Raw genomic sequence first — 42619 nt, 5'->3', positions numbered from 1 at the left:
TTTTTCTTTCTGTAAACTGATGACAGTATACAGAACAATCCAGAGACACGCAAGGTAATCATTATTACGCTATTTTAAGAGGTCAATAACATTATACTTCCAATTGTTTTAATCTTTATTGCAGGCGTATTAATAATGGCAACTTCATTTGTTATTATTAGTATGAGAGAGAAGAAGGCAAAGGATGCATACAACAGAAGATATGAAGCATCTATAAAGGACGAGCTTACAGGCTTATATAATAGACGAGGGTTTGAAGCTGACTGTGAAATAATCAAGAAAAATAATAACTTAATAGAATACGTTCTTATTATGATGGATTTGAACGGTTTAAAAGCAGCTAATGATAATATTAGTCATGAAGCAGGGGATGAGTTAATTATTGGCGCTTCGAAGTGTATGGTTAATGCATTCTCAGGTCTTGGAAGGACGTATCGTGTAGGTGGCGATGAGTTTGTTGCATTACTGAGAGGAACGAGAGAAGAAGCACAGGATGCAGTTAAGACATTTGATTATTTAACTGAAAACTTCCAGGGAAATCTTATTTCTGAACTTAGTGTGTCTAAGGGAGTAGTTGTTTGTTCAGAACATATAGAACTTAATTTTGAAGAAATTAAGGCAATGGCTGATAAGCTGATGTATGCAGATAAGGATGAATATTATAGACGAACAGGAAAAGATAGAAGACGAGTTTGATTTATAAATCACCCTTTGAGAGAGAAGGATTTACCATTGAAGCCTGTTGAGGCCTAAAAAACATTATTCATCCTCTGAGCATTTCGTTATATGAGGGCATATAGGCACTTTTTCACCTACTTATTATAAGGATAACTGGTAAAACTGATCAAACAGCTCCACCTGGAAGCTTCCGGGGCCGGAGCTGTTTTTTTCAGCTCTTTCGCCGGCGATACCAAATTCTGTAGCTGCAGTGAAAGCTGCAGTGAAAGGATCTGTGACTGCCAGATAAGTGGCACAGATCATGCCAAGCATACAGCCGGTTCCGGTGATCTGCGACATGGCAGGAGTGCCTCTTTTGATAAATGAGCATTTGTTTGCAGAAACGATCATATCTTCCTTACCAGTGATCAGGAGTGTAGTGTTCCATTGAGCAGCTTTTTCCTGGAAAAGTTCCTGCAGATGAATCCGATTGATATCTGTGACGGTATCCTCGTCCCCTGCATCAATGCCGATGGCATGGGCGGTTTGGCCGGACATGGCAAGAAGCTCAGACATATTGCCCTTGAGAAGTTCCGGCATATGAATGTTCATAAGTCTGTTTGCAAATTCGTAACGCAGATTGCTGCAGGCAGTACCTACCAGATCAAGCATAACAGGGATGTGGAGACTAGCTGCAGTTTTCAGAGATTCAGGCATGGATTTCATACGCGCATCAGTGATATTTCCAAGATTCAGTGCCAGTGCATGAGAACTTCTGGTAATCTCAGCTACTTCAGCGGGATGTTCTGCCATGATCGGGCGGCCTCCGGCCGCCAGAATAATATTAGCACAGTCATGGATAGAAATTGGATTAGTGATGCAGTGAATCAGCGGCTGTGCTGCTCGGGTCAGTTGTCTGGGATTTGTCTGATTTACGGTCATATACTTTTGCTCCAAGGCTTTGTTGAAATTTGGCAAGCATTCCTGTGTGACTTAAGGCTTTCAGGAAGAAATAGGCAATGGTGCCACCCATGCAGGTTGCTGCCAGAAACATTGGTGTATAGAAAAATGCGTTCAGTCCGCTTCTGCCCATAAGAAATGCCATTACAGGATAGGAAACCAGAGAGCCGATGATACCGGTTCCGAAGATCTCACCGATCACTGCGCAGATAATCTTTCCATGAGAAGCGCGGTAGAAAACGCCTGATAAAAATGCACCGAATACGGCACCTGTCAGTGCAAGTGGCGGGATACCCATAAACATCATGCGGATGATTCCGATGAGAGTGGCACAAAGAAGTGAATACCACGGTCCCAGAAGTACGGAGCAGACGATGTTTATCAGGTGTGCAGTAGGGCACATACCCTCGATTCTCAGAATGGGTGAGATGACAACGCCGATGGCAACCATCATGGCGAGCATGACCATTCTGAATGTTTTGGATCTGTCTGTGTTCATAATAATGAACCTCCTTGAAATGAAGATTTGGTCTGCCGAAGCAGACATTATCAGTTGTGCAGGAAACAGATAAAATCCTGCAAAAAAAATCTGCCGGAATAACACACTGGCAGATTTTAATATACAAATACAGTACCTACGCTGGCATTATCCATATCAGGTGCGGTCGAAGATCTATCTTCCTCTCAGCCTGTCCCACAGGCTCCCGTTGTTATCATCTATATGCAGATTTTTCTTGTGTTAGAGTAACACAAGCATCTGGAAAAGTCAATGGGATGTAAAATCAGGTCAGCAACCCTTTTTAGAGTGTTGCTGGAATAAAAAATCTATTTGTACTAAAACGATTGTCCGTGATATGATTAACAGGTAGATGACAGACGGCATATGATAAAAAGAAGCTGTCTGCATGGACAGAAAGGCAGGTTAAATCTGATGAAACAGGAAAATTACATAAAGGGTATGATAATGATCATCCTGTCGGCGTTTTTCTTTGCTTGTATGAATGTGAGCGTACGTCTGGCAGGTGATCTGCCGTCTGTGGAGAAGAGTTTCTTCCGGAATCTGGTGGCGGCGGTGTTTGCGGCGGTGATTCTCTGTAAAAATCGTACAGTGCCGAAGGTGGATAAGAAATACTGGGGACCACTGATCCTGCGTTGTGTGTGCGGGACACTGGGGATTCTGTGTAACTTTTACGCCATTGACCATCTGTTGGTGGCAGATGCATCGATCCTGAATAAGTTATCTCCGTTTTTTGCGATTATTTTTTCATTCCTTTTGTTAAAGGAAAAGATCAGACCGGCGCAGGCTGCGTGTGTTGCGCTGGCGTTTATCGGATGTTTATTTGTAGTGAAACCGGGATTTCAGAATGCGGCACTTGTTCCGGCACTGATAGGAGTCTGCGGTGGACTGGGAGCAGGAATTGCCTATACGATGGTGCGTGTACTGGGAACTCACGGAGTGAAGGGACCGGTTATCGTGTTTTATTTTTCATTTTTCTCCTGTTTGTCGGTTGTGCCGTGGATGTTGTTCCATTTCACACCCATGAGTATGAAACAGCTTGTGACATTGCTGATGGCAGGATTATTCGCAGCGGGCGGACAGTTTACGATTACGGCTGCATACACCTATGCACCTGCAGGGAAGATTTCCATCTTTGATTATTCGCAGATTATTTTTGCCACGATGCTGGGATTTGTCCTGTTTGGAGAGATTCCGGATAAGTACAGCTTTACAGGATATGTGCTGATTATTCTGGCATCATTGGGTACCTTTCTTTATAATATGAGGGTAGTTAAGGCTGGTAAATGAAGAAAAAGTAAAAAAGGATTTTTCTGATTTTATCCAGTAAGTCTGATGAAATCCGACCAGTATATAGAATTATTGGATTGTAAACTATAAAATAAAAAAAGTTGTCAATAAAAACGCTTTGTGTTAAAGTATCCAATATGTTAAAAAATTAAGGAGAAGGGTGCACAAAGATGTCTTTTATAAAAAATATTCCACTACGCCCTCACCATGGAATGTGCCTTGCATATTTCAAGGGTGAGGGATACAGTGATGGGTTTTCCGCACATATGCAGGAAATGCTGGATATTTTCCAGAAGGGAGCGAAGATACAGCTTCATGCAGATACAGACGAGATCTGTTCTGCCTGTCCCAATAATGAAAAAGGATGCTGTTCTTCCTTTTCGCTTGTAGAAGCATATGACAATGCAGTGCTGGAACTGTGCGGTCTGGAAAATGGACAGATTATGGAATTTGATGATTTTACAGATGTTGTTCAAAAGAAAATCCTGGCATCAGGAAAGAGGAAAGAAATCTGTGGGAATTGTCAGTGGAATTCCATCTGTGAAAGTCAGAAGAGCAGATGGGAGAAATGCTAAGAAAAATAGAGTAACAGAATGAATAGCGTTCCGGTACAGAACAGAAGCTATGAATAAAAAAGTCAAATGCGCAAATAGTGCAGTAGAAAGGACATAACGATAAAAATGGAAAATACAGAATCACGTTTATATTTCGCCAGTGACTACATGGAAGGTGCGCATCCTGCGATCATGAAGAAGCTGATGGAGACAAACCTGGAGAAAACAGTGGGCTATGGTCAGGATCCATATACAGAAGATGCGAAAGAAAAGATCAGAAAAGCCTGCAATGCACCGGAGGCAGACGTATTCCTGCTGGTTGGCGGAACACAGACCAATGCCACAGTAATCGATGCACTTTTGAAATCCTATCAGGGAGTTGTGGCTGCGGATACAGGGCATATTGCAACCCATGAATCGGGCGCTATTGAATTTGGTGGACATAAGGTTCTGACAGTACCGCAGAAAGATGGAAAAATCTCTGCACAGCAGATTGAGAAGCTGGTGAAGGATTTCTATGATGATGCCAATTATGAGCATATGGTAATGCCCGGGATGGTATATATTTCCCAGCCAACAGAATATGGTACCCTGTATTCCAGAGAGGAATTAGCAGCTCTCAGCAAAGTCTGCCGGGAAAATCATCTTCCCCTTTATGTGGATGGCGCCCGCCTTGCCTATGCACTGGCAAGCCCGGAGAATGATGTGACTCTCACTGATCTGGCTGAACTTAGCGATGTATTTTACATTGGAGGAACCAAATGCGGAGCATTGTTTGGAGAAGCAGTGGTTATACCGCAGAAAGGACGGATTCCTCATTTCTTTACGATCATCAAGCAGCATGGAGCATTGCTTGCCAAGGGACGGATCGCAGGAATCCAGTTTGGTGAACTGTTTACGGACGGGCTGTACCTGCGGATCGGCAAACCTGCAATGGAAGCTGCAGAGCAGATCAAGGATGCACTGAAGAAGTATGGATATCAGCTTTCTCTGGATACTCCCACCAATCAGATCTTCTGCATTGTGTCCAATGAGGTAATGAAAAAAATAGCCCAGGATGTGGAGTTCGGATTCTGGGAGAAGTATGATGAGACACACTCTGTGATCCGCTTTGCCACAAGCTGGGCTACTACTATGGAAGATACACAGAAACTGATTCAGATTCTGGAAAAAAATAAATAAGAAAAAAATCAATAGTCAGTTGATTTAGGCAGTATCAGGGCAATGGTACTGCCTTTTTCGCTGCTCTGGGTTACTTTTACCTGGCCGTTGTGCTGTCTGGCAATCTCGCTTACAAGAGCAAGCCCCAGACCTGCACCGCCCATGGCGCGGCTGCGGGATTTGTCCACACGGTAGAAGGGATCAAAGATTTTTTCCTGATTTTCAGGGGAGATACCGATACCTGTGTCAGTTACCTCCAGGACTGCAGATTCTGCAGAATGAATGCTTACAGTAACGGAACCGGAAGGCCGGTTATATTTGATCGCATTTTCAACCAGATTATAGACTGCCCGGTACAGAAGGATATAGCTGCCTGTAACAGTACAGTCACCTTCTGTCTGAATAAGCCGGATCTGATGTTTGTCTGCAATCGGATCCAGATCGCAGAAAACCTCTTCTGTGAGTGCTGCAAGAGAAATAGTGTCAGAACGCTCTACAGTCTGAAGGCCTGTCATGTCCAGCAGGATTTCCGCAAGATGGGAAAGCCGTCCGGTCTGTTCAGGGGACTTACTTGATTCGGTTAAAATTTTGACTCTGATATATTATCAATTTTATCATAGCACACGAAGTATAAAATTCGTGTAAAAAAAGAAAATGTTTCATATTATAGCAATCCTCTAAAATATCCGATTACAAAGTTCTTTTAACAAGTTTCAGATTTGTCTGTGATTGGCCATGAAATAAAATTTTGAAAAGTTATTTTCTTAACACAGATTTTATTTCTCAGATGCTATAATGTGTGCATATCAATAAAACAGTGTCTGTCATGCGGGGATGAAATCCAGATCTGCAGACAGACATAAGGAATTAACCAATTAAACTGTGAAGCAGTTATTTGGTTAGGAGCAGGTAGAGAAGTGTATGTTTTTATCGGCTTGGCTTAAAAGTAATATAAAAATCATAGCAGTAAAAAATGAAGGGAGCTTACTTATAATGAAAAACAGAAGAATGAGATTAATGGCGATTTTTGCAGCAGGTGTATTAAGTGTGACATCTATGGGAGGTATTGTAACTGCACATGCAGAGGAAACTCTTTCAGTGCCTGCAGAGGAAGCCGGTGCAGGTGCGGTTCAGATGGATGGAAAGGATGCTCAGGCAGCAGAAGATGGCAGTGTGGCAGCTTCCGAAGGTCTGATCGCAGGATCCTTCAAACCGTCAGAGATTGCTCAGCCTGCACAGGATACTTATGAGTATCCATTTCTTGGAATGAAATTAGGGATTTCCAAAGACCTGAAAGAGCAGATGGAGAAGAAGAACATTTCCATGTTCACAGATGAGAGATGGAATGACAATGCAGATGCAGTCACATATGCTACAGCCAGCTGGTGCACCCTGACAGATGAGCAGAAGGATGCAGAGGTGGACAAGAGGGGCACCGGATATGACGACTGGCTGAAAAGTCTCAGCAGAGTAGGTGTGATCGGAATGTATGATGAGGAATCCCAGAAAGATCTGGATACCATTACCGGCTGTACAGAGCATAAAGAACTGGGTACCAGCAGTGACGGTAAATATAAATATTATCTCAGCACAAACAAGGATGCAGATGCAGACCTGTTAAAGGATATGGAGGGGATTGAGGTAACACTTACAGAAATGACTCCTTTCCAGAAGCTCTCTGCATTTGACCAGCCACAGGATACTTCTGACAGTACAGAGGCGACTGAAGGAACAAATGTAGGTAAATTTGAAACAACAGGAGTTGATGGAAAAACTTACACACAGGATATCTTCAGCAAATATGATCTGACTATGGTAAATATTTTCACAACCTGGTGTTCTCCATGTGTCAATGAGATTCCTGATCTGGAGAAACTTTATCAGGAGATGAAGGATAAAGGAGTAGGAGTAGTAGGCGTGACACTGGATACAGTAGGCAGTGATGGAAAGCAGGATGAGGAAGCAGTGAAAAAGGCTCAGGTACTTCAGGAGAAAACAAAGGCATCCTATCCATTCCTGATCCCGGATTCCGGAATGATGAACGGACGTCTCAATGGAATCTCCGCTTTCCCGGAAACCTTCTTTGTTGACAAAAACGGAAATATTGTAGGCGAAACTTACTCCGGAAGCCACAGTCTGGACGAGTGGAAAGAAATCGTGGAAAAAGAGCTGGAGAATGTCACAGAGGGAAAATAAATGAATAAATTAAAAACCAGAAAAATATGGAACAGTAAACGGCCGGCTGTGATTCTTATGCTTGTGGGAGCCTGTTTTATGGGATATGGGATTTCCCGCGGAGAGCTGGCAGTGGTGTTTACAAAAGCCATTAACATCTGTATGGAATGTGTGGGAATTGGATAAATGAGTAATCAAAAGAACAACGATAACAAAAGTAATAAGAAACAAAACACAAAAAATATGAAGATCAATGAGTGGCCCCGTCACGGAATCCAGGCACTGTGGGCATTCATTACAAACAGTCATGTTACCGGTTTTGTCACAGGCAAAATTTACACAGGCAAATTGAAAAATGCCTGTGTTCCGGGCCTGAACTGTTATTCCTGCCCCGGTGCTGTTGGCGCCTGTCCTATCGGTTCTCTTCAGGCTGTGATAGGGAGCTGGAATTTCAAAATGGCTTATTATGTGGTGGGATTTCTTATCTTCATCGGGGCTATGGTGGGAAGGCTGATCTGCGGTTTTCTCTGCCCCTTCGGACTGATCCAGGATCTGCTGAATAAGATTCCATTTCCTAAGAAAATTCGCACATTCAAAGGCGACAAGCTGCTTCGTAAGCTGAAATATGTGATTTTCGCAGTATTTGTAATTCTGCTTCCGTTGTTTCTGGTGGATATTATGGGACAGGGGGCACCCTATTTCTGCAAACTGATCTGCCCGGCAGGAACACTGGAGGGTGGACTGCCGCTGGTACTTCTGAATAAATCTATGCGCAGTGCACTGGGCTGGCTGTACATATGGAAGAATGTGATCCTTGTCATAACGATCATTCTCTCCATTTTGATCTACCGTCCGTTCTGCAAATATATCTGTCCCCTGGGAGCACTTTATTCCGTATTTAATCCCGTTTCCCTGTATAAATACAGAGTGGATAAGGACAAGTGTATAAAATGCGGAAAATGTGCAAAAGCATGCCAGATGATCGTAGACCCTGTGGAAAACTCCAACAGCCCGGAATGTATCCGCTGCGGCAGATGCAAGAAAGCCTGTTCGACAGGTGCAATCCAGTGTGGAATCAGAAGAACACCTGACAGACTATAAAAAGTAGTCTGCCAGGTGTTTTTTTGCCTGTTTATAAATAAATATATTCAAATTTGAGTAGGCATACAGGAAAAAGTAGGGTAAAATAATGCATATGCTGAAAGAATGGGAGAAAAGATATGAGCATTGAATTAAATATTCTGGACTGGTTCCAGACTCTACACACGCCGTTTCTGGACAAATTGATGGTGTTTATTACGAGCTTGGGGAATGCAGGGATTATATGGATCGTGATGACGATAGTATTTCTTCTGATTCCTAAAATGAGAAAAACAGGTGCAATTATGGCGGCTGCTTTGATAATAGATTTATTACTTTGCAATGTAATATTAAAAAATCTGGTGGCAAGGACAAGACCTTATGATGTAAATACAGGAGTGCAGCTTCTGGTATCCAGACTTCATGATTATTCTTTTCCGTCAGGACATACAGCAGCGGCATTTGCTTCAGTAACTGCTTTATATCTGGCAGGAGAAAAGAAGCTGTGGAAACCGGTTCTGGTTCTTGCCTGTCTGATAGGAATATCAAGATTGTATTTGTATGTGCATTATCCCACAGATGTTCTTGGCGGAGCCCTGGCAGGCGCTATATCAGGATATCTGGGATATCGGTTCATTCAGGCCATTTTTTACAGAACAAAACAAGAAGGGGGAGGGCCATGTCCGAAGTAAAGAATAAGAAAAAGAAATCCAGTATTATTCAGGTCAGTATTGGTATTCTGGCAGTTATTCTGGCTATCCTTATTATTATAATGATGGGAATTGTTTCTGATATTCAGGGAACGGCTCGTATTGTAAATTATACCGGTTTAGTCCGTGGAGAGACACAGAGGATCATCAAGCTGGAGGTTGCCGGGGAACAGGACGATGCAATGATCCAGGAAGTAAAGTCTTTCATTGATGGTCTGCGCAATGGAAATACGAAACTGAATCTGGTATATCTGAATGATAGGGATTTTCAGAATAAAATGCAGGAACTGGACGAGGGCTTTTCTGATCTGTATAAGGAAATCTGTTTGGGGAGATCTGAAGGATATGAAAAAACAGATATTATATCCAGAAGTGAGGATTTCTTTGTGATCTGTGATGAAGCAACAGGTCTGGCCGAAAAATATTCGCAGAAAAAAGCCACATCCTTATCATTGCTTGAGAAATATATCACATCAGATATTGTTGTGCTGATGCTGTTGATTGGATATGAGTTCATCAAAGCAATACAATATGCTGCAATGAACCGCCTGCTGCAGCGTAAAGTATATCTGGATGATGCGACAGGACTTCCGAACAAAAATAAATGTGAAGAATTGCTGAGTGAGACAGAACCGGATGCAGATACCGGTGTCTGCAGTTTTGATCTTAATAATCTCCGGCGTATTAATGACAGCAGAGGTCATGAAGCCGGTGATGCCTATATCCGTAGATTTGCCATCTGCCTGCGGGATTCCATGCCGGCTGAGCAGTTTGTGGGAAGAGCAGGTGGAGATGAATTTCTTGTAGTTACCCACGGACTGGACAGGGAACAGATGACACAGTGCCTTGAAAAGGTGCGCAGGGATATGCTAGAGGAATCCAGAGTGTATCCGGATACTCCCTTAAGTTATGCGGTGGGATTTGCACTGGCCGGCGATTTTCCCGGAAGTACAATGAGAGAGCTGTTTAATTGCGCAGACAAAAACATGTATATCAATAAGAATCATGTAAAAAGGGAAGAGGCTGCAGCAGAAAAGCATCAGGGATATCAGCTGTTAAAACTGCTTAATCAGCACGGCAGTAATTTCTCAGACTGTCTGTATTGTGATGCCAGGATGGATACCTATCGGGCGATTCGTTCCAGTGAAAATTTTTTCCTGGCCTCTGATGGTGCATACTCCGGTGCAGTGGAACAGATTATAGAGGAACAGATTGAAAAGTCCTGTCAGGCAGATATCCGCGAAGGACTGCAGATTTCGGAACTTCAAAAGAAAATGCATACGAAGAAAGATGTGCTGGAATATGAGTATAATATCGGAAAACAGGGGGCGTATAACCGCCTGACATTGATTCCGGTGGACTGGGATGAGGACAAAAAGCTGCATCATTTTCTTCTGGCATTTGAAACTATCCGAAAAACTTCTGAAGGTCAGACAGGTGCAAAAGAGCAGCTACAGCTCTATTATGAACAGCTGAAACAGTCTATCCTGGAAAATGACAGCTATGTGGATGCGCTTCTGGAATTGTCAGATGTGATCTATACAGTAAATCTGACAAAGGATGTTCTGGAAAGAAGAATCGTACTGAATGGAAAAGAACAGAAGAGCTGGGAACTTTTTATGGACTACCCGCTTCCATGTTCTTATCGGGATTATTGCTGGGAATATGAGAAAAAAATCACCCAGGAAACAATTGCCGGTTACTGCATGACAGATAACTGTGAAAAACTTCGTAAGAGGTTTGAGAACGGAGAAACAAATATGTCTGTGGAATATTGTACCCGCGAAGACGATGGAAGTATCCGCTGGGTACAGAAAACAGTTCTGATGACCAAAATGGTGGTGTTTGATACAGAAATTCTTGCTGAGGTGCCTATGATCTATGCGATCATTCTGCTGCAGGATACCACACAGAGACATGAACGGGATGAGCAGGAACAGGCGCGCCTTCAGGCAGCATTCAATGAGATGCGTGCCGAGAGCAGGGCAAAAACCAATTTCCTCAGTCGTATGAGCCATGATATCAGGACACCTTTGAATGGTATTATTGGTCTGTTAAAGATTGACGAGACCCATTTTGAGGATAAAGCACTGATACGGGAAAATCATAAAAAGATGAAGATAGCAGCGGATCATCTGCTCTCCCTTATCAATGATGTTCTGCAGATGAGTAAAATAGAGGAAGGTCATATTGTTCTGACACATGAATATATCTGCCTCAAAGACTTGATCTATGAGATTGAGAGCATTATCACGCACAGGGCAGCAGATGAGGACATTCAGTGGATTTATGAGAAAAATAAGGAGGATATTCCTTATCCGTATGTCTATGGAAGCTCACTGCATCTTCGTCAGATTTTTCTGAATATCTATGGAAACTGTATTAAGTATAACCGACCGGGAGGAAAGATTACTACGGTAATGGAGGCAGCAGATGTACATGATGGAATCTGTACATACAGATGGACGATTTCTGATACAGGTATAGGGATGAGTGCAGAGTTCCTGAGCCGCATTTTTGATCCGTTTTCACAGGAAAAAACAGATGCCCGGAGTGTTTATCAGGGAACCGGTCTGGGAATGGCGATCACTAAGGGATTGATTGAGCAGATGAATGGAAGTATTGAAGTGACAAGTCAGGTGGGCGTTGGAACTGTGTTTGTCATTACCATTCCATTTGAGATTGCCCGGGAACAGAAAAAGGATAAGGAAATTGCAGAGAAATATGATATTCGTGGACTGCATCTGCTGGCAGCCGAGGATAATGAGCTTAATGCAGAAATCGTAGAAATGCTGCTGACAGATGACGGTGCGAAGGTTACAGTTGTAGAAAACGGCAGACAGGCAGTGGAGCACTTCGAAAGTAATCCTCCGGGAACCTTTGATGCCATATTAATGGATTTTATGATGCCTGTTATGGATGGGATTGCAGCAACAAAAGCCATACGTGCCATGGACCGGCCGGATGCAAAAACAATTCCGATCATTGCAATGACTGCAAACGCATTTGAGGAAGATGCCAAAAGATGTCTCGCAGCCGGCATGACCGCACATCTGGCAAAACCATTTCAGATAGAAGATGTAGAGAAAACTATTGTGGAGTGCTGCGGAAAGTAATGTCATTTGTAAGGTCTGTTGTTATGAGTAAGTTATCATAAATAGAGTTAAAAGTCTGGATGACAAAATATGAGCAGAGAAAGGCGTAAGTCACAGAAATGTGGGTTGCGTCTTTTTTTTGCCGGTTCACAATTCACAAATTCTTCACAAAAAAATTAGCACTCACCTCTTGACAGTGCTAATAATAAGTGTTATATTACAGCTAGAACAAAGGAAGGGGAACAAAAAGAGAACAAAGAAATAAGTTCCATGAGATTCCGAATAACCTAAGTTCCAAAGAAACAAGGTAAAGATGCATAACTGAGAGTCCATCATATACAGATGGACGGTATAGAAAAGGAGAGATGACTTATGTTGATGCCTAGTATTTTTGGAGAAAATTTATTTGATGACTTTTTTGGAGATTTTCCATTTTATTATGATGACAGAGCAATGAAAGATACAGAGAAGAAACTTTACGGACGCAGAGCCAGCCATATAATGAAAACTGATATCAAGGAAACAGATAAAGGCTATGAACTGGTCGTAGATCTTCCGGGATTTACCAAAGATGAAGTAAAGGCTGACCTGGAGAATGGTTATCTGACTATCAGCGCAGAGAAAGGCCTGGACAAAGATGAGCAGGAGAAAGAGACAGGACGTTATATCCGTAAGGAACGTTACGCAGGTGCCTGCAGCCGTAGCTTCTATGTAGGTAAAGAAGTTGAGAAAGAAGACATTAAAGCAGAATTCAAACATGGTATCCTCACATTATTTGTACCAAAGAAAGAAGCAAAACCAGCAGTAGAACAGAAGAAAACAATTGCCATTGAAGGCTGATGAATAAATATTCTGACTGACCCGTTAAGGGTCAGCCAGAGATTAAAAACAGATATAAAAATAAAAGCTTACACTAAAAGATTGAAAATAAAAGGTTGAAAAAACCTGTAAAGATAGATTTGGAAAGTAAATCTGGTGAACAGATTTGACATATATAAAATATATTAGAAAAGGAGATATGACTTATGTTAATGCCTAGTATTTTTGGAGAAAATTTATTTGATGACTTTTTTGGAGATTTCCCATTCTATTATGATGACAGAGCAATGAAGGATGCAGAGAAGAAACTTTATGGACATAAAGCAAATCATGTAATGAAAACTGATATCAAGGAAATGAATAACGGATACGAACTGATTGTAGATCTTCCAGGATTTAAGAAAGATGAAGTTCATGCAGCACTTGAAAATGGTTATCTGACCATCAGTGCAGAGAAAGGTCTGGATAAAGATGAGAAGGAAAAAGAGACAGGACGTTATATCCGCAGAGAACGTTATGCAGGTGCCTGCAGTCGTAGCTTCTATGTAGGTAAAGAAGTACATCAGGACGACATCAAAGCAGAATTCAAACATGGTATCCTGACATTATTTGTTCCGAAGAAAGAAGCAAAGCCAGCAGTGGAACAGAAGCACAGCATCTCCATTGAAGGATAATAGATGTTAAGTTACAGCAACGGGAGGTCAAATCTTTTGGCTTCCCGTTGTTTGCATAATGAGGATTGCAGAAATATGAAGTCAGGAATGATTGCGTTAGAATGTGTTTATGAAGGAAGGTGATGATATTGAAAAGAGACTACTATGAAGTTCTGGGCGTGAACAAAAATGCGGATGCAGCAACGATTAAGAAAGCATACAGAAAACTGGCCAAGAAATATCATCCGGACAGCAATGAGGGAAACGCTTCGGCAGCAGAGCATTTTAAGGAAGTAAACGAAGCCTATGATGTTCTGAGTGATGAGAAGAAGCGTAAACTGTATGATCAGTTTGGTCACGCTGCTTTTGAAGAAGGTGCCGGTAATTATGGAAATGCACAGGGCAGCCCGTTTGGCAGCGGTTTTGGCGGAGCACAGGGCAATCCATTTGGCGGTGGTTTCCATGGCTCATACAGTGATGGCAATGGTTATCATGAATATCATTTTGAGAATGGCGAAGATATGGATGATATCCTGAAGAATCTCTTTGGTGGTGGATTTAAGAAGAGTAAATCATCCAGTGGTTTCGGAAGCAACGGTTTCGCTGGAAGTGGATTTCATGGAAGTGGTTTTGGTGGATTCGGAAGCAATGGAACTGGCGGCTTCGGCAGTGGCTTTGGTACAGGTGGAAGTGATTTCCGCAGTCAGGGCTTTGGCGGTTCTTACAGCAGCAAAGGTGAGGATCTTCATGCAGAGGTTACTGTCAGCTTTGATGAAGCTGCTTTTGGCGGTAAGAAGGTTATCCGCCTGCAGAGCAGCAACGGTGGCGTCCAGAACTATGAAGTCAATATTCCGGCAGGTATTGAATCCGGTAAATCTATCAGACTTAAGGGAAAAGGCTATCCGGGAGTCGGCGGAGGTGAAGCCGGTGACCTGCTTCTGAAAGTAAATGTTCAGGATAAACCGGGATATAAACGGGAAGGCAGAGATGTTTATACAACTGTAAATATCCCATTTACAACAGCAGTATTTGGTGGTGAGGCGAAGGTTCACACCATTTACGGTGATGTTCTCTGTAACATCAAACCGGGTACTCAGTCCGGAACGAAGATACGTCTGAGAGGCAAAGGTATTGTTGCAATGAATAATCCGTCTGTACACGGTGATGAATATGCAACTGTACAGATTGAAGTTCCGACAAACCTGACACCGGAAGCAAGACGGAAACTGAAAGAATTCGAACAGGAATGTAATGGAAACCGCAGAAGCCGTGGATTTGGCAGCGGGAGTGCGGCGTGAAGAGTAATCAGAAATATTTTTGAACATATAGTGAATCAATTTTACAGAGAAACGAAAAGGATACATGCACAGTAACATTACCGTGTATGTATCCTTTTAGCATAATAGGGAAAAATATTCTATGAGCTTTTTCTGATATAGAATATTGTTTATCTGGGTTCTTTTCCATCACGGAAGAGCATCATCATTTCCTTGGTCAGGCTGATATTATTGCCCTGATCCGGGATTTTGTCACGTTCTACCCACTGTGCCATGGAGAGTTCTTCATGGTCAACGGTCAGGGTATCATCACCGTCTACATCACAGAAGAATCCAAACAGCAGAGAGCCGCTGAAGGACCATGGCTGGCTCTTGTAGTAGCGGAGATTTTTGACTTTCAGACCTACTTCTTCCATCACTTCTCTGTGAACAGTCTCCTCAATTGTTTCTCCGATTTCTGCAAAGCCTGCAATGAGAGCGTAGCGTTTGAATCGACGTCCTTCATATTTGGACAGGATGATTTTATTTCCGTTTGTGATCCCTACAATAACTGCAGGACACAGAACAGGATATTCCTGATTGCCGCAGGAAGGGCATTCCATCATACGTTCTTTCTGACTGTGAACCATTGGCTTTCCACAGCAGCCACAGTATCTGCGCTTGCTGTACCACTGGAAAAGCTGATGTCCTGTAATTCCTGCAAATGCAAGATGCTGTGGCTGAGCGGTCCGAAGAATCCGTACATCCTGAAATTCATAGTCCGGAAGCAGAGAGGTATCCAGCTCCGGGATCAGGTAGAAACGCTGATCATCTATGGAAAACAGATAAATAAAATTGCTGTAAAGATCAGCGATCTTTTCCTCCAACTCCCGGAAACGTGGGAAAGTAATATCTGCATCCCGTTCCTGGCGGGGAAGAAGTATACTGCCTTTTTCGTATGCAAGGATAAAGCAATCTTTATCCGGGGCAGAAGGTTTGTATTCGTTGTGATAAGTATGTGGTGCGATGTCCTGAATCATAGCAATCGTTCCTTTTCTTTTAATAAAATTGTGCAGGCAATAAAAAGTCAATGCCTGTTTACAGTATATTACGAGAACTTTGTAAAAACAAGAGATTACGATTTGATCAAATCAAGCAATATTTATAATGAAATCTGTAAAAAAATCAGAAAAAACAGTTGATTTTTAAAAGCAATGGTAATATAATCATTTCAACAAATTAATTGGTATAACCAATATGGGAAGAGGTAATGCTACAAGGAGGGGCTTTGCAGTTATGGGATATGTAAAATGGAGTTATGACACATTAAATACTTTTTGCCACGATGTATTTCGGAAGTTTGGCTTCAATGAGGAACAGACCAATATTATTAAAGATGTTTTGCTTACCGCAGACCTGTACGGGATTGAGAGCCACGGAATGCAGAGAATGGTAAGATATGATAAAGGAATTGAGAAAGGAACCATCCATCCTGATGCAAAACCGGAGGTTGTATTTGAGACACCTGTATCAGCTGTGATCGACGGACATGATGGTATGGGACAGCTGATCAGTCATTTTGCAATGGAGAAAGCAATTGAGAAAGCGAAAAAAACAGGGGTTGGTTTTGTTTCAGTAAGAAATTCCAATCATTTTGGTATTGCAGGATATTATGCGGAAATGGCTTCTAAACAGGGGCTGCTTGGAATGGCATGCACGAACTCAGAAGCGATCATGGTACCTACCTTTGGACGTAAGGCAATGTTGGGATCCAACCCGATTGCAGTAGCAATGCCTGCAGAACCCTATCCTTTCCTTTTTGACTGTTCCACAACAGTTGTAACCAGGGGAAAACTGGAAATGTATAATAAATCAGGTAAACAGCTTCCTGAGGGCTGGGCTCTGGGAGCAGACGGACATGAAAGTACGGATGCACCGGCTGTACTTGCAAACATTGTCGGCAAGAAAGGCGGCGGAATTATGCCACTTGGCGGCAACAAAGAGGTAAACGGAAGCCATAAAGGTTATGGATATGGAATGCTCTGTGAGATTTTCAGTTCTATTCTTTCTATGGGTGTTACTTCTGATAAATGCTGTACATTTAAAGACAAGACAGGTATCTGCCATGGATTTGCAGCGATCGACCCTGCAATCTTCGGCAATGCAGATGATATCAAGGCGCATTTCTCAGAATATCTGGAAACTCTTCGCCAGAGTCCCAAGGCTGAGGGCGCAGAGCAGATTTATACTCACGGTGAGAAAGAAGTGCTGGCAGAGAAAGAGCGCAGAGAGAATGGTATTCCGGTCAATGACAATACTATGGTAGAGCTTGCCAATCTCTGTAATTATTTGAAAATTGATTTTGGAGCTTATTTTAAAGATTATGAGCTGCCAAAAGACAGTAAGTTTTTCAGCGGAAATTACTGATGAAAATGAAATAGAAACCATCATGCTGATAACTATTAATTATAGAATATAAAATTTATAAAATAACTTTTTTTGAGACGCCCGCTTATCAGTGTGTGGAAATAAAAGAAACTGCATGTTCAGATGATGTTTGCGAAATTGGCAGACATCACAGAATATGCAGTTTCTTTTTTGGTCGAATCAAACTGTATCAAGCTGTCAGATCAATACAAATAATCCTTGTTTACATAACCGTAATTATTCAATTTGGGGGCATATACATACCAATAGGTTGGATCGCTGGTATCTATAATTTCTACAGTATCTCCGGTATAAAGTTCCCCGGTTTCGTTGGCTGTGGTATAAGCCTTGGAGGAACGGAGAGCCAGATATCCTTTGGAAACGCGTACAGTTCTGGATGAATAGGAAGCCGTGCCGCTGAGATAGTCTTTGTTTACGAATCCGTTGAGATCATATTTGGGCGAATATACATACCAGTATTGTGCATCGCTGGTATCCAGAATCTGAACAGTATCCCCGGTATAAAGCTGCCCGATTTCATTGGAGGAATCATAAGCCTTCATATTGCGGAGAGCCAGATATCCTGTAGCAACATTGACAACCCTTGTTTCCCCTGCGTAAAGAGAGACAGTACCTACGGCTCCAACAACTCCGCCGGTCAGATAATCTTTGTTTACATAACCATATTGGTTAAGTCTGGGTGAATATACATACCAGTAAGCGGGATCGCTGCTATTGAAGACGCTTACGGTATCCCCGGTATAAAGCTGCCCGATTTCATTGGAGGAATTATAAGCCTTGTCAGTGCGAAGGGCCAGATAACCAGTGCTTACGCTGACAGTCCACTGGGAATCATAGTAATATCCGGAGGAGGAATTGATAGCATTCAGATAGTCATTGTTTACATAACCGAAAGCATCATATTTGGGAGAATAAACATACCAGTATCCGGTAGCGATTGCGTAGTCGGAAACTTCTACCAGATCTCCGGTGTAAAGCTGTCCGAAAATGTTACTGTCATCTGCGTTGGCTGCGTTTCGCAGAGCCAGGTATCCGGTTGGCACATTTACCTGATAAGTATTGACAGAAGCCTGGACATCATGGGCAGTGGCGGAAAAAGACAGTGCAAGTGCTGCGGTGGCAATAACCGGTAAGTAAAATTTTTTCTTCTTCATAGTAAAAACCTCCTTTGAATTTTTCTGGTGTCAGGTCGAAAGATTGAGTTTTTGACCTGATATTTTATTGGTTGTAATAAGTATAGATTTCCTTGCTGAGAGAAGCAATTGTGTTCTGGGCGGCAGAAGCATTGACCAGATTCTGGGACAGGAACACGATCACCAGGTCATTTTCGGAATCATAGAGAATACCTGCATCATTTTCCACATCTGAAAGTTCTCCTGTTTTGTTGGCCACCTTTACTCCCTGGGGCAGCTGTGCGGGGATTTTGTTGCGTCTTGTCTGAGCCTTCAAAAGAGCATACATGTCTGATGCATGGGAAAAATCGGAATCCTCTTCGTCATAAATCTCCTTCAGAAAATCAGCACAATCCTCTGCAGAGGTATAGTTATCACCTGTGGAGGTATCTGCAAGGAGAAGGCGTCCCATGCTTGTGTCTGTATATCCGTGAGTCTGGCAAAAGCTGTTGACAGCCTGCATGCCTGCAGAGGAATTGCCGTTGCCCAGATCATTTACCAGCGTATTGGCGCAGTCATTATCGCTGACAGTGATCATAGAATACAGAGCAGAATCCACAGCCTCTTTACCATATTGACTGATAATGGTGTCGTATTGTTCGTAAACAGCGCCCATAATATAGAGCTTGATCAGACTGGCGGCCTGCATAGAACCTGCATTCAGGCCGCCTTCTGATTCTCCCGGAAGGTCACATATATATACAGACCAGCTTCCGTTGTCTGTGGGAAACTGTACTTGAAGCTTGTTTAAAAGGGCTTGAAGTCTGGCATCTGTCACCGGTTCGGACTCATCGGAGGAGGAGCCGCCAAACACACTGTCAGAGGAGCCTGTAGAGGGAGAAAGCATTCCCTGGCCCTCTGAGGCATAACATAGAGAAGCACTCATCAGACTGACAGAAACCAGAAAAGGGAGCAAGAGTTTTTTGTACATTTAAATCACCGCCTACGTTATATTTATATGTAAATTATAACGAGTTTACAGAAAAACCGCAATAGAAGGGACTGTGGAAAATGTTTTTTGTGGAGTGGTACGTAACATAAAGATGGAGAATTCGATTCGTACAAATTGTAGGAATACAGGTGTGAAAAATCCACATATCTGATTATATATTTTAAACTATACAAATGATACAATGGAATTATCGAAAGCAAGATAAAGAACGACAAAATAAACAAAGAAACGCGGAAATGTGGGGGCATTTTCGGTATGATATGAGGAGGTAGATCATATGTTAACACCAAAACAAAATATGTTGGAAGTTATAAGAGGCGGTAATCCTGACAGATTTGTCAATCAGTATGAGGCAATACAGCTTCTGTTTCATCCATTTATGTTTGCGAGCCCGCTTCTTCAGCCGGGACAGGAAAATGTGGTGAATGCATGGGGTGTAACCAACACTTTTCCAAAGGGAGTACCGGGAGCATTTCCTGTACATACCCCTGATAAAATTGTAGTAAAGGATATTGAAGACTGGAAGGATTATGTACATGCACCATCACTGAAATTTACTCAGGATCAGTGGGATATGGTGAAAGCCCAGTATGATGCAGTTGACGGTGAGCAGGCTTTTAAGGCAGCTTTCGTTGCACCTGGATTATTTGAACAGACTCATCATCTGTGTGAGATCAGCAATGCACTGGTTTATTATATTACCAATCCGGATGAGATGCATGATCTGATCAAGTATCTGACAGAGTGGGAGCTGGAACTGGCTGAGGGAATTTGTTCTAACCTTCATCCGGATATGCTGTTCCATCATGATGACTGGGGTGGACTGGACAGCACATTTATGAGCCCGGCAATGTTTGATGAATTTTTACTTGAGCCATATAAGGAAATTTATGGTTATTATCACAGCCATGGAGTAGAACTGGTAGTCCATCATTCTGACAGTTATGCTGCAACTCTGGTTCCTTCTATGATCGAGATGGGAATTGATGTGTGGCAGGGATGTATGGAAACCAATAACCTTCCGGAACTGATCAAGAAATACGGTGGAAAGATCAGTTTTATGGGTGGTATTGAGAACCGTGCAGTTGATTTTGAAGGCTGGACAGATGAGAACTGTGATGCAGTGGTACGCCGTGTATGCGAAGAGTGTGGAAATAAATACTTTATTCCGTGTATTGCCCAGGGTGGTCCTGGTTCTGTTTATCCGGGTGTTTACAAATCACTCTGCGATTCTATTGACAGATTGAATGAGGAAAAATTTGGCATCAAGGCATCTGAATCCACAAGACTTCCATGGCAGATTATGTTCTGACTTCAGGTATTTGCCAATGGTAAAACGGAATACAAATATCTGTCTGACACTTGGATGAAATTTCAGGTGTCACAGAGGATGATGCTACGGGGGTGTTTGAGAAATGATTATTATTGGTGAGAAAATTAACGGTTCTATCCCGATTGTTGCAGAAGCAATTGCGAAAAGAGACTCTGAATTTATCAAGGCAAGAGCAAAGCTTCAGGCAGAAAGCGGAGCTACCTTTATTGACTGTTGTGCTTCTGTTCCGGAAGCGGAAGAAGTGGAAACATTGAAATGGATGATCGACTGTATACAGGAGGTTACAGATCTCCCGATTTCTATTGATAGCCCGAGTCCGGATGTTCTGGCACAGGCTTATAAATTCTGCAAAAAACCCGGAATCTTTAACTCTGTATCAGGAGAGGGACATAAAATCGATACGATCTTCCCGATTATGGCGGAACCTGGAAATGAGGGCTGGCAGGTAATCGCGCTGCTTAGTGATAATACAGGAATTCCCAAGTGCGCAGCGGATCGTCTGAAGGTTTTTGATAAGATTATGGCAAAAGCAAAGGAATACGGAATTGCTCCTGACAGGATTCATATTGATCCTCTGGTTGAGATGCTCTGTACTTCTGAGGATGGTATTGATACAAATATTGAAACGATCACAAGTGTTCGGAAACAGTATCCAACCATTCATATTACAGCTGCGATCAGTAATATTTCCTTTAATTTGCCGGTTCGTAAGCTGATCAATTATGGCTTTCTGGTACTTGCAATGAATGCAGGTCTGGACAGCGGTATTATGGATCCTACAAATAAGGATATGCTGGGACTTGTTTATGCAACAGAAGCATTACTTGGTCTGGATGATTATTGTATGGAATATATAGGAGCTTACAGAGAAGGCTTAATTGGTACAGCAAAGAAGAAATAAGCTGAATCTGCAGAAACTGTGTAAATGAATGAAATGGTTAGAATCTGAACTTAAGAAATAACAGGAGGTTTTGATTATGTCTAAAATAAATGAAGTTGCGGAATTAGTTGAAAAAGGAAAAGCAAAATTAGTAGGTGCGGCTGTACAGGAAGCCATTGATGAAGGTGATGATCCGGTTGCGATCCTGAATGATGGTATGATCAGCGCAATGTCCATAGTTGGTGAGAAATTTAAAAACGGTGAGATTTTTGTTCCGGAAATGCTGGTTGCAGCACGTGCAATGAAAAAAGGCGTTGATGTTCTGAAACCACATCTGGCATCCGGCTCTACAGGAGCACTTGGAAAGGTGATCATTGCCACTGTTTCCGGTGACCTTCATGATATCGGCAAGAACCTGGTTGCCATGATGATCGAAAGTGCCGGATTTGAAGTGATCGACCTGGGCGTTGATGTTCCGGCTGCCAAGATCATTGAGTGTTATAAAGAGAATCCGGATGTTAAGATCATTGCTCTTTCAGCTCTGCTGACAACTACTATGCCGGCACTGAAGGAGACCGTTGAGGCATTAAATACAGCTGATTTCAGAGGAAATATTAAGGTTATGGTTGGCGGTGCACCAATCACAGAGGCCTTTGCTGAGGAGATTGGGGCAGATGGTTATTCAGATGATGCGGCTAGTGCGGCTTCACTGGCTAAAAAGTTGGTGGCCTGATCTGATTGCTTTGTGCAGGTATAGATATAACATGAAAACATAATGGGGGAGGGACTGCTCTGTGGAGTGGTCCTTTCCTGTATTTTGGAATTTTTTAGAACGTGTTATAATGGAAAAGGGACGCTCAGAAAAATATTTTATTTCATGTGCGGTTTCGGGGACTAAGAATATCTAAGACCCCTGCAAATGCACATGAAATAAAATATTTTTCTGAGCTGGCCGTTGACTGTTGTGATGTTTGGATTGGATATGTGGGAGGTTTTTTTATGGCTTGGGTTAAGTTTGTGCGTGAGGGTGTTGAGATAGAGGTGGAGTATGGGACATCGGTACTGGAAGCGGAGATTCAGGCGGGTCTGAGGCCGGATGCGCCTTGTGGCGGTTTGGGGAAATGTGGGAAGTGTCTGGTTAAGATGAATGGTGAAGTGGTTAAGGCGTGTCAGATGCGGATTGGTGAGGGTGAGACTTGTGTAGTGGAGACATTGGACAGGGCTGGCAATGAGAAGATTTTGACGGATGGATTTAACAGAGAGGTTGTGTTTGAACCGGGACTACGGATGGCTCGGGTTGAGCTGGGGAAGGCGAAAACCGGGGAGAAGCGGTCGGACTGGCAGAGGCTGCTGGATACGCTGGCGGAGACAGATGGTGAGGTTGAGCCGGGGCAGATGGAGGTGGATCTGAAGCTTGCAGGTGAATTGTATGGGATGCGCAGGGATTCTGGTGAGTGGTATGTGATTTACAATAGACGGCGAATTCTGGAAATGAGGAAGGAAGCTGGTCAGAGGTGTCTGGCAGCGTTTGATATTGGGACGACTACCATCGCAGGGTATTTGCTGGATGGTGCGGATGGTAGGACTCTGGCAGTTGAGAGCAGGATGAATCCCCAGGCACAGTATGGTGCGGATGTAATCATGAGGGCCAATTATGGGCTGGAGCATGGAACAGAAGCGTTGAGTATGTGTGTTCGGGAAGCGGTTAATGAGATGCTGGGAAGCCTGGCAGAGGATGCAGGGATAAGGAGAGAGGATGTTTTTCAGGTGTGTGTTGTGGGAAATACCTGTATGCATCATCTGTTCCTGGGGATTTCTCCGGCTTCGTTGGTGCATGCACCCTATACTCCGGCTGTGAGTGAGAGGCTGGTGCTGAATGCGGGGGATTACGGTCTGGCTGTGCAGGAGCGTGCAGAGTTGATCTTGCTTCCGGATATTGCAGGATATGTGGGCGCAGATACCTGTGGTTGTCTGCTGGCAATCAGACAGGATCTGAAGGAAGAGGTTTCTCTGATGATCGATATCGGAACGAATGGGGAGATGGTTCTGGGAAACAGGCAGCGGATGGTGACCTGTTCTACTGCGGCCGGACCTGCTTTTGAGGGTGCGAAGATTGAGTGCGGTATGCGTGGCGTGGCTGGGGCTGTGGATCATGTGAAGTATGAGGTTGGAAAGTGGAGCTATACAACTGTTGGAAATAAGCCAGCGGTTGGTTTATGTGGTTCGGGATTGATCGATCTGGTGGCAGGGCTTCTGGATGCTGGAATGCTGGATGAGAATGGTATGCTGAGCGGCGGGCAGGAGAAGCAAGGTGTGTTTATTCTGGTACCCCCGGAGCAGGCCGGAAACGAGAGAGGGGTTTATCTGACTCAGAAAGATATCGGAGAGGTTCAGCTTGCGAAAGCTGCCATTGCAGCGGGAATCCGGATGCTTATGGAGAGACTTGGGATTACAGAAGATGACATCAGTTCGGTATATATTGCAGGTGCTTTTGGCAACTATATGGATCCGGTCAGTGCAGGGAAAATTGGCTTGCTTCCGGCCACGCTTGTGAAGAAAGTGAAGCCAGTGGGAAATGCTGCTGGTGAGGGTGCGAAAATCGCACTTGTAAATGAGAAGGAAATGCTGGAGATGGATGAGCTGGTGAGAAAGATTGAATTTGTGGAGCTGGCTGCATCGGCTGATTTTCAGGATTATTTTATTGATGAGCTGGGCTTTGAGACAGGTGAATGATTTTATCCGTCTGACACGAATTGATATAGATTATACAAGAAATTAGTAAGGGAGATTGTAATATGGACATCAGAAAATTAGAGCAAATGGGAATGGAGCAGGGCTTTTCCCATGTGGTGCTGCTGGATTGTGACACCATTGAATTGAAGCCGGAGGTGCGGCAGATGTGTGCCTCAGGCAGTTGCCATAAATATGATAAATGCTGGAGCTGTCCTCCGGGCTGCGGTTCGCTGGAGGAATGTGAGGCCAGGGTCCGGCAGTATAAAAATGGTATTATTGTTCAGACGGTTGGAGAATTGGAGGATGCCCTGGATGGCGAAGGAATGATGGAAACAGAGGCCAGACATAAAAACTATTTTTCAGAGTTTGAGAAGAAATTGAGGGAAATATATCCGGATATGTTGGCGATCGGTGCGGGATGCTGTACCAAATGTAAGGTCTGTACCTATCCGGATGCTCCCTGCAGATTTCCAAAGCAGGCTTTTTCATCTATGGAAGCCTATGGAATGCTGGTGACCCAGGTATGCCAGGCAAATGGGCTGAAATATTACTACGGAGATTGTACTATTTCCTACACCAGCTGCTATCTTCTGGAATAGAGGAACAGCTACATTTTCATTGTAAAAAGCAGGTGGCTGTGATAAAATTAGAGAAAATCCTTCGCCGCGGGGCGGAGGTGTTTTTGCAAGAAGAATTAGAGGCAGGCTTGATCATATGACAATACTTGAGCAGATACAAAATGCCATCGAGGAGGGGAATCCGGGTGAAACAGAGAAGCTGGTTCGCCAGGCGGTGAATCAGCATATTTCTGCAGCCCGGATTGTGGAGGAAGCTATGACTCCGGCAATGAGAATAGTGGGAGAAAATTACAGATCCAAGGGTGCAGACATTATCCGGATACTTGCTGCAGCCCGGAGCGTGCGTAAGGGCTTTGAACTTCTGGAAGAGCAGGATGGGCAGCTTAACAGGAGAAATATGGGAACTGTAATACTGGGAACTGTGGAGGGAGACCTTCACGATGTGGGCAAGAATCTGGTGGCTGTTATGTTTCGCAGCGCAGGCTTTAAGGTGATCGATCTGGGAGTAGATATTTCCGAAAAACAGTTTCTGCGTGCTGTGAAGGAGAATCCGGATGTGTCCATCGTCTGTATTTCCTCTCTGCTGAGTACCTCCATCCCGGAAATGGAACAGGTGGTGAAATCTCTGAAACGCAGTAAAGATCAGCGTAAATTTAAAATTATGGTCGGAGGCGGTGCAGTAACCAGGCAGCTGGCAAAGGATATGGGAGCGGATGCCTATACGGAAAACTGCATTGAGGCAGTGGAGGTTGCCAAAACGTTTGTTGTGTAAGGAGGATGGAGGCTTGCGGCTCTCATCAGTTTACTTGTACGAAAAAATAAAGGAAAAATATAAAATTCTAAAAAAGGGAAATTTATCCGGCACAGACGGATATTTGCGCCCTTTTTTGTATTTGGAGAAAAAAATTGTTCAAAAGAAACATGTATATCTGATCCAGGGAGAGCATATTGCTGACCTGGTGCAAAGGGCATCAGATACAGAGGAAACATTCTGGATCATAAGCAGAAAAGCCGACACTGAAAGGCTGCAGATATCTGATGAACTTCCGGATACCTTGGTATACATGGAAATAGTCCTGGAAGGAATGGAAGAAATTTATGGATTTATGAATGATCTTCAGGAAATCTTTGATGCTGCAGATGAGTGGGAGCGGAAAATCCACAATCTGATGGTAGAACATGCAGGGATGGAGTCACTTTTGAAGGTAACTTCGGAATTTCTGCAAAACTCTCTTGCTGTAAAGGGATTGGATTTTGCGTCATCATCGGAAGCCGGAGGAGAAGATCTGTCGTCAAAAATGTATACAGAGCACTGGGATCATACCAGTGGGTGCCGTTCTATCAGTAGAAATCTTCTGGTAGATGAAAAAGTAACACACAAGCTGATCCTGACAGAAACCCAGACGGAGATCACCCAGGGAGTTTTCTGTGTGCTGGATATTCTCACAGATAAGCTGGAGTTTCTGCTGGCTCAGGAAGAGGAGACAAATCCGGATGAGGATATGGAACAGATTTTTATCCGGCTTCTCTCGGACCGTACAGCAGACTATATGCGGGTCAGCAGACAGCTTGGTGAACTGGGATGGGGCGGAAATCATGAATACATGTGCCTGGTTTTGCAGATTACTTATCTGAATCAGCAGAATCTTTCCACAAAGGCTGTTTTTCGTTATATTAAGAAGAAGTTTGAAGATTCTGTATGCTTTCTGTATCAGGATGAGATCGTAGTGTTTTTTAACCTTACCAGACTGGGGATGGATCAGGAGGAAATTTCCGGTAAACTGATCTATTTTATCAGAGATACCTATCTGAAGGCTGGCTACAGCAGAGTGATGACCGGACATATGAATCTGCGGAGACAGTATATACAGGCGAAAACAGCCCTGGATGTAGGCAGCCGTAAAAAGCCATATCTGTGGATCCATTATTTTAATCAGGTAGCCTTGACCTATATTCTGGAACAGACTACCAGGAGACTACCGGGAAATATGATCTGCCATGAAGGGCTTCTGGATTTAAAGGAACAGGATGAAAAAAATCAGACCCAGTATCTGGAAACTCTTCGGGTATATCTGGAACAGCATCTCAGTGCCACCCAGGCTGCCCGGGAGTTGTTTATACACAGGAGCACCTTTCTCTACAGACTGGACAGGATCAGGGAAATCCTTCAGTCGGATTTGGATGACCCGGAGGAGATTTTCTATCTGGAGCTGTCCTTCAGGCTGCTGGAACAGGAAAATGAAAAGGAATAGGATTGTCTTACATGGGTTCTGGTAATTTGTATTGCTGATTTGAACAAATTATGGTATAGTGAAGATATCTTATGTAATATACACAAAAAATAATAAAAAATAAGGGCAGGAGTGGTAAAAATGTATCAGGAAGAATACAAACGCTGGTTGGCAGCAGATCTGCAGGATGCGGATCTTAATCCGGAATTATCCAAAATTGAAGGAAATGACGAAGAGATCAAGGATCGTTTCGCAGTAGCACTGAAATTCGGAACAGCCGGACTTCGTGGAGTTCTTGGAGCAGGCACCAACCGTATGAATATTTATGTAGTCCGCCAGGCAACACAGGGACTTGCAAACTGGGTAAAAACACAGGGCGGCAATCAGACAGTAGCCATCAGCTATGACAGCCGTCTCAAAAGTGATGTATTTGCAAAAACAGCAGCAGGCGTACTGGCAGCAAATGATATCAATGTCAGAATCTATGACGCACTGATGCCTGTACCTGCACTTTCCTTTGCAACACGCTACTATGAATGCAATGCAGGTATTATGGTAACAGCATCCCACAATCCGGCTAAATACAACGGATACAAAGCATACGGTCCTGACGGATGCCAGATGACAGACGATGCAGCTGCCATTGTATATGAAGAGATCCAGAAAACAGACGTACTTACAGGTGCCAAATATATGTCCTTCGCAGAAGGCGTAGAACAGGGAAAGATCCGTTTTGTAGGAGATGACTGCAAGCAGGCTCTCTATGAAGCTATTGAATCCCGTCAGGTTCGTCCGGGTCTCTGCAAGACAGCAGGACTGAAACTGGTTTACAGCCCGTTAAACGGATCAGGACTTGTACCTGTAACTCAGGTATTAAAAGATATCGGAATCACAGATATCACAATCGTTCCGGAACAGGAATATCCGAACGGATACTTCACAACCTGCAGCTATCCGAACCCGGAAATCTTTGCAGCTCTGGAGCTTGGATTAAATCTTGCAAAAGAAACAGGTGCAGACTTAATGCTTGCAACTGACCCGGATGCAGACCGTGTTGGTATTGCAATGAAATGCCCGGATGGTTCCTATGAGCTGGTAACAGGTAATGAGGTAGGTGTACTCCTTCTTGATTATATCTGTGCAGGCCGTATCGAAAAAGGTACAATGCCAAAGAACCCGGTAGCAGTGAAATCCATTGTTTCCACACCACTTGCAGATGCAGTGGCAGAGCACTATGGAGTAGAACTCAGAAGCGTACTTACAGGATTCAAGTGGATCGGCGATCAGATCGCACAGCTTGAAGCAGCAGATGAAGTAGACAGATTTATCTTCGGATTTGAAGAGAGCTACGGATACCTTGCAGGACCATATGTACGTGACAAGGATGCTGTTATCGGATCTATGCTGATCTGTGAAATGGCTGCATATTACAGAAGCATCGGAAGTTCTCTGAAACAGAGAATGGAAGAGATCTATGCACAGTACGGACGTTACCTGAACAAAGTAGACAGCTTTGAATTCCCGGGATTAAGCGGAATGGACAAGATGTCAGCTCTGATGCAGGGACTTCGTGACAAACCTCTCACAGAGATCGCAGGTCATGCCATCGTAAAAGTAACAGATTATCAGAAACCGGAAGAAACAGGACTTCCTGCAGCAAATGTATTGATCTACAAGCTGGATAACGGTGAGACAGTAGTTGTACGTCCATCCGGAACAGAGCCAAAGATCAAGATCTATTACACAACTCTCGGCAAAAACCTGGAAGAGGCAGAAGCTGAGAAAGAGAAGCTTGCAGAAGCATTAAAACCGATCATGGCATAAGTGAATAAAAATAAAGAAAACGAGAAGGCTGTGCTCATATGGGCATGGCTTTCTTTTTGGCCTCAGGGAGAGCGGATCCCGAAGATTGTTTTTGACTTCACTAACAGGTTTTGCTAAAATGTGGGATAGCAACACCGGAAATGACAGGAGCGTTAGGAACTGCTTTGGGGCGGCGCAATTATTATTAATTTTTATAAAGGAAAAGAGGAAAAAATGAGCGAGAATAAGGAAGAAATAAAAACAGAAATTTCTGCAGACAATACAGCATCAGAATACGAAGTGATCAATATCCCCATCTCTGATGGAACAGAACGGGAATTTGCCATTATGGATACCTTTGAAGTGGAAGGTCAGAGCTATATGGCAGTATCTCTGATCGAAGGAGATGAGATTCAGGAGGGTGTTTATATTTACCGTTACCAGAATGCAGAAGACGGAGATGTGATCGTGGAGAAGATCACTGCACCTGCAGAGTATAAGAAAGTTTCCAAAGCATATGAACAGATGTAGTTACTGAGAACAAAGGGAACAGTAACCGGATGAAAGAGATTTCTGAAAAAATGTGATGGTATGAATTTCATAATTGACAGACATGTGATATGATAAATAAATAATAAGATTGAGATCATAATTAGCAGGAGGGAACGACAAATGGAAAAATCAACAGTTTATTTTACGGATTTTAGATGCCCGGTTGGCACCAGCCAGATTGACAAGCTGAAAAAGCTTTGTATTGCAGCCGGAATCAGGAATATTGATATGGAAGGCAAGTTTGTAGCGATCAAGATGCATTTTGGTGAGCTGGGAAATCTGGCTTTCCTTCGTCCGAACTATGCAAAGGCAGTGGCAGATCTGTGCAAAGAGCAGGGCGGACTGCCCTTTCTGACAGACTGCAATACTCTGTATCCGGGCAGCAGAAAAAATGCACTGGAGCATCTGGACTGTGCAAATCTGAATGGCTTTAATACAATTACAACAGGCTGCCAGATCATTATCGGTGATGGACTTCGCGGAACAGACGAGGTAGAGGTGCCGGTGGCAAACGGAGAATACTGTGAGACAGCCCTGATTGGGCGTGCCATTATGGATGCGGATATTTTTATCAGCCTTACACACTTCAAGGGACATGAGGCTACCGGATTTGGCGGAACCATCAAGAATATCGGAATGGGCTGCGGAAGCCGTGCAGGCAAAATGAAACAGCATGCCAGCGGTAAACCGGCTATCAATGAAGACCTTTGCCGTGGATGCCGCCGCTGCGCAAAGGAATGCGGAAGTGATGCCATTACATATCAGGATAAGAAGGCAGTGATCGATTATGATAAGTGCAAAGGCTGCGGACGCTGTATCGGTGCATGTAATTATGATGCAGTTTATAATCCTAACAGTGATGCCAATGAGCTTCTGGACAGAAAAATGGCAGAATATGCACAGGCAGTCTGTCATGACCGTCCGTGCTTCCATATTTCACTGGTACAGGATGTGAGCCCCAACTGTGACTGCCATGGAGAAAATGATGCACCAATCCTTCCTAATATCGGAATGTTTGCAAGTTTTGACCCTATTGCATTGGATCAGGCCTGTGCAGATGCCTGTCTGAAGGCAAAACCACTGGATAACAGTCAGCTTGGAGATCATCTGGCAGAGCCGGGATGGCACTGTCACCACGACCACTTCAAGGACTCCAATCCTAATATTGAGTGGAAAGCAACCCTGGATCAGGGAGAAAAGATTGGCCTTGGAAGCCGCGAATATGAATTGAAAATTTTAAAATAAAAATCTTAAAATAAAGAACTTAAAATAAAAAGCCAGGATTAACAACAGATGATCCGGAAAGAGAGTGATTATGGAAAAAAGAAAAATCATTATGGATTGCGACCCCGGTGTAGATGATGCTATAGCGCTGGCCTATGCAGCTGCCCATCCGGAAGCCTTTGAGCTTCTGGCAGTAACCTCTGTAACAGGAAATCAGACAATAGATAAGGTGACAAGGAATGCACTGGATCTGGTATCCCTTTACAGGCTTTCTATTCCTGTGGCAAGAGGAGCAGAAACTCCCCTGCTGAGAGATCCGCAGCCGGCATCTGACTATCATGGTGCCAATGGTCTGGGAAACGTGGAAATCCCCAGATCTCAGGAGGATGTAGTAGAGGAAAGTGCAGCCTTTTTTATGAAAAAGCTTATTTCAGAGCTTCCTGAAGGCGAGAATATCACACTGATCTGTACAGCACCTCTCACCAATGTAGCATTACTTCTCAAGGTATTCCCTGAGGTAAAGGAGAAAATCCAGGAGATTCTGCTTATGGGTGGAGCTGTAGCAGGAGGAAATGTAACTGCTTCTGCAGAGTTCAATATTTATGAAGACCCGGAATCTGCCAGAATCGTATTCCGTTCAGGAATCCCTGTGGTAATGTGCGGTCTGGATGCTACTGAGAAATGTGCACTGACAGCTTCCCAGGTAGAGAAAATGTGCCAGTCCAATAACAGGATCGCCAGATTCTGCGGGGATATGGCAGGCTATAGTCTGGCAAACGGCAACAAATACAGAGGAAAGGTAAGCATTCATGATGCTGTGCCTTTTATGTATCTGACCCATCCGGAGCTTTTTGTGGCAAAGAAGGCAGTGCTGGATGTGGAATGCTCTGACTGTGCATCCAGAGGCAGAACCATCTGTGACTTCCGCTGGTGGCAGCATGAGGAAAGTGAAGAGAATGTGGTACTCATGGATGCAGACGGAGCCAGATTCCAGGAATATCTGATAGAGGCTATTTATGAGTTAGGAGAGAAGCTGCAGTGAAAAAACTGCAGGGAATGATTGCATGAATTATATTGTCTTTGATCTGGAATGGAACCAGAGTCCTGATGGAAAGAAAAACCGCAATGAAAAGCTGCCCTTTGAGATCATAGAGATCGGGGCAGTGAAGGTAAACAGCAAAAAGGAAATCACAGACAGCTTTCATCGTCTGATTCGGCCTCAGGTATATAACAGGATCCACAGCAGCATCCATGAGGTGATCCATATGGATTACAGAGATCTGCTGGACGGGGTATCCTTTGAGCAGGCAGCAGGAGAATTCCTGGAGTGGTGCGGTAGGGACTGGTATTTCTTTACCTGGGGAAATCAGGATGTGATGGAACTTCAGAGAAATATGAAATTTTATAAAATGCTGGATCAGCTTCCCGGGCCTGTAACCTATTATGATGTACAGAAGCTTTACAGTATTACCTGGGATGACGGGGATTCCCGGTGTGCACTGGAGCATGCCATTGATGAGCTTCGCATTGAGAAAAAATATGGCTTTCACAGAGCACTTGCGGATGCCTACTATACAGCAGAAGTGCTGAAAAGGATCAGCAACATTATGATCATCAATCATCCTTCTCTGGATGTGTATCAGAATCCAAAGAAGAAAAAGGACGAAATCTTTATTTCCTATCCGGATTATGATAAGTATGTATTCAGAGAGTTTGTCGACAGAGAACGGATCATGAAGGACAGAGGCGTGGCCGGCACTCTCTGCCCCATGTGTCACAAACCTGCCAGGCGCAAGATCCGCTGGTTCATGAATAATCCCAGAGTTTATTACAGTGTTTCTGCCTGCGGAGAGCACGGGCTGATCAAGGGGAAAATCCGGATTCATAAGACGGACGAGAACAAATACTTTGCAGTGAAGACTCTGCGGTTTACAGATACAAAAGAAACGGAGGAGCTCCGTGAGAGAAAGGAGCTCCTCCGTCAGAAACGACAATTAAAGAGAAGTCTGGAGAAGGAGATCTGAAAGGATCTCCTTTTCATATTGCATACCGTAGCCAACCATGTGGTCATCCAGATAATATTTACTCTTAATACGCTTAGAGCCTACAGAATTGTTGAGAACCCACTGCTTTTTGGTCAGGGTGCCGGTGTCTGTTCCTGTGGGGACAGTAACATACACATGCCTGATATAATGGAAGAGACTGGTGTTTCCATTGTCTTTCAGCAGATATTTCTCGCAGGGGAGAAATGGAGTTGTCACAGGATCCGGATCCACATTTAAATCGGCTTTTTCAAAATTATTAAATCCGTAATCCAGCAGAGAGGCAGTGTCCGGAAAAGCACCGTTTGTGGAATTAAGGACCACTGCAATGAGGATGGAGTTTCCTCTTTTGGCATAGGTGACCAGGGTATTTCCTGCGTTAGTGGTATATCCGGTCTTGCCGCCCAGGACTCCGTCATAGGCATAGGACTGCCCTGCCAGCATCTTGTGATGGTTCAGCAGATAACGGGTTTCCGGCTGCTTGTTGGTAGGGGGAATCTCGTAGGTCTGGGTGGTGACGAATTTACGGAACAGAGGATTGTACCAGGCTGCCTTGGCAATCTTCATCATGTCACTGGCAGTGGTATAATGCTTCTCATCATGGAGACCATTGGGATTATTAAAATGTGTGTGTTTACAGCCGAGCTGTGCAGCTCTCTGGTTCATCAGCTCAACGAACTTCTTTACAGAACCGCTGGTTTTCTCGGCCAGTGCCAAAGCCATTTCATTGGCAGATTCCAGCATCAGTGCCATCACAGCCTGTTCTACAGTAAAGACCTCCCCGGTTTCTGCATAAATGGTAGAGCTTCCGGCCTCAATGCCGTAGGCAGCAGCCTCGGACATAGTGAGACTGTCATTCATATCCAGATTCTCACAGACCAGCAGTGCAGTCATGATTTTGGTAATACTTGCAGGATATAGCTTATTATCTGCATTTTTGGAATACAGGACAGTGTCTGTGACTGCATCCATAAGAACAGCAGATTCTCCCTCAATATTAGGTCCTGCAGGCCAGCCCTTGATAGAGTCTGTATCTGCAGCCTGGGAGTAGGTGGAGGAATGCTCCGGCGCAGCCGTAACCTGTGCAGCTGTATTCTCCGATGCATAAATAATTCCCGGCTGGGAAAAAAGAAGTCCTCCGCAGAGAAGGGCAGACATGCCTTGCTTTATGATTTTATAAAAATTTCCTTTAAACATATGAAGTGTAATCCTTTATCTGATAAATAATGGTGATACGGTTCGTTCCTGACAGCATATTTTACCCCATTATAGCATTATTTACAACGTCTGTGTAAAATTAAATGATAGTATTTTATATAACTATAAATATAAGAAAAAACACTTGACATCCTGAAAAATAAGCCCTTATAATAAACTTCATGGAAACGCTGCGGTTTACCATACCGTGGCCATAATAACCACAAAGACAAAGATGGAGACAGTAACCTGTAGAGGAAAGCAGCAGCGAGCCGGAGATGGTGGGAGTCCGGTGCAAGTAAATGCAGGAGAAGATCACTCCGGAGTTTCAGTTCCCAGGGGCATTGCGCCGTGTAAGAGCTGACGGTAATCCCCGTTAGAGGATGCATGTATCGGCAGTGACGCCCGTACCGTGTAACAGGTGGTATAACGAAAGTAGAGAAACCTTCGTCCTTTTACAAAAAGGGCGATTTTTTTATTATCAGAAGAAATAGGAGGAAACAGCTGTGTACCAGAAAGTTGATACGAATCTTAATTTCGTAGACCGTGAGAAAAAGGTCGAAGAATTCTGGAAAGAGAACCATATCTTTGAGAAAAGTATGGAAAACAGAAAAGAAGGAGAAACCTATACATTTTATGACGGGCCGCCTACCGCTAACGGTAAACCCCACATCGGCCATGTACTGACCCGTGTAATCAAGGACATGATCCCCAGATACCGTACAATGAAGGGCTACATGGTTCCGCGTAAAGCAGGTTGGGACACCCACGGACTTCCGGTAGAACTGGAAGTAGAGAAGAAGCTTGGTCTGGATGGCAAAGAGCAGATCGAAGAATACGGTATGGAGCCATTCATCAAGCAGTGTAAAGAAAGCGTCTGGAAATACAAAGGAATGTGGGAGGATTTCTCCTCTACCGTTGGTTTCTGGGCTGACATGGAACATCCATATGTAACCTACTATGATGACTATATTGAATCCGAATGGTGGGCACTGAAAGAGATCTGGAATAAGAAGCTTCTCTACAAAGGCTTCAAGATCGTTCCTTACTGTCCAAGATGTGGTACCCCTCTTTCCGCACAGGAAGTATCCCAGGGATACAAAACTGTAAAAGAGCGCTCCGCAGTGGTAAGATTCAAGGTTGTTGGTGAAGACGCATACTTCCTTGCATGGACAACAACACCGTGGACACTTCCGTCCAACGTTGCACTCTGCGTAAACCCGGATGAGACTTACTGTAAAGTAAAAGCAGCAGACGGATATACCTATTATATGGCAGAAGCACTTCTGGACAAGGTTCTTGGCAAGCTTGCCAAAGAAGAAGGTCAGAAAGCATACGAAATTCTGGAAACCTACAAGGGAACAGATCTGGAATACAAAGAATATGAGCCCCTTTTTGCATGTGCAGGAGAGGCAGCAGCAAAGCAGAAAAAGAAAGCTCATTTCGTAACCTGTGATAACTACGTTACTATGAGTGATGGTACAGGTATCGTTCATATCGCACCTGCATTCGGTGAAGACGATAGCAGAATCGGACGTAACTATGAGCTTCCATTCGTACAGTTCGTAGACGGACAGGGTAACCTGACAAAAGAGACACCATACGCAGGGGTTTTCGTAAAGAAAGCAGACCCTATGGTTCTCACAGATCTGGACAAAGAAGGCAAGCTCTTCGATGCTCCGAAATTCGAGCATGATTATCCACACTGCTGGAGATGTGACACACCACTGATCTACTATGCAAGAGAATCCTGGTTCATCAAGATGACAGCAGTTAAGGATGACCTGATCAGAAATAATAATACTATCAACTGGATCCCTGAGAGCATCGGTAAAGGACGTTTTGGCGACTGGCTGGAAAACGTTCAGGACTGGGGTATCAGCCGTAACCGTTACTGGGGAACACCACTGAACATCTGGCAGTGTGAATGCGGACATATGCATTCCATCGGAAGCCGTCAGGAATTATTTGAGATGAGCGGTGATGAGAAAGCCAAGACAGTAGAGCTTCACCGTCCATACATCGATGAGATCACACTGAAGTGTCCGGAGTGTGGTGGAGAAATGCACCGTGTACCGGAGGTTATTGACTGCTGGTTCGACTCAGGAGCAATGCCTTTTGCACAGCATCATTATCCATTTGAAAACAAAGAATTATTTGAGCAGCAGTTCCCTGCAAACTTTATCTCCGAGGCTGTAGACCAGACCCGTGGATGGTTCTACTCTCTCCTTGCAGAATCCACACTGCTCTTCAACAAAGCACCATACAAGAATGTAATCGTTCTGGGACATGTCCAGGATGAGAACGGACAGAAGATGAGTAAGTCCAAAGGAAACGCAGTTGATCCATTCGATGCATTGAACAAATACGGCGCAGATGCCATCAGATGGTACTTCTACATCAACAGCGCTCCATGGCTTCCAAACCGTTTCCACGGCAAGGCAGTAGTAGAAGGACAGCGTAAATTCATGAGCACACTCTGGAATACTTACGCATTCTTCGTATTATATGCAGATATCGACAACTTCGATCCGACTAAATATGAACTGAACTATGACCAGCTTCCTGTAATGGACAAATGGCTCCTCAGCAGATTAAACACAACAGTTCAGGCAGTAGACAATGATCTGGCAAACTACAAGATTCCGGAAGCAGCAAGAGCACTTCAGGAATTCGTAGATGAGATGAGCAACTGGTATGTCAGAAGAAGCCGTGAACGTTTCTGGGCAAAGGGAATGGAGCAGGATAAGATTAATGCTTACATGACTCTGTACCATGCACTGGTAACAATCGCCAAGACAGCAGCTCCGATGATTCCGTTCATGACAGAAGATATGTATCAGAACCTTGTAAGAAGCGTAGACAAAGATGCTCCGGAAAGTATCCACCTCTGCGACTTCCCGACTGTAAATGAAGCATGGATCGACAAAGATCTGGAAGCAGACATGAAAGAGCTTCTGGAGATCGTAGTTCTGGGACGTGCCTGCAGAAATACTGCAAACATCAAGAACCGTCAGCCAATCGGAACCATGTATGTAAAGGCTGAGAAGAAAATGGGTGAATTCTATACAGATATCATCGCAGATGAGCTGAATGTCAAAGAAGTAAAATTTGCAGATGACGTAGAGTCCTTTATCTCCTACAGCTTCAAACCACAGCTTCGTACAGTAGGACCGAAATACGGCAAACTCCTTGGCGGAATCAGACAGGCTCTCACAGACATCAATGGAACAGCAGCAATGAACGAGCTGAGAACCAACGGTGTCCTGAAACTGGATATTAATGGAAACGATGTAGAACTTACAGAAGAAGACCTTCTTATTGAAACAGCACAGACAGAAGGCTATGTATCCGAATCTGACGGTGAAACATCCGTAGTCCTGGATACCAACCTGACCCCTGAACTGATCGAAGAAGGATTCGTCCGTGAGATCATCAGCAAGATCCAGACCATGAGAAAAGAAGCAGGCTTCGAAGTCATGGACAAGATCGTAGTATATGCTCACGGAAACGATAAGATCCAGGAAGTTATGAAAGCACACGAGGATGAGATCAAATCTGAAGTACTTGCAGATGAAATGGTATTTGGACAGACCGATGGTTATGTGAAAGAGTGGAACATCAACAAAGAAGCTGTAACCATGGGTGTTAAGAAATTATAAGAAACACAAACTATACTAGGGAGGTATAAAATGACAAACGAAATGTTCAAGAAAGAGGCATTTAAAAAAAGTGTCAAAGACAACGTAAAATTCCTCTACCGAAAAACAATTGAAGAAGCTACACAGGAGCAGATTTTCCAGGCTGTAAGCTACACAGTTAAGGACGTTATCATTGATAACTGGCTGGAAACACAGAAAGCTTACGACGAACAGGACCCAAAGATTGTATATTACATGTCCATGGAATTCCTTATGGGACGTGCCCTGGGCAACAATCTCATCAACCTTTGCGGATACGGTGAAGTAAAAGAAGCTCTTGAGGAGCTGGGCTTTGACCTGAACTGCATCGAAGACCAGGAACCGGATCCTGCACTTGGAAACGGTGGTCTGGGAAGACTGGCTGCATGCTTCCTTGATTCCCTGGCAACATTAAACTATGCTGCATATGGCTGTGGAATCCGTTACCATTACGGAATGTTCAAACAGCAGATCAAAGACGGCTACCAGATCGAGGTACCGGATAACTGGCTGAAAAACGGCTATCCTTTCGAACTCCGTCGTCCGGAATATGCCAAGGAAGTACATTTCGGCGGCTATGTAAGAGCAGAATATGATGCTGAAAAGGGTGTTACCAGATTTATCCACGAAGGATACCAGGCAGTAAAAGCTATTCCTTATGATATGCCGATCACAGGCTATGACAATGATGTGGTAAATACTCTCCGTATCTGGGATGCAGAGCCTATCGTAGACTTTGAGCTGGATTCCTTTGACAAGGGTGACTACAAGAAAGCAGTAGAGCAGGAGAACCTTGCCCGCAATATCGTAGAGGTTCTTTATCCAAACGACAATCATTATGCAGGTAAAGAGCTGAGACTGAAACAGCAGTACTTCTTTGTATCTGCCAGCCTTCAGGAAGCAATCGCTAAATATAAGAAGAAACACGATGACATTCATAAATTATATGAAAAAGTAACCTTCCAGATGAACGATACCCATCCAACTGTAGCAGTAGCTGAGTTAATGCGTATCCTCATGGACGAAGAAGGACTTGGCTGGGACGAAGCATGGGAGATCACAACCAAATCCGTTGCCTACACCAACCATACCATCATGTCCGAGGCACTTGAGAAATGGCCAATCGAGCTGTTCTCCAGACTGCTTCCGCGTGTATACCAGATCATCGAGGAAATCAACCGCCGCTTTATCGCAGAGATCCAGGCAAAATATCCTGGCAACTATGAGAAGATCAAAAAGATGGCAATCATCTATGACGGACAGGTGAAGATGGCACATCTGGCAATCGCAGCAGGCTACTCTGTAAACGGTGTTGCCCGTCTGCACACAGAAATCCTGAAGAATCAGGAGCTGAGAGACTTCTATGAAATGATGCCGGAGAAATTTAATAACAAAACCAACGGTATCACCCAGAGACGTTTCCTCCTTCATGCAAACCCGCTTCTGGCAGACTGGATCACAGAGCATATCGGACCGGACTGGATCACAGACCTGTCCCAGTTAAAGAAACTGAAGGTTTATGCAGATGATGAAAAGGCACTCCAGGAATTCATGAATATTAAATTCAAGAATAAAGAGCGCCTGGCTAAATACATCCTGGAGCATAATGGGGTAGAGGTAGATCCTCATTCCATCTTTGATGTACAGGTTAAGAGACTCCATGAGTACAAACGTCAGCTGTTAAATATCCTCCATGTAATTTATCTGTACAACCAGATCAAAATGCATCCGGAAATGGAATTCTATCCAAGAACCTTTATTTTCGGTGCAAAAGCATCTGCAGGCTATGCTACAGCCAAGAAGATCATCAAGCTGATCAACTCCGTGGCAGATGTGGTAAACAACGATGCTTCTATTAATGGAAAGATCAAAGTTGTATTTATTGAAAACTACCGTGTATCCAACGCAGAGATCATCTTTGCGGCAGCAGATGTATCTGAACAGATCTCTACAGCCAGCAAGGAAGCTTCCGGTACAGGTAACATGAAGTTCATGCTCAACGGTGCACCTACACTGGGAACCATGGACGGTGCCAACGTAGAGATCGTAGAGGAAGTAGGTGCAGAAAACGCATTTATTTTCGGATTAAGCTCCGATGAAGTTATCAACTATGAAAACAACGGCGGCTATGATCCAAACGTAATCTACAACACAGACGAAGAAATCCGTCAGGTACTGATGCAGCTCATCAACGGAACCTTCTCCAGCGATACAGAGCTCTTCCGCGACTTGTACGATTCCCTGCTCACCAACAAGAACACAGACAGAGCAGACCGCTACTTCATCCTTGCAGACTTCCGCTCCTACGCAGACGCTCAGAAGCGCGTAGAAGAAGCATACAAAGATGAAAAAGGCTGGGCAAAGAAAGCCCTCCTCAACACCGCCTGCAGCGGCAAATTCACCTCCGACAGAACCATCCAGGAATACGTGGATGATATCTGGCATCTGGATAAGGTGATCGTGAGAAAGAAATAAGTAGATAGAAATACATCATCTTGTGACAATTCCGGAAAACACCCTCAATATGTAACAAATTATGGGGGTATGCAGGAAAAAATCAAGGAAATAAAATGATTCAACACGCAGGAAAATTTAAAAAAATCGTAAAATTCTTAAGCATTACACTTGACAAAAAGTGGTTAAAGCACTATTATTAACCATAACAGACAGATTATGTCTAGGAATCTTTACCCAAAAAGAAAATAGTTATATTAAGGAAAGGGGAACTATAATCATGACAAAGATTAAAAACACAAAGAAGGGCATGGCTAAAAAGACATTAAGTATGTCTCTTGTAGTTGCAATGCTTGCTACTTCTAATGTGCCGGTATGGGCTGCAGAGTTCAGTGACGGTACAGAAGCTGCAGTAACTTCTGAAGTAGAAGCACCTGTAGCAGATACTGCAGACGCATTTACAGATGATGCTGAGACAGAGGCACCTGTAGCAGATACTGCAGCAGATGCAGAGGCAGCAACAGCTGTATCTGAATCTAAAACAGATATTAAACTTTCTCAGACAGGTTGGACTAATCCGGTAAAAGCAAATGGAAAATTCTATGACAAAGATGGTGATGAAGTTTCTGATTTTTATTACACATGGTATGTAGATGGACTTGCTCAGACACCAGCACCTGTTTCAACTTATGATGATTATGGTACATTTGGCATCAAACCATATCAGCCAACTTCCGCAGATGTAGGAAAAAAAGTGACATTACGTATCTATTCTGACAAAGCTGATAATGGTTGGACACCAACAATCGGTAATGATTCTTGGGTATACGAAAGTGCACCAGTTACTGTTACAGCAGTAGATTTAAATACAGATAAAAAAGCGGACAATACAAAACGTGCAAGCCTTATATATTCTGATGCACCTAATCATATGGTAACATATAATGGAAAACCTCAGGCTCCAAATTTAAGCAATGTTACAGCAAAATTCGATGCTGCAGTTGATGATGGCAAACCCGACGGGGAAAAAGTTGCAAGTCTCAAAACAGGAGATTTTGACATTACTTATACTCTTAAAGAAGGTAATGGAACAGATGCAGATTCTGTATTCACAATTACAGCAACACCAAAGGACAAAACACTGTATTCCGGAAGCTTAAATTATGATTACAAGATTGCAGCTAAAGATGCAGCAAACGGTGAGTTCCAAGCATCTATGGTTAAAAATAATATGACATATGAGTATACTGGAAATGTAATCACACCAGCTATCTCAGATGTTAAGGCAACATCAAGCATAACTGGTGGCGCAGCTGTAATTAAATCTGTAAAAGCAGATAAGACAGATGCAGCTGAATTCAAGGCAGATTCTACACATACAGCAAACGTTACATTGGACAGTGCTCCTAACTATACAACAAATACTGTAAGAAGCAACGGTACAAATCTGCAGACAACAAATAGCTATAAAATTACCAAAAGAAATCTTGCAAACGTAAACATCCAGATCAGCAACATCCCATACGATGGAAAAGTATTAACATTCAATGATAAACGTTTTTACGAGGAAGACGCAAAGGGAAATGTTTTAGTACGTAATATCCATTTCTATGACAAGACAACAGGTGAAGAACTGAACCTGAAGATGGGAACCGATTACGATGTTCAGGTATTAGGTGCGCCGACAGCCGGAACTAAGACATATGATCTGGAGATCACAGCAGTTGATACAAAAACGAATCAACCAAAATATGATAACACAACTGGATTCCAGAAGGTGTCCTATACTCTTGGCAATGAAACATTTGCTCATGAAGGATACAAATTAACTGATGGTGCCAAAGCTTATCTTGAAACAGCCGCTACTTATACAGGTAAAGAAAGAGTTATTGATAAATCCCAAGTTGTATTTGTTAAAGCTGATGGAAGCAAACTGTCACCGGAAAACTACGAAGTAGTTGTACAGGGTGTTGATGCCGGAAAGAAAGCCGGAACAGTTATCATCAAAGGTCTGAAGAGCTATGAAGGCTGTGAAGAGATTTATCACTTTGATATCAATGCAGTAAAAGCAAGCGTTAAATTTACTGATAAAGTTCGTTTTGTAAAAGGATATACAAAAGCTTCCCAGTATGCACCAAAGACTACTGTAACTGCAAAGGTTAATGGTAAGGATGTAACACTGGAAGAAGGAAAAGACTATACAGTTTCTTATAAATTTGAGACCACTAACATGATCGGTGAAGTGATTATCGAAACTGTACAGATTACAAACAAAAATTATAAAGGTACTGAGACAGACGATAGCGTATTTGAATCAAAGGGTAAAAATGAGCGTGGCGACAAGATTGTCATCGCTAAGAGAGACCTTTCCAAGTGCACAGTAACTGTAGAGCCTAAATCCTATACTTATACT

General features: G+C 43.5%; 35 protein-coding genes and 1 riboswitch (1 of these 36 running past the window's edge). Of the genes, 28 read left to right on the top strand and 7 right to left on the bottom strand.

Annotated elements, in window-relative coordinates; translation table 11 throughout:
• Positions 1-135 precede the first annotated feature (135 nt).
• Positions 136-696, top strand: coding sequence for a GGDEF domain-containing protein (locus tag ACTNC6_RS12815; protein WP_441044279.1), 561 nt, complete (start codon positions 136-138; stop codon positions 694-696).
• A gap of 123 nt (positions 697-819) precedes the next feature.
• On the opposite strand, the gene thiM is transcribed toward ACTNC6_RS12815, so the two are convergent.
• Both thiM and thiW read right to left on the bottom strand, forming a co-directional pair.
• A complete protein-coding gene (gene thiM / locus ACTNC6_RS12810) occupies positions 820-1599 on the bottom strand; it encodes a hydroxyethylthiazole kinase (protein ID WP_441044278.1) in 780 nt (259 codons plus the stop codon).
• Positions 1529-2116 (bottom strand): energy coupling factor transporter S component ThiW, encoded by a 588-nt coding sequence (gene thiW / locus ACTNC6_RS12805; RefSeq protein ID WP_441044277.1) that lies wholly within the window; start codon positions 2114-2116, stop codon positions 1529-1531. Before thiW ends, thiM begins: the two co-directional genes overlap by 71 nt.
• A 115-nt stretch (positions 2117-2231) precedes the next feature.
• Positions 2232-2335: riboswitch (TPP riboswitch) on the bottom strand.
• A 213-nt stretch (positions 2336-2548) separates the two neighbouring features.
• Here thiW and ACTNC6_RS12800 point away from each other — a divergent pair.
• From ACTNC6_RS12800 to ACTNC6_RS12790, 3 genes are all read left to right on the top strand, one after another.
• Positions 2549-3424, top strand: coding sequence for a DMT family transporter (locus ACTNC6_RS12800; RefSeq protein WP_441044276.1), 876 nt, complete (start codon positions 2549-2551; stop codon positions 3422-3424).
• 170 nt (positions 3425-3594) lie between these two features.
• Complete coding sequence (locus tag ACTNC6_RS12795; RefSeq protein WP_022381173.1) at positions 3595-3999, top strand: DUF1284 domain-containing protein; 405 nt, start codon at positions 3595-3597, stop codon at positions 3997-3999.
• A gap of 105 nt (positions 4000-4104) precedes the next feature.
• Positions 4105-5160 carry a threonine aldolase family protein gene (locus ACTNC6_RS12790; protein WP_161234122.1) on the top strand — a complete coding sequence of 352 codons (1056 nt, stop codon included), beginning with the start codon at positions 4105-4107 and terminating at the stop codon, positions 5158-5160.
• Positions 5161-5168: 8 nt separating this feature from the next.
• Here ACTNC6_RS12790 and ACTNC6_RS12785 read toward each other — a convergent pair whose 3' ends face one another.
• Positions 5169-5654, bottom strand: a complete 486-nt coding sequence (locus ACTNC6_RS12785; RefSeq protein WP_441044275.1) for a sensor histidine kinase — start codon at positions 5652-5654, stop codon at positions 5169-5171.
• Between the two features lie 478 nt (positions 5655-6132).
• Here ACTNC6_RS12785 and ACTNC6_RS12780 point away from each other — a divergent pair, with 478 nt between their 5' ends.
• The 8 genes from ACTNC6_RS12780 (at position 6133) to ACTNC6_RS12745 (ending at position 14969) form a co-directional block, all read left to right on the top strand.
• Positions 6133-7335 (top strand): TlpA family protein disulfide reductase, encoded by a 1203-nt coding sequence (locus ACTNC6_RS12780; RefSeq protein WP_441044273.1) that lies wholly within the window; start codon positions 6133-6135, stop codon positions 7333-7335.
• A complete protein-coding gene (locus ACTNC6_RS12775; protein WP_441044272.1) occupies positions 7336-7500 on the top strand; it encodes a CD1871A family CXXC motif-containing protein in 165 nt (54 codons plus the stop codon).
• Positions 7501-8415, top strand: a complete 915-nt coding sequence (locus ACTNC6_RS12770; protein ID WP_441044271.1) for a 4Fe-4S binding protein — start codon at positions 7501-7503, stop codon at positions 8413-8415.
• A 119-nt stretch (positions 8416-8534) separates the two neighbouring features.
• Entirely contained in the window at positions 8535-9086 is a 552-nt protein-coding gene (locus ACTNC6_RS12765; protein WP_441035224.1) for a phosphatase PAP2 family protein, read from the top strand.
• Complete coding sequence (locus tag ACTNC6_RS12760) at positions 9074-12220, top strand: ATP-binding protein (RefSeq protein ID WP_441044270.1); 3147 nt, start codon at positions 9074-9076, stop codon at positions 12218-12220. Before ACTNC6_RS12765 ends, ACTNC6_RS12760 begins: the two co-directional genes overlap by 13 nt.
• A 351-nt stretch (positions 12221-12571) precedes the next feature.
• Positions 12572-13039 (top strand): Hsp20/alpha crystallin family protein, encoded by a 468-nt coding sequence (locus ACTNC6_RS12755; protein WP_008705428.1) that lies wholly within the window; start codon positions 12572-12574, stop codon positions 13037-13039.
• 185 nt (positions 13040-13224) lie between these two features.
• Positions 13225-13692: an Hsp20/alpha crystallin family protein gene (locus ACTNC6_RS12750; protein ID WP_008705425.1), complete on the top strand. Its 468-nt coding sequence runs from the start codon at positions 13225-13227 to the stop codon at positions 13690-13692.
• 125 nt (positions 13693-13817) lie between these two features.
• Entirely contained in the window at positions 13818-14969 is a 1152-nt protein-coding gene (locus tag ACTNC6_RS12745) for a DnaJ C-terminal domain-containing protein (protein ID WP_441044281.1), read from the top strand.
• 149 nt (positions 14970-15118) lie between these two features.
• Here ACTNC6_RS12745 and nudC read toward each other — a convergent pair whose 3' ends face one another.
• Positions 15119-15967 (bottom strand): NAD(+) diphosphatase, encoded by an 849-nt coding sequence (nudC, locus tag ACTNC6_RS12740; protein ID WP_441044269.1) that lies wholly within the window; start codon positions 15965-15967, stop codon positions 15119-15121.
• Between the two features lie 256 nt (positions 15968-16223).
• Between nudC and ACTNC6_RS12735 the strand changes: the two genes are divergently transcribed.
• Positions 16224-17354, top strand: coding sequence for an Ldh family oxidoreductase (locus tag ACTNC6_RS12735; RefSeq protein WP_441044268.1), 1131 nt, complete (start codon positions 16224-16226; stop codon positions 17352-17354).
• 203 nt (positions 17355-17557) lie between these two features.
• Here the strand turns inward: ACTNC6_RS12735 and ACTNC6_RS12730 are convergent, their stop codons facing one another.
• Positions 17558-18529 (bottom strand): hypothetical protein, encoded by a 972-nt coding sequence (locus ACTNC6_RS12730; protein ID WP_441044267.1) that lies wholly within the window; start codon positions 18527-18529, stop codon positions 17558-17560.
• A 64-nt stretch (positions 18530-18593) separates the two neighbouring features.
• Positions 18594-19478, bottom strand: a complete 885-nt coding sequence (locus tag ACTNC6_RS12725) for a serine hydrolase (RefSeq protein WP_441035200.1) — start codon at positions 19476-19478, stop codon at positions 18594-18596.
• 298 nt (positions 19479-19776) lie between these two features.
• Here ACTNC6_RS12725 and ACTNC6_RS12720 point away from each other — a divergent pair, with 298 nt between their 5' ends.
• The 12 genes from ACTNC6_RS12720 to ACTNC6_RS12665 all read left to right on the top strand — a co-directional run bounded on the left by ACTNC6_RS12720 (position 19777) and on the right by ACTNC6_RS12665 (position 32857).
• The gene (locus ACTNC6_RS12720; RefSeq protein WP_441035198.1) at positions 19777-20811 is read left to right on the top strand and encodes a uroporphyrinogen decarboxylase family protein; all 1035 of its coding nucleotides are present in this window, start codon (positions 19777-19779) and stop codon (positions 20809-20811) included.
• A gap of 103 nt (positions 20812-20914) precedes the next feature.
• Positions 20915-21733 carry a methyltetrahydrofolate cobalamin methyltransferase gene (locus tag ACTNC6_RS12715; protein ID WP_303243371.1) on the top strand — a complete coding sequence of 273 codons (819 nt, stop codon included), beginning with the start codon at positions 20915-20917 and terminating at the stop codon, positions 21731-21733.
• A 76-nt stretch (positions 21734-21809) separates the two neighbouring features.
• Positions 21810-22445: a corrinoid protein gene (locus tag ACTNC6_RS12710; protein WP_433844686.1), complete on the top strand. Its 636-nt coding sequence runs from the start codon at positions 21810-21812 to the stop codon at positions 22443-22445.
• A 266-nt stretch (positions 22446-22711) separates the two neighbouring features.
• Positions 22712-24445: an ASKHA domain-containing protein gene (locus ACTNC6_RS12705; RefSeq protein WP_441044266.1), complete on the top strand. Its 1734-nt coding sequence runs from the start codon at positions 22712-22714 to the stop codon at positions 24443-24445.
• A 62-nt stretch (positions 24446-24507) separates the two neighbouring features.
• Positions 24508-25044 (top strand): DUF2284 domain-containing protein, encoded by a 537-nt coding sequence (locus ACTNC6_RS12700; RefSeq protein ID WP_303243374.1) that lies wholly within the window; start codon positions 24508-24510, stop codon positions 25042-25044.
• A gap of 115 nt (positions 25045-25159) precedes the next feature.
• Positions 25160-25795 carry a cobalamin B12-binding domain-containing protein gene (locus ACTNC6_RS12695; protein WP_441035192.1) on the top strand — a complete coding sequence of 212 codons (636 nt, stop codon included), beginning with the start codon at positions 25160-25162 and terminating at the stop codon, positions 25793-25795.
• Between the two features lie 115 nt (positions 25796-25910).
• Positions 25911-27275 (top strand): PucR family transcriptional regulator, encoded by a 1365-nt coding sequence (locus ACTNC6_RS12690; RefSeq protein ID WP_441044265.1) that lies wholly within the window; start codon positions 25911-25913, stop codon positions 27273-27275.
• Between the two features lie 120 nt (positions 27276-27395).
• On the top strand, positions 27396-29078 hold the full coding sequence (locus tag ACTNC6_RS12685) for a phospho-sugar mutase (protein WP_055053573.1): 1683 nt from the start codon (positions 27396-27398) through the stop codon (positions 29076-29078).
• 213 nt (positions 29079-29291) lie between these two features.
• Positions 29292-29588, top strand: coding sequence for a DUF1292 domain-containing protein (locus tag ACTNC6_RS12680; RefSeq protein WP_441044264.1), 297 nt, complete (start codon positions 29292-29294; stop codon positions 29586-29588).
• Between the two features lie 141 nt (positions 29589-29729).
• Positions 29730-30854: a DUF362 domain-containing protein gene (locus ACTNC6_RS12675; protein ID WP_019160386.1), complete on the top strand. Its 1125-nt coding sequence runs from the start codon at positions 29730-29732 to the stop codon at positions 30852-30854.
• A gap of 70 nt (positions 30855-30924) precedes the next feature.
• Positions 30925-31875, top strand: a complete 951-nt coding sequence (locus ACTNC6_RS12670) for a nucleoside hydrolase (RefSeq protein WP_441035186.1) — start codon at positions 30925-30927, stop codon at positions 31873-31875.
• Between the two features lie 22 nt (positions 31876-31897).
• Positions 31898-32857 (top strand): exonuclease domain-containing protein, encoded by a 960-nt coding sequence (locus tag ACTNC6_RS12665; RefSeq protein ID WP_441035184.1) that lies wholly within the window; start codon positions 31898-31900, stop codon positions 32855-32857.
• Here ACTNC6_RS12665 and ACTNC6_RS12660 read toward each other — a convergent pair.
• Positions 32828-34072 carry a D-alanyl-D-alanine carboxypeptidase family protein gene (locus ACTNC6_RS12660; protein ID WP_441044263.1) on the bottom strand — a complete coding sequence of 415 codons (1245 nt, stop codon included), beginning with the start codon at positions 34070-34072 and terminating at the stop codon, positions 32828-32830. The two genes, ACTNC6_RS12665 and ACTNC6_RS12660, sit on opposite strands and share 30 nt — an antisense overlap.
• 506 nt (positions 34073-34578) lie before the next feature.
• Here ACTNC6_RS12660 and ileS point away from each other — a divergent pair.
• From ileS to ACTNC6_RS12645, 3 genes are all read left to right on the top strand, one after another.
• Positions 34579-37734: an isoleucine--tRNA ligase gene (gene ileS, locus ACTNC6_RS12655; protein WP_441044262.1), complete on the top strand. Its 3156-nt coding sequence runs from the start codon at positions 34579-34581 to the stop codon at positions 37732-37734.
• Positions 37735-37764: 30 nt separating this feature from the next.
• The gene (locus ACTNC6_RS12650) at positions 37765-40227 is read left to right on the top strand and encodes a glycogen/starch/alpha-glucan phosphorylase (protein ID WP_441044261.1); all 2463 of its coding nucleotides are present in this window, start codon (positions 37765-37767) and stop codon (positions 40225-40227) included.
• Between the two features lie 259 nt (positions 40228-40486).
• Positions 40487-42619: the 5' portion of a hypothetical protein gene (locus ACTNC6_RS12645; RefSeq protein WP_441044260.1), read on the top strand. It continues 1902 nt past the right edge of the window; 2133 of the gene's 4035 nt are visible here — the first part of the coding sequence; the start codon lies at positions 40487-40489; its stop codon lies beyond the right edge, outside the window.

This window comes from Blautia sp. HCP3S3_C4 (assembly GCF_052064095.1).
Lineage (GTDB): Bacteria > Bacillota > Clostridia > Lachnospirales > Lachnospiraceae > Blautia_A.
Note: the sequence above shows the minus strand (reverse complement) of the source record. Positions and strands in the feature narration are given on the sequence as shown.

What these genes read in the sequence shown, in the direction of transcription:
- ACTNC6_RS12785 (WP_441044275.1), bottom strand. Translation starts at nt 5,654, where the DNA reads ATGACAGGCCTTCAGACTGTAGAGCGTTCTGACACTATTTCTCTTGCA.
- ACTNC6_RS12725 (WP_441035200.1), bottom strand. Translation starts at nt 19,478, where the DNA reads ATGTACAAAAAACTCTTGCTCCCTTTTCTGGTTTCTGTCAGTCTGATG.
- ACTNC6_RS12755 (WP_008705428.1), top strand. Translation starts at nt 12,572, where the DNA reads ATGTTGATGCCTAGTATTTTTGGAGAAAATTTATTTGATGACTTTTTT.
- ACTNC6_RS12800 (WP_441044276.1), top strand. Translation starts at nt 2,549, where the DNA reads ATGAAACAGGAAAATTACATAAAGGGTATGATAATGATCATCCTGTCG.
- ACTNC6_RS12735 (WP_441044268.1), top strand. Translation starts at nt 16,224, where the DNA reads ATGGGATATGTAAAATGGAGTTATGACACATTAAATACTTTTTGCCAC.
- ACTNC6_RS12705 (WP_441044266.1), top strand. Translation starts at nt 22,712, where the DNA reads ATGGCTTGGGTTAAGTTTGTGCGTGAGGGTGTTGAGATAGAGGTGGAG.
- ACTNC6_RS12675 (WP_019160386.1), top strand. Translation starts at nt 29,730, where the DNA reads ATGGAAAAATCAACAGTTTATTTTACGGATTTTAGATGCCCGGTTGGC.
- ACTNC6_RS12685 (WP_055053573.1), top strand. Translation starts at nt 27,396, where the DNA reads ATGTATCAGGAAGAATACAAACGCTGGTTGGCAGCAGATCTGCAGGAT.
- ACTNC6_RS12670 (WP_441035186.1), top strand. Translation starts at nt 30,925, where the DNA reads ATGGAAAAAAGAAAAATCATTATGGATTGCGACCCCGGTGTAGATGAT.
- ACTNC6_RS12760 (WP_441044270.1), top strand. Translation starts at nt 9,074, where the DNA reads ATGTCCGAAGTAAAGAATAAGAAAAAGAAATCCAGTATTATTCAGGTC.
- ACTNC6_RS12750 (WP_008705425.1), top strand. Translation starts at nt 13,225, where the DNA reads ATGTTAATGCCTAGTATTTTTGGAGAAAATTTATTTGATGACTTTTTT.
- thiM (WP_441044278.1), bottom strand. Translation starts at nt 1,599, where the DNA reads ATGACCGTAAATCAGACAAATCCCAGACAACTGACCCGAGCAGCACAG.
- ACTNC6_RS12780 (WP_441044273.1), top strand. Translation starts at nt 6,133, where the DNA reads ATGAAAAACAGAAGAATGAGATTAATGGCGATTTTTGCAGCAGGTGTA.
- ACTNC6_RS12795 (WP_022381173.1), top strand. Translation starts at nt 3,595, where the DNA reads ATGTCTTTTATAAAAAATATTCCACTACGCCCTCACCATGGAATGTGC.
- ACTNC6_RS12715 (WP_303243371.1), top strand. Translation starts at nt 20,915, where the DNA reads ATGATTATTATTGGTGAGAAAATTAACGGTTCTATCCCGATTGTTGCA.
- thiW (WP_441044277.1), bottom strand. Translation starts at nt 2,116, where the DNA reads ATGAACACAGACAGATCCAAAACATTCAGAATGGTCATGCTCGCCATG.
- ACTNC6_RS12650 (WP_441044261.1), top strand. Translation starts at nt 37,765, where the DNA reads ATGACAAACGAAATGTTCAAGAAAGAGGCATTTAAAAAAAGTGTCAAA.
- ACTNC6_RS12720 (WP_441035198.1), top strand. Translation starts at nt 19,777, where the DNA reads ATGTTAACACCAAAACAAAATATGTTGGAAGTTATAAGAGGCGGTAAT.
- ACTNC6_RS12695 (WP_441035192.1), top strand. Translation starts at nt 25,160, where the DNA reads ATGACAATACTTGAGCAGATACAAAATGCCATCGAGGAGGGGAATCCG.
- ACTNC6_RS12730 (WP_441044267.1), bottom strand. Translation starts at nt 18,529, where the DNA reads ATGAAGAAGAAAAAATTTTACTTACCGGTTATTGCCACCGCAGCACTT.
- ACTNC6_RS12710 (WP_433844686.1), top strand. Translation starts at nt 21,810, where the DNA reads ATGTCTAAAATAAATGAAGTTGCGGAATTAGTTGAAAAAGGAAAAGCA.
- ACTNC6_RS12660 (WP_441044263.1), bottom strand. Translation starts at nt 34,072, where the DNA reads ATGTTTAAAGGAAATTTTTATAAAATCATAAAGCAAGGCATGTCTGCC.
- ACTNC6_RS12770 (WP_441044271.1), top strand. Translation starts at nt 7,501, where the DNA reads ATGAGTAATCAAAAGAACAACGATAACAAAAGTAATAAGAAACAAAAC.
- ACTNC6_RS12815 (WP_441044279.1), top strand. Translation starts at nt 136, where the DNA reads ATGGCAACTTCATTTGTTATTATTAGTATGAGAGAGAAGAAGGCAAAG.
- nudC (WP_441044269.1), bottom strand. Translation starts at nt 15,967, where the DNA reads ATGATTCAGGACATCGCACCACATACTTATCACAACGAATACAAACCT.
- ACTNC6_RS12700 (WP_303243374.1), top strand. Translation starts at nt 24,508, where the DNA reads ATGGACATCAGAAAATTAGAGCAAATGGGAATGGAGCAGGGCTTTTCC.
- ACTNC6_RS12680 (WP_441044264.1), top strand. Translation starts at nt 29,292, where the DNA reads ATGAGCGAGAATAAGGAAGAAATAAAAACAGAAATTTCTGCAGACAAT.
- ACTNC6_RS12665 (WP_441035184.1), top strand. Translation starts at nt 31,898, where the DNA reads ATGAATTATATTGTCTTTGATCTGGAATGGAACCAGAGTCCTGATGGA.
- ACTNC6_RS12775 (WP_441044272.1), top strand. Translation starts at nt 7,336, where the DNA reads ATGAATAAATTAAAAACCAGAAAAATATGGAACAGTAAACGGCCGGCT.
- ACTNC6_RS12765 (WP_441035224.1), top strand. Translation starts at nt 8,535, where the DNA reads ATGAGCATTGAATTAAATATTCTGGACTGGTTCCAGACTCTACACACG.
- ACTNC6_RS12790 (WP_161234122.1), top strand. Translation starts at nt 4,105, where the DNA reads ATGGAAAATACAGAATCACGTTTATATTTCGCCAGTGACTACATGGAA.